The sequence below is a fragment of the Methanobrevibacter sp. UBA212 genome, assembly GCF_905233225.1.
In the GTDB taxonomy this organism is placed as follows: domain Archaea; phylum Methanobacteriota; class Methanobacteria; order Methanobacteriales; family Methanobacteriaceae; genus Methanocatella.
This window is the reverse complement of record NZ_CAJODJ010000004.1, coordinates 1-57,671: the sequence shown is the minus strand read 5'-3', so window position 1 is coordinate 57,671 and position 57,671 is coordinate 1. Positions and strand designations below refer to the sequence as shown.

Genomic DNA, 57,671 nt, shown 5'->3' with positions numbered 1-57,671 from the left:
GCTATTGACTAATTTTATAAATCGCTAGCAAGTAATAAGAAAATTAATATTTTTTTCAAATGGGGTGGAACGGAGTTTGGTTTGAAAGAAAAAAAGTGAATAAGGAATTATATTCCTTATTTGACAATAATTTTAATTTTTTTGGATGATGCGATATAATTTGCATTTCCTTTGAATTTTATAACTGCGGTGTATTTTCCTTTTTTAGTTAACTTTTTGATTTTAAAGGTTGCTTTACCTTTAGCATTTGTTTTTGCTTTGTAAGTTTTTCCTTTAATTTTTAGAGTGACTTGAACCTTTTTAATAGGTTTTTTACCAGATTTTAAAGTTATTGTGTATTTTTTAGTTTTTTTCTTGGCTTTAAAGGCTTTCTTTTTGGCAGTTATTTTGGTTGCTGCTTGTTTGGCATTGGTTTTACTTTGTGATGGTGTTGGAGTTGGATTTGTGTTGTTGGTTGTTTCATTTTGCTGAGGTTCTGTTGAATTGTCTGCATCCGGAATTTCTTTAATTTCAAAGGTAGCATTGACTTCCTTATCTGCCCATCCGTCAACATTTTCCAATTTGACCTTGATGGTGTAATTACCTGCAGGATATGATTTTGTATAATTGATTTCATTGTCTTTGGTGACTTTTCCGGTTTCAATTAACTTATTGTCAGCATCATATATCTTCCAGATGTAATTGCATGTTTCAGGGCCATTGACAACTTCTAATGTCAAGTTCAACTTTTCGCCGACGGTCACATCGTTGGCAATAATGTAGAATTCAGTGATATTGATGGAAGCGTTAACTGTAATATTTGCCTTTTCATCATCGTCAGTCAAAACCCTTATAGTATCTTCTCCGCTTTGCTTAATATTTAATTTGAAACTGCCAATTCCATCACGGATGACAAGAGAATTTGGGATTAGGGAATTTTTATCGGAAGTTATGTTAACGGCAAAATCGGGCATTATGGCAGTTTCTCCGGTAACGTTGTCCTTAAAGCTGATGGTGTAGATTGAATTGCTTGTAGGGGTTTCGTCCCCCTCAACTGTCATTAAAATGATTTGGGATGGGGGTGTTTTGATACCTATTTTACTAAAATCAGGATTATTGGATCCCCAGTAATTATCTTCAAAGTTTGCAATTCTATACTGTACCAGTACTCCGCTTTTTGACCTTACCTTGTTGTTTTCAAATATTGAATTTTGAATTGTCAACTCGCTGCTGGAATCCTGGAAGTTGCTGATTACCGCATAGTTGTTAGCAATGTTTCCTTTAAATATTGAATTTTTGATGAAGTATTTGGAGCCGTAACCTGGGGAGTAAAGGATTGCTCCACCATTTCTTTTTGCATCATTGTTAATGAAGATGTTGTTTTCAATTGGAGATCCGTAGTTTCCCAATGATTTGGACGCATATATTGCTCCGCCGTCTTTTCCGGCCACATTTCCTATGAATGTGTTGTTGGTAAATGGATGGTCTCTGTCATTTTGCATGTCAATGTTTATGTATAATGCTCCACAATCTTCTTCTGCGCTGTTTTCTATAAATCTGTTGTTTATGAAAGTGCTTTTGGAATTGTAACAGTATATAGCTCCGGAATTTTTTGCAGAATTCCTTTCGAAAGTATTGTTTATATAAACGCTTTCAGCACCGTCACGTATGGCTCCAGATCCATATGTTCCAGTATTTTTAATGAATTTTGAGTTGTATATTTTCATGGTTCCTGATTCGGCATGAATTGCGGCACCATGTGCGGAATTTGATTCTGCAATTATGATGTTATTTTCAAAAAGGCTGTTGTGTATTGTGATTTCACTATTTGAACTTGCTGCCTTGATCATTCCCTGTGCGGAATTTTTGGTCTTGATTTTGTTGTTTGTTGCATTGACATTATACAATGTCAATTTTCCATTGTTGTATATTAGGGCATTTGCATATGTTATGGTGTATGTTGTGCTGATTTCAACGAAATTGTTGTCGAATACAGTATTTTTTATGATTAGTTCGTTTGTGTTTTCGATTAATCCATAAGTTGTTTGTGTATTTGATGTAATTTTTGAGTCAACAAATCTGCTGTCTGTGATGGTCATCTGTCCCTTGTTGCAGATGGAAGCGCCTATACTTTCCTTGCCTGTGCCTCCGGCTTGCTTAACTGTGGTGAATATGATGTTGTTTAAAACAGCTATTCCGTTGTTTCTGATTGTTGCATCTTCGCGATTGCTGTTGAATTGATTGTAGTTTCCGTAATCGCTAATTAAGACAATGTTGTTCAATGTTAAATTGCCTGTAGTGGTGATGTCGAACAATTTGGTTAGGTTTGTACTGTTGATTGTATGTCCGTTACCGTTGATTGTCACGGTCTTGTTTATTAAGATTCCTTTTTCTAATCCGACATCAATATCCTTATCGAAGGTATAGTTTTTTTCTAGGTTGATTTCATTGCCTTTTTTGATTTCATCATTCAGGTCTTTATATGTTCCTTTGGTATCATCAGCATTTAAAATGCTACAATCTGATGGTGATTCTTGTATTGTCTCTAAATCTGTATTGTCATCAGCAGATATTGTTTGATTTTCCATGTTGGCATCTGCCGCAGATATTGTGCCTATCGCAATGATAAACGCCAATATAATCATCAGAATAATGCTTGATTTTTTAAGCATGAATCTCATTGTCATAATCTCCTTTTTATTAAATTTTAATAATATTGTATTAAATTATTCATAAAAAAATAAAATTTATTAATACATTAAATCATTTTTTCATTTGATGTATTTAAATGTTTTTTAAGTATTACTGTTTAAATTTGTTATTTTTCAAATGATTAACTAGTTAGCATTTAATTTATAATTTAAAATAATTTAAATCGAATATGCTATTTTAAGTTGGTATGATTCTATTTTTAAAATTTTAAAAGAATTAGGTGAGGAATCAATATAAATTTTTTCTGATATTTATTACTTAAAAAATAGTAAAAAAATAATGATTGTCAGTCATTATTTTTTAATAATCAGTTTTGTTTTTATGGTTTTGGCATTATATAATTTATTTCCTGCAAATTTGATTGTTACTGTGTATTTTCCTTTCTTCTTTAGGTTTATTTTAACAGTTGCAACACCCTTTTTGTTGGTTTTGGCTTTGTATGTTTTACCTTTTATTTTAAAGGTAATTTTTGCACCGGATATTGCTTTTCCTTTGTTTGTCTTAAGTGTTGCAGTCAATTTTTTCTTTTTGGCTTTGACCTTGTATGTTTTCTTCTTTGATGTTAATTTTGGAGTTGTTTTAATTGTTACTTTTGTTTCTGCGGGTGTGCTTTTGTTTTCCGGTTTGTCTGTCTCTTTGTTTTGGGTCTGCATTTCTATTACAATGATGTTTTGCAGTGCAAGGACTGTTCCACCGGTTGAGATGAATCTTATGGTATTTTCTGATTTTATGCTGTTGTTCAAATCAACTTTGAAAACGCCATTGTGCTGTGTATTTGAATATTGCTCCCAAATGTTGCTGTAGGTTTGATTGTTTATTTTCAGGTCTGCATCGCCGTTGTTGGCGCTGGATGCGAAAATGTAGACTGTGGAATTTGAAATGTTTTCCGGAAGGTCAACATTGATAGTGCTTACAGATTCAACTGGCCTGTCTGCCAGGTTATATGAATTTAAAAGCAGGTCTGCATTGTTGCATATGATAATGTTTTTCAAGCTGTTGCTGTTTGTGGTATTGTATAGTGTTATCAATGTTGATGGATATACTGCAGTCAATCTGCTTTCCTTTTTAATGGTGAGTGAATTCTGGCCTTTATATATCAAATCGCTCACGTCATATATCAATAGTCCATATCCGTATTTTCCGCTTGTTCCTAAATTAGATTGGTCTTTATATCTTCCGACCATTTTGCTTTCGATGTTTCTTCCATTAAATGTCAATGAGAGGTTTGGATAATCTGAGGTGCTGGTTTTGTCCCAATTGTATGAAATGTATAGGAATGCGTTTATGATGTTGGAATTTTCTGGAAGTGTTATTTCCCAATTGTCTATTCTGTTTGTCTGTCCGAGCTCAAGATATGTTGAATCTTCCTGTATCTGGATTAAAATGTCTCCACTTATTGTGTTTTGGTAGTTGAACTCACTGATATTGTTTGGATAAGCATAATCCTTTCCGAGATATCCGTTGTATCTAAGTGGGACGATCAGGCTTGAGTTGGCTACACATCTATCGTTTTGATAGATTGCAAGTGTGTAGTTTATGTTCTGGTTTTGTGCTCCTGCAACTGTTGTCTCATCAATCGACCTAGCTGTTTTGTCGGTTAAATGGATTTTAATCCAATCAGTTGTCAGGTACTGTGTTGCATTTGCGACCTCCTTGCCGTCGGCAAACAATCTGAGGCTATAGGTTCCTGTTCTGTTTATCTTCACATTGGCAGTCAGAGTATTGTTTGTTCCAGCATATGCTGTGTTTGCATATTCAGTTTCGAGTTTGATTTGTGTTTTTTCCTTGACTAAAGGATGGGAGAGAATTAAAATGTTTTGTAGGGAAAGGATTGTTCCTCCTGTGGATATGAATGTTATTCTATTTGAAGTTTGGAGGAGGCTTGTCACATCTGCAATGAATGCTCCGTGATAGTTTGTGCCGGTTGAGTTTTCCCATATGTTTTTATAGAGTGCATTGTTGAATTTCAAGTCGGCTTCGTCAACTCCCGCTCCTGCCGCAAATGAGTATAATGTTGCTTTGGTAATGTTTGTAAGGTCTGAAAGTATAATTTGTGTATTGGCTTCAATTGGTCGGTTTGCTAAATTATATGAATTAAAAAGTAAATCGGCACTGTTTTTAATATAAACGGTTTTTAATGTTTCGCTGCCGGTTGTATTGAAGAAGCTTATTAATGTTGGAGGATATACTGGGGTTAGATCCTTTTCTTTTTCAAGCTTGAGAGTATTTCTTCCGTTTCTGATGCAATCGGTAACATTGTAGATTAGAACGCCGTAACCCAGTGTTCCATAACTTCCGACATTTGCCTGATCCTTGTATTTTCCAATGACTCTGTTGTTGATGTTCACGTCATTGAAAATTAGGTTAAATTCTGGATATGGTCCTGTGGTGGTCTTGTCCCAATTATAGGGAACATATAATAATCCTTCTGTAAATTGAGATGTTGAAGATAAGACTGTTCTCCATTCATATTCCTTTTTAGTTACTGATGCACCGATATAGGTTGTATCATCCTGTGTTTGAATCATGATGTCTCCGTTAATTGTTGTGGTATAGTTGAATTCGACATCGGTAATCGGATATCCGTACTCTTTTCCCAGATATCCGTTGTAGAGTAACGGCACAATGAGAGTCTTGTTGCCAATCAGATCCTCATTTCTATAAACATAAACGGTATAGTTTATTTGCTTGTTGTTTGCTCCGGCAACTGTTGTATCATCAATCGGTCTTATGGTATTGTCAGTAAATATTATTTCTTTTGGTGTTCTGCTCAGCTCCTGAATGCTATTGCCAATTTCAATGCCGTCTGCATAAAATTTAACTTCATATATTCCAAAATCTTTGTTTACAAAAACTTTTGTGATTATGGAGTTGTTTGTTCCTGCAAATGCGGTATTTTCATATTCGGTTATGATTTCAATATTTGCGCTTAAGAAAATGACTGTTACATTTACTTTTAATTTGATGCTTCCGAATGTAAGCATATCATCTCCCTTATCAATTGGCACATAGATATAGTATCCGATTCCATTGTTGAGTGGGACTGGAGTTGATGTTGCGAGGTTATTTGATTGCACATCAATGTAATAATCATATATTGAATTGTCCTTTATTTTTAAACCGGTGTTAACTTTATTTAGGGTTATATTGTATATGGTTTCCCTTTCGTTAACTTCTGTCGGGCCGGTTACATTCAGCACAATGTATGTCGGTGTTGAACTTGTTGAAGCTATATCCCTAAAGTCAGGGTCATTTGTTCCCCAGTAATTTTCATCAATGTTTGTTTTGAATGTTGGGGAATCAATCAATTTGTATGGGGCAGTGTTTTTGAGGAAAAGGTTATTGTTTACATTCAATGTTCCAGACCCCTTATTTTGAATGATGTATTTGTCCAATTTGTTTGAATCAAACACGTTTTTGACTATTGTTATATTGTCTGCTGATGATGTAATAGCTGCATCGTTAAATTCGTTTGTTTTAAAGAGAGTATTGTTTATTAATAGTTTGTTCCCATTGGCAGATATTATTCCCAAACGCGGAGAATTGCCTGAAAACAGTGCGGTATTGTTTTCAAATAGGCTGTTCTTAATTGTCAAATTTCCGTTTTCGCTTCTTATAAGTCCTCTAAAGACAGGCTGTGCTGAAGAGGTGTATCGGACATCATTGTTTGTGACGGTTATGTTGTCTAGAATAACTGCGGCGTTAGCATCATTAAATAATATTGTTGAGATTTCATGATTGTTTCCGAATCTGTTTGTCGGAGTGAATCTGTTGTTGTCAAAGATAGTATTTGATATGCTTACCTGTCCGTGATTGTCGATGAATCCTCTCACGTTTATGTTATGCATATTTGTAGTTGCCGTTGTGCTTATTTCAAATTCGGAATCGATAAAGTTGCTGTCTGTTATTGTCAGAGTTCCTGCATTGTAGATGTCTCTGAAATAACCGCTGCCAGTTTGTGAAATTGTTCTTGATGATGTGAAATTGACATTTTTGAATATCAGTTCTCCCTGGTTGTTGATTATTGATGTGTCTCCGTTGAATGTGTTTTTGATGCATATATTATTTAAAATGAGTTTGGCATTGTTTTTAATGTTGAATATTGATAGGATGCCATTTCCGTCTATGGTGAAATTGTTTCCGTTTATTGTTGTGTTTTTCACGATGTCAATACCGTTTTTCAATGAAAAATCATATCTTGAGTTGTATGTGTAATTTTTTGATAATGATATTTCGTTGTTGTTGGATATTTCGGTGTTCAGCTTTGTAAACATTTCGTCTCCAGAGGCGGTGTAAATTTCGTTTTCATTTTGCGATATAATGTCTTCATTTGCATTTTCAGCAATTATATGGTCTTCGGTATTGTTTTCCAGACTGACTATTTCTCCTGTTGAGTCGTCTTGCGCAAAAGCAAAACTGGAAAACAATATCAGAATAGTCAATGTTGTCAGAATTAATATTTTTCTTTTCATTTTTTTTCCTCAACAATTTTAGTAATATTATTTATTAATTAATTATTATGAGATTATCTTTGGAGTAATAAGTTATATAATGTTTTAGTTTTTCGTTTATTTTCCCTGTTTGGCTTTATTAATGTAAAAAAGATGTTTTTTTTTAAATAAAATTTAAATATTTGTTATTCTAAGGAAATATTGTCATAAATTAATTTTTTTGTTAAATAATTTGTTTTTTTATATAATTCTTTTTCTTTTGTGTTTGTTTTTCTTTGATTTAAGTAATACTTTTTATTTCTTCTTTTAACTTAAGTAATACTTTAAGGGCTTTTTTTCTAAAAAAAGTATTAAATAGTTATTTAAATGGTAAATAATCATAGTAAATATTAATAACTTATTTAATGTTGGTGAGTAGACTTGTTAAACATAAAACATAAATTTATTTTCTTATTACTTGTAATGCTGATTGTGCTTGCAGTTGCTCCTCAAATTTCAGCACATGAAAACAGCACTCATGAGGATTTAATTTTACAGACTGATGACTTAAATAATGTATCTATTGACGATTCCGATGTGTTATCATCGGATTTGAAAGGTGCCACTTATTATTTCAACAGTTCATCAGATGTTGATGGGGACGGATCTAAGGACAATCCGTATAATCATATTGATTATTCAAGGTTTCAGGTGTCATCAACGCTTTACCTTGCTGATGGGGAATACAATTTCTCTCAGAACAAATATGTTAATGGAATCAATTTGATAGGCCAGAATGTCGATAAGACCATTTTAAGATATACCGGACCTGATAAGACTGGAATATTGTTCATTGATCCAGGAAAGACTTTCATCGTTGAGAATGTGACTCTTATAGGATTCAACATTGATGTTGAAGGAGGAACATTTTATGCAAAAAACACCGTAATTCGTGATGCCACTGCGATTCCAACATACACCGAAGCAACCGATCTTGTTAATTCCGCATCCAATTCATTCGGCGGTGCCATTAAGGCCTACAAGTCAGAATCAAACTCACCATTAATCTCGCTTGAAAACTGTACATTGGTAAACAACACTGGGGAATATGGCGGTGCAATTCATAGCACTGGTGGAAGATTAATCATCAAAAGATCCAATTTTTTCAATAACTATGCATATAACTATGGCGGAGCAATAGTTGCATTATATGGATGTTCAGTAGAAATAGAGAACAGCAATTTCACCAATGACTATTCAATCAACGATGCTGGAGGGGCTTTTTATCTGCTTAAATCCCAATTGAAGGCATCAAACTTGTATGTTTCTAATTCTTCCTCAACTTTTGGGGCAGCCATAACTGCATTGGATTCAAATATTGCATTGACACATTTCACTGCTGAAAACAACACTGCAAAGTATGAGGGGGGAGCCGTTTATGCATTGTATAATTCGGTATCTTTTATAGACTCAGTATTTAGAGATAATCATGCAAGAAATGGGGGAGCCATTTTTGCAGACGAATTGAAATTCTTTGAGCTTGAAAACAACCAGTTCCTGAGAAATACGGCATCCCAATTCGGCGGTGCGGTTCATTCGATGATGAACTCAATAGACAAGATTTTTTATAACATCTATGAAGGCAACCATGCGCCTGTAGAAAATGACTTTTTCGAAACAAATGTTACCATGGTGACCCTTAATGATGCAGAATATACTATGGTTTACAAGGATTACGAATATTATGGATTCATACCGACTTCCTATGATTTGAGGGAGTTCGGAATGGTCACACCCGTCAAGGACCAGCAAAGTGGAGGGAACTGCTGGGCATTTGCATCCATAGCAGCATTGGAATCAGCCATTCTGAAGGCATCAGGCATGAAGCTTGACCTTTCGGAAGAGAACATGAAGAATATCATGCAGAAGTATTCAGACTATGGATGGTCCACAATTGAAACCAACAACGGCGGTTATGATGACATGGCCTTGGGATATCTTGTAAATTGGATCGGACCTGTTTTGGAGGGAATCGATAATTATGATGATTACAGTATGCTGTCTCCACTTCTGGACCCTATCACTCATGTTCAAAACATACTCTATATTAAACGCGAGGGATACACAGACAATAATGCCATAAAGGAAGCGGTAATGAAATACGGCGCAGTTTCTACAGGAATATTCTTTTCAGGATACTACTTTAATGATGTGACAAATGGATATTACTGTCCGATGCCTACATATGCAAATCATGGAGTTGCAATTGTCGGATGGGACGATTCATATTCAAAGGATAATTTCTTTGCCGTTCCGGAGGGAGATGGTGCATGGATAGTCAAGAACAGCTGGAATACAGACTGGGGAGACAACGGATATTTCTATGTGTCATATTATGATAAGGTGTTTGCCGAAGTCGGAATTCCCGATGCAACCTATGCCTTTGTATTCAATGATTCTGCAAAATACGAGAAGAATTACCAATATGACCTAATCGGAAAGACAAATTATTTCGCCACTGGTAAAAATACGGTATGGGTTGAAAACATATTCAACGCAACAGGTTATGACATGTTGGCAGGTGTTTCAAGCTATTTCAGAAAGCCAACCGATTACACCCTATTCATTTTTGTCAATGATGAACTTAAGCTAACAAAAACAGGAAAATGTGATCCTGGATACATAACAATTAACTTGGGAGATTATATTCCGCTGCAGCCTAATGATACCTTTAAGGTAAGGTTCAAGCTTGATGCTAAGGATGGTGCAGAATTTGCAGTATCTGAGTGGGAGATTGCAAGCAAAAAGGATAACACCACTGGAGTTTCATTTTTCAGTAAGGATGGTGTGGAATGGATTGACCTGTATGACTATGCATACACATCCTATTTGGATAATGGTCATCAATTCAATTCTCAGGTGGCCTGTATCAAGGCATTTACGATATCATATGAGCTCCAGCATTTTGTTGACTTGAACGTTGAAAACGAGTTCAATAAGGTCAATATCTCCGCTATGGTTTATGACCAGTTTGACAATCCTGTTAAGTCAGGCAATTTGAGATTGAATATTGACGGAATAGACTACTTTGCCGAAATAGAAAACGGTAATGCCACTTTCACCCATGTCTTTGAAAATAAGGGAGAATTCAATATAAATGCAAGCTATAGAAATGGCCATTCCAATTATGTCGTGGAGGTCACAGTCATCGATGCGGACATTGAAGTTGAAGTTCTTAAGGATGGAAATAATGTAATAATCAATTTTGAAAGCCCATTTGACATCAATTCATCATTGAACGTCACAATCAATGGCAATGACAATCGCACAATTGATTTTGAAAATGGCAGGGCGTTATTGACATTAATGGATTTGCCTTACGGTAGCTATACTTTAAATTGCCGGCTTGTTGACGAGTATTATGGCAGCTTCTTCAATTCCAATTTTGTAGTTCTTGTCAATAAGACTAAAATGATTGCAGATGATTTGTTGTCCTATTCTGAGAGTGAAGCAGTTTATTCGGTCATTTTAAGAGATGTCAATGGAAATTCAATTGCCAATCGTCAGGTCTTTTTCATCATCAATGGAATTCAATATATTGGAGTTACCAATTGGGGCGGCAAAGCGACAATAACTGCCAAATTGCCTGGTTTCGGCAGTTATGATGTTATGGTTAACTTCTATGGTGATGAAAGCTATCTTGATATTTCAGACAAGCGCACTATTCAGCTCATTTCAAGCATCATAACTTCAAGCTCAATCAATGGCAATGAATTTGAAGCGGTTTTATTGAATGGTCTCGGAGCTCCTTTGGTCAATGCGGATGTTGAGGTAAATGTCGGTGAAGTGAAATATTCTACAAAAACCGATAGTTTCGGAAGAATTTCCTTAAAATTAAGCGATATAAAATCAGATAAAAACTATGAAGTAAAGATTGCCAATCCATCTACCGGAGAGACCCTGCAAAGAAATATGAAGGTGGCTCAGGTGATTAGTGAAAATAAGGATGTTGTCATGTATTATGGTGATGGATCTGCATATAAGGTTAAGGTCAGTAATGGCAAAGGTGAAATCGTCAAGTTCATGGTCGGCAAGAGCGTGTATTATGCGGAAACGGATAATTTGGGATATGCATTGGCCAAATTCAATTTAAAACCAGGTAGCTATAAGGTCACTGCAACATATAAAGGCATAAGTGTATCCAATAATCTTGTCATTAAAAAAGTTTTGTTCACAAAGAATATCTCCAAAAAGAAGTCCAAGAAAATCAAGTTCAAAGCAACTTTAAAGCAGGGTAAAAAGGCTTTATCTCATAAAAAAATTATATTTAGGATTAATGGAAAGGTATTTGCTGCAAAGACCAATAATAGGGGCGTTGCAACAGTAACCTTGAAGAATTTGAAAGTCGGCAAACATAAGATTTTCTCAATTTACAGGGGATTAAAAGTTAAAAACACCATTAAAATTAAAAAATAATTCAATTTATTTTTTATTTTTTTTCTTTTCTTTTTTGTAGGGTTAATTTTTGAAAAAAATTTTATAAAATCATTGTTTTTGAATAAATTAATTCAATTAAAAATGATTAAAACTTTTTAAAAGTATTACAATAACCTTATTTTTTCTATAAAAAGTAATACTGCCGTTATTTCGATGAAAAAAGTAAAAATTAAGTATATTAAAATTCATAAATATAATTGTAATAATTTTTTATTTATTTTTATTATAATGTTATTACATTAATTAATTTTATTAATAAAAGGAGAAATGGACAATGAAAATTAGACTTTCGGCGATATTTGCCATAATTATAATTGGTGCTGTTTTGATTTCAGCCGTTTCAGCTGTGGATTTCATTGAAGATTCAAATTCTACAGATTTGCAAGCGGGTAATGTCGAAAATTTGGAAATCGAAACATCAGATTATGGTTATGATGATACAGGTAATGATCCTGAAGAAACAATATTAAATACAGACAATTCGGATTCACTGGCTGATGCTCAATCCAATCAGGTTAAATATGTAAGGCCGGATGGAACTGATGATGCAGGTTATGGAACTTCAGACAATCCATACAAAACCATCAAGTATGCGGTTTCACAATCCGATGAAAATGACACAATATTTGTATATGAAGGAAGGTATGATGAAAATTCAATTTCTTTAACAAAATCATTGAATATTGTCGGTGAAAACAAAAACGTTATTGTCACTTCAAGTTTGAATAGCAGAAACGTATTTGAATCACCATACAATGAAAACGGAAATCACATCAGCTTAAGATTTGAAAATCTGACATTTGACTTGATAAAACCTGGTCAGTTCAATGCGATTCTGTATCTTAGAAATGATGACAGAAACGAAATTGTTGATTGCGTGTTTACAAACAATGACGGTCAATATGGCATATGGAGTGCCGCTGGAGAGACTGTCATTGCCAACTGTGAATTTAGGGACAATACATACACATCATCCGGAAACATTATCTACCTGTCAGGTAAGGGCTTTCAGAATCTTACAAATGTTACCTTTGCTAAGACCTCAAATGTAGGCAACGGTGTTTTAAGTTTGATTTATGTAGTAAATAGGCCGAACAGGGTGTATGTTGAAAATATCAGTATTGAGGATTCATCTGGAATATTATATGGATTCAATATTGGAAATAATGGTTATGGGAATATTAACAATACCTTAACAGTTAAAAATGCTAAGATTGAGTATAATGAATTGCGTAAATCCACTTCTAATCAGGGGGGATGCATATTTTTAATGTCTGGACCTACAAAACTTGAAATTACAAATTCCACAATTGTTAACAATACCGTTGAAAGAGGAATTTTTGCAGGAACCAGCAATGAAACCAAATTCAATGTTAATTATAATTTGATTTATGAAAATGAGGGGAACATATTGTTTAGCGTAAGTTCCTCCAAGCCTGTAACAGAGTATAATATGGATTATAATTATTGGGGAAGCGAAAATCCTGATTTAGGTGATTTAAATGTATATATTATCGCAACAAACAAGTATTTGAATGAAACTAAAGTAATCAAAAATAAAACTGCCCCTACAATGAATGTAAACGTTGTAAATCCAATAAGTTTTGAAGGGGATGATGTGATAATAGATGTGGATTTAAATGATGATGCTACAGGAGATATTGCATTAATCGGCATCGATACAGAACCGCAAATTCTTCAGAACGGTTCAACAACATTCACATTAAAAAATCTGCTTCCAAATTCATATGCAGTAACGCTACACTATTCTGGTGATGACAGATACAGGCAGAATGATTATGAAATTGCTTTTATCGTTAAAAGCATACATGACACTGACATTCAGGTTGGATGTTACAAGATATTGAACGGTTTAATCAATGGAAATGATTTCATTGAATTGGACAAGGATTACGAGTTCAATTCCAGTTTGGATTCCAGTTTAAAAGATGGAATTCCAATCAATAAGAATGTTGTCATTGATGGAAAAGGATTTTCAATAAACACTACCTCAGATGCGAAATTATTCAATATTGGCCAGGAAGGTGATGTGACTCTGAAAAACATAGTTTTATTGAATTACAATCCTCAGTCTGCTTCAGCAATTACCAATGGCGGTAAGCTAATGTTTGACAATGTAACATTCGCCTCTCAAAAGCAGATTGCAGCGGGCAATCTGAATGCTGCAATTGTAAATAACGGTAAATTGATAGTCAACAATTCCAATTTTGCTGATTCTCTCATAAATTGCTCAGGAAACGGCTTATTATATGTATATGGATTGTTGATTAGAAATTCAGGTAATTTGATGATTGAAAATACCAACATTTCCAATAATGGTATTGTCGCAAGGGCAAGCACAGTCCAGATTCATGGGGGCATAATCTACAATTCCGGAAGGATGTCATTCAATAAGGTCAATATGTCTGGAAGCTTCATCCATGTCAAGTCATCCGTATCTACCGTTTTCGGATTTGTTTTAGGTGAATCCAATAATTCAGACATTTCCATATATGGCTCCAATTTTGAAGACAATGAAATAATCAATGATGCAACAACTAATTCTGCAATGACAAATGTTCTCAGGGCATCCAATGGAGATTTGGAAGTCTACAATTCAAGGTTTGTTAACAATACAGGATCCCTGAACGGTGGTGCCATAGGATACTATTCACAAAAAGAGCTGATTATTGAAAACAACCTGTTCGATTCAAATTCCGCAACAATCCAGGGTGGAGCTATTTTCTTATCAGGAAACCTCAAATCCAACAACAATACATTCAGAAACAACTTTGCGGGACGTAACGGTGGTGCAATGTATGTTTATGGATATTATGACACTAAAAATCCTGAACTGGGTAATGTCGTAAGTACCAATGACCTGTTTGAATATAATTGGGTTGAATCCTCTCCTGATGCATACGGTCAGGCCTCAATTTTGTCTTGGGGAGGAGCAATATGTTCCAAAGCCGGAAATATGACTTTATACAATGACACATTTTATAAAAACAAGGCACTGATGGGTGACGGTGGAGCCCTTGCAAATTACTTGAGCAGCTGGCTTCAGGTATCACACTGTATCTTTAAGGAAAATGAGGCAACAAGATGGGACATCTGGACACATGCTTCAGGATTGGGCGGAGCTATTCTAATCCCTCAGACTGAAATGGTTGATGATGATAACTATGCCACTTTCAACATCGAATATTCAATTTTTGACAATAACATTGCGATTGCAGGTTCTGCACTGTATTCCGTTCCGTATCAGGATGTTCCATGTGATTTCATTTCAAACAATAACTACTGGGGCTCAAATAACCCATTCTTCAAGGAATTGATTGGTAAATATCAGCTCAGTGATGTTGTATTTCCGGACAATTATGTGATAATGGAAATTGAAGGAAATGAAACTGTTTATGTAAGCTCTTCAAATACGTATAAGATTACCCTAAACAAGGTCAATGAAAACGGAACCATCAGGGAGTTGGGGGATGTCATGCCTGACTGGGAAGTGAAACTGTCTTCAACCTTAAATCCTCTGTCCGATTCAAGTGTGTTGATTAAGGAAAGTGAAGCCGATTTCCAATATGACGCTTTGAAAAGCGGTTCTGAAACATTTTCCGTAAATAACCGATACTATAAGAAAAATATTGAAGTAATAAAAATGGATTCCAAATTGGAATTGGACTATGTCAATACTGCCAACGGAGTTTTAGTAAATGTTTATCTGGCCGATGATATTAACGGCACTGTCAGTGTTGAATTGAATGGACAGACATATAATGAATCTGTCAATAATGGTGTTGCATCGTTCACTCTTCCAAAATTGCCGATAGGCAACACAAACATTACAGTTTCATTTGGCGGAAATGGTAAATACAATTCATTTTCACAGGATAAACAAATCACTATTGAAAAGTATGTGATTGATGAAAGTCAGGTCGAAACCGGTTTGTCCGCTTCAAATGTTTTCACCGTCACTTTGCCGAAAGATGCAACAGGAAGGGTTTTATTTGATGTTGATGGAAGGAATTTCTATGCAAATATTAGAGACGGTATTGCAAGCTTGGACATATCCTCTTTAGGAGAAGTTAAAAGCATCAAATGGACATATCCTGGTGATGAGAAGTATGGAGAAATCAACGGCAGTTTTTTAGTCAATACTGCTGTGAAAATAATAGGCAACAGGAATATGGTTGTATTTTACAGCGACAATTCAGTATTCAAGGTTCAGATTGTAGATTCCAACGGAAAACCTGTTGGCGAAGGCAGGGACGTATCATTCAAAATCAATAATAAGGTAATAAATGCCAAAACTGACAAGAATGGATTTGCATCATTTAAAATCAATCAGGTTCCGAAAAAATACACCATAATAACCAAATGCGGAAATGCCGAGGTGAAAAATACCGTTACAGTCAAAATGGTATTGTTTGCTAAAAATATCTCCAAGAAGAAATCCAAAAAGATCAAATATACCGCTAAAATCAAAGGCAAAAAGCCATTCAAAGGCAAAAAGGTAATCTTTAAAATCAATGGAAAGAAATATTCTGCAAAAACCAACAAGAAGGGTATTGCAACAGTTTATCTTAAGAACCTGAAAGTGGGCAAACATAAAATTGTCATAAAGTACATGAATACAAAGGTGACAAAAACAGTCAAAATCAAAAAATAAGTGAATCTTCAATTCATTTATTTTTTTGGAGGATTTAAATGATTAAGTTTAGTAAAATGGTCATATTGGTGATATTCATCCTTTTGGTGTTCATGTCGCCTTCATTTGCATTGGATAACGAAACGGCAGATGCAGTTGATGTGGGCATTGGCGAGGAACCGCTGGCCGCAGACATTTATGTGAATGCATCAACTGACGGTACCGGTGACGGTTCGATTGACAATCCCTACCGCAATTTGGAGAATGTCAAAATCGAAAAGGACAGTGTTGTGCATTTAACCGATGGCAACTACTCCTATAAGTCATTCAGGTCTTTAAATAATGTGACAATCATTGGCCAGAGTATGAACAGCACTGTCATATCATGCAACAGGTTGGAGATAACTTCCAATATTCTGACCTTAAAGAATTTGACAATAATCGGTGCAACGTTCAAAAATCAGGGCGATTTCACCGCTGAAAACGTAATCTTCAAAGATAGTGTTGGACATGCATTGGATGAGTATGGAAACTCCTATGGAGGATGCATATACACTTCCTATAAGCAGGATGACGAGAAGCATCATATGATTTCGCTGACAGATTGCCATTTCTTCAACAACAGTGCAGAGTATGGTGGAGCAATCTATATTGATGAGGGGTATATGGAGATAAATAACTGCTTTTTCATCAACAACCATGCATATAATTACGGTGGTGCAATCAGCGCAGTGAATGCAAATAAGATTACAATCAAGAAATCAAGATTTGTCCATGACTACTCAACAAATGACTGCGGGGGAGCAATCTATGTCTTGTCTACAGGCCTGACATTGGATGATGTTGAAATAAGTGACTGCTCTTCCACATTTGGTGCTGCAATAACAGGCCTGAATGCCCAATTTGATATAAACAAGTTATATTCCATTGGAAATGTGGCCAAATATGATGGGGGCGCAATTTATCAGATGTACGGAACTGCCCTGATAACCGCTTCAAGTTTCATAAACAATTCCGCAAACAATGGTGGTGCACTATTTTTGGATAATGTAACCAAGTTGCTTTTGATATCCAACAGTTTCATAAACAATTCCGCTAAACTCTGTGCAGGGGCATTCTATTCCATTTCAAACATCCAATACAGCAACATCGCTAACGTTTATGAGAATAATCATGCGTCAATAAACGACGATGTCTACAATGTCACCACAATCAATCCGATAATGCAATCATCCAACTACACTTCCTTCAGGTACGTTCCCCAGGGAGATATCATTTTGCCGGAGTATTACAACCTTGTCGATGACGGCTTTGTGACTCCAGTAAAGGATCAGCAGGACAGTGGAAACTGCTGGTCATTTGCCGTTTTGGCTGCTTTGGAATCATGCATTTTAAAGTCAAGCAATGTCACTTATGATTTGTCTGAAGAGAACATGAAGAATTTGATGGCATCATTTTCGGATTATGGATGGCAGATTGATGTGAATGAGGGAGGATATGATGATATGGGTGTCGGATATCTTGTTGGATGGCTTGGGCCGATTTTGGAATCTCAGGATATGTTTGATGACAGAAGCTCATTATCCCCCTTGCTGAATTCAATTATGCATGTTCAAAATGTTGTTTACCTTAAAAGGGAAAATTATCTGGATAATGACGGAATAAAAGAAGCGATCTTAAGATATGGTGCTGTTGCAACTGGAATCTATTATTCTGGTCTGTATCTCCTGGGCAGCAGCTATTACTATTATGACACAATCATGCCGTCAAATCATGCTGTGACAATTGTAGGATGGGACGACGACTATTCCAGATTCAATTTCAATCACGTTCCCGAAGGTGACGGTGCATTTATAGTTAAGAACAGTTGGGGATCTGATTGGGGAGATAACGGATATTTCTATGTTTCATATTATGATACAAAATTCGCTCAGGTCGGAAAGGATGAGGTGTCATATACATTTATCTTAAATGATACAATCAAATACGATAAGAACTATCAGTATGACATTTCAGGAAAGACAGATTACCTGATTACCGGACAGAGTACCATATGGTATCAGAATATTTTCAATGCAACCGGAAGCGAATATCTTGCTGCGGTTTCCACATATTTCAATGTGCCGACAGATTGGGATGTTTCAATATATGTCAATGATGTATTTAGAGCGAACAAAATCGGTCACTCTCCTGCAGGTTATTATACTATCAATTTGGGCGACTTGATTTCAATAAACTCTGGAGATATATTCAGGGTTGTTTTCAAACTTGATTGTGAAGGATACGCCAACGTGCCGATTGTTGAGTCAAGGTATATAAACAAGGTTCCGTTTTCCTCAGGCGTTTCCTATTTCAGTAAAGACGGTGAAAATTGGATTGATCTCTTCGATTATACATTTTCAGATTTCAATCACAGATACATATCCCAGTTGGCTTGCATTAAGGCATTTGTAATATCAAGTAAACTAAATTCAACACTCAAATTGGACGTGTCAGATAAGGGGGTTGATTCTGTCAATATTAAGGCCATGGTTCGGGACCAATATGGGAACTTGATCAATTCAGGTGAAGTGATTTTCACTATCGAAGGAAGTCAGTACCATGTCAATGTTTCAAATGGGGTGGCGAGCATTGTGCACATATTTGAAGATAAGATGTCCAATGTGGTTTCTGCCGTATTCAACAGCGAAGGTTACAATCCTTCACAGGACAGTAGTGAAATCATATTTTATGATGCGGACATTTCATTAAGCATTGAAAATATATCTTATGGGGATGATTTGGTTGCAGAAATTACCCTAAAGGATGTTCAGGGTAATTTCCTTAATGATATTGTGACTTTAACCGTATCCAACAGGACATATAACGTTCAGGTAAACGGCAAGAGGTCATATGTCATTCCAGATTTGCTGGATATAGGCTCTTATGAGGTCAACGTTACATGCAGACAACTGAATGACAGCGTTTTAATCAATGTTTCTAAAGTTAAAGTGGATTTGGAGGTAAATGTAACTGACTTGAGAGATTATGTTGTAATAGATTTCATGTTTTCAAGATCAATTGATGCAATGGTAAATATATCAGTTTCCGGTAAAAATTATTCTGTAAATGCTGTTTTTGGAAAGGGAAGCCTGATTTTGGATGACCTGGACTATGGCACCTATCAGATTAATGTAACCTTCCAAAATAAAAATTATGAGCCGATTCACAAAAATTATGTCATTCAGACAAGCGCATATAAAAGTAAAATTATGCCGATTGATTTCAAATGCAATGATGAAGGAATCGTTTATGTGGTAAACTTGTCTAGATGGGATAATTCTCCTATAGTCAATCAGAAAATCAGTTTTGCAATAAATGGCCAAAATTATCAAAATATCACTGATGCTGATGGTTGTGCAAAATTCGTTTTCAATCTGGTAAATGGAATGTACTCAATAAATGTTGATTTTATGGGTTATGGGGATATTCTTGGATGCGAATACCTGGATGTTTTAAATGTTACTAGGGTACCGGTCACAGTCGTTGATGTTTCAATTCCATCAAAAGCCACTGCATTTGATGAAAGAAATATTATTGTATTATTTTCAGATAATGCAAGAGGTAATCTTACAGTTTCAGTTGATGATGTCATTTTCATTGATGGATATTACAATTTAACCCAATTCAATATCCCATTGTCAGGTCTTGCTGTTGGAAATCATGATGTTGCCGTTTTATACAGTGGAATTGAAGGTTATTTATATTCCAATGTTTTCAATATTTCACTGACCAAGGCAGTTGCTAAGGTAGAAATAAAATTAGAAAACTTGTATGTCGGCCAGACTGCTCAAATCATCTTTGATTTGCCTGCAGATATGAACGGATATGTCTTTGTAGATGTTGAAGGCAAGAACTATTATTCCAAGATAATCGATGGCAGGGCAATATTTAAAATCGACGATTTGTCTTTCGGCAAAAAAACGTTATATTACAGCTATGACGGTGATAATAACTATTTATCTGCTGAAAGCAGCGTGATTCTTGATGTAATCTATTCTGCAACATTGTCCGGCAATAAGGATGTTGTCATGAGTTATGATGATGGTTCTGTCTATCGTGTGCAGCTGTCCAAAGCGGATGGGGCAAGCCCAAGCGGTGAAATTGTAACCGTGAATATTGATGGAAAATCCCATAGGATCACTGCCGATAGGAACGGATGGGTATCCTTTAAGATTAATTCAAAGCCTGGAAGCTACATAATCACTGCTGATTATAACGGTTTTAAGGTATCCAATAAGGTAACCGTCAAATCCATTGTGAAGCTGAATTCGGTAAAAATCAAGAAATCCTCTAAAAAGGTGATTATAAAGGCAACATTGAGCAAAGTAAACGGCAAGTATCTCAAAGGCAAAAAAATCACTTTCAAATTCAATGGAAAGAAATATTCCGCTAAAACAAACAATAAGGGTGTTGCCAAAGTGTCCCTTAAGAAAAATGTTGTTAAAAAGCTTAAGGCCAATAAGAGATATTCAATTCAAGTAAGTTATCTGAAAGATATGGTTAAAAAATCAATAATTGTTAAAAAATAAGGTTATTAAGGTGATTATATGAATAAAAAATTTATGGTGATTCTATTGCTTTTGATAGTTGCTGTCTGCTCGATGAGTGCAGTTTCAGCCCATGAAGGAATGGAAAATCCGATTGTTCCCGACCCCAATGAGGTGCAGCCCGGTGAGGAGGTTTCAGGAACGGTTAACATGACTGTTGACGTACATTGGCATAATGAACGCAACTATGTAAATTTCTCAGCTGAACATATTGAAACAAGGACTGTCTATTGGAATAAGCAGGATTTAAATCCATCCGATGGATGGTCAGCTTCTTGGGATACTTCAGATGCTCCTAACGGAGATTATTGGATAACAATCACTGCGGTTGACGTGAAAAATCTGGAGGGCAAAAAGGAGTTCAAGTTGGTATTGAACAATGTTCCTACACAATCAAGCATCGTTTTGGAAAACGTAACGGCGGTTGTTGGCAAATCGACTAATATAATTGCCACTCTGAAGGACGCCGATTCCAATCCGATTGCAGGCAAATCAGTCGAGTTTATAATTGGTGGCAAAACATGCTCTACAAGGACAACCTCTTCAGGCATTGCGACAATTCCATTCACTCCCTCTGAAGTTAAAAACTATGATGTCATCGCCAAATTCCGTGGCGATAACAAGTACCTGGAATCACAGGCAGAGGGTCTTATCAGGGTTATTTCAAATGTCAATGCGACAGTATTGACAGTTGACAATGCCGTTGGAAACAATAGGGAAAGGATCTTGCTTAAGGCGAATCTTTTATGTCCCGGCCCGTGGGATGCAAGCTACAATAAGAAAATCGACTTTTATGTAAATGGAAGGCATGTGGGTTCGAATCTTACTGATGAGAACGGAGATGCGATGCTTCATTATGACATAACCGAGATTGGTGGGGACTATGTTTATCAGGTCAGATATCAAAATGAAAGCGGTGAAAACTTCACTGACTCTGCATTGCTTCATGTTCCACAGTCAGAAGTCTACATTACTATGAAAGCCGTTACATATTCCGCTGACGGAATTTTCACAATCGGCAACAGATTCAAATTGAATTGGATAGTCAACAATAATGGCCCGGACAGTGCACAAGACACTGTTGTCACATATAATGTGCCGGCTCAATTGAAGTATCTTGAATCCGTTGCTTCCCAGGGAAAGGTGACATACGATTCATCTAAGGGCATTCTCGTCTGGAATGTCGGCAATGTCACAATGGGAAGTCAAAATATCGAATTGATGTTTCAGACTCTTGCCGGCGGCAAGATTAGCCTGTCTCCACAAATAACTACTGTAACTTATGACGGATCCATTGAAAATGCGGTTCCTGCAAGATTTTTGACTGTCAATGCTTACGAACTTAAAGGCAATACTTTGACAAAATATTACGGAGGGTCTGAAAAGTATAGGGTTTACTTCTACACTAAAGACGGCAAGCCAGTTTCAGGTGCCGTCATTAGAATTTCAGTCAAGAAACAGACATTCAATCTCAAAACCAACGCCAACGGATTTGTGGAGTTGGGAGTTAATCTCAAGGCAGGCACATATGCTGTGGATGTCAGTTGTAATAACCTGCATTTCTCTAATAAGATTGTTGTAAAGCCAACATTGATTACCAAAAACGTCGTCAAGAAAAAGTCCAAGGTAATCAAGTTCACAGCAAAGGTTTTAAACAATAAGGGCAAGGCAATCAAAAACAAGAAGGTCACATTCAAGCTCAAGGGCAAAAAGTACAAGGTCAAAACAAATAAGAAAGGTGTTGCGACTTTGAAGCTTAAAAATTTGAAGGTCGGCAAGTATGTCATCTATACATCTTATGCCAAATTGGCTCAAAAGAATACAATCAGGATTAAATAATCTTTCATGTGGTGATTTAATGAATAAAAAATGGATTTTATGTTTAATAATGGCAATTTGTGCGGTCATACTGGTTTCAGGATTTGCGGTTGCCCATCCTGGCCACGAGGGGGGCCATGACCCGGAGGAGATAACGACTTCCGATGTGGCTGATGCATCAGCCAGTGATTCCTCACAGGCTTCAACTGCTGATTCTTCCTCAAAAGATTCTTCTTCAAAAGATAGCGGCAGTTCCAAATCAAGCTCCAAGTCATCAGATTCATCAAAATCAGAATCAAGTTCAGGTTCATCTGGAAGTTCCTATTCGGGACAATACTCGCAGTCATATGATTCTTCCGATGATAATTCGCAAGCTGCTGGCGATGATTTGAAGGATACTTTGAAGGATAACAAGACCAATAAAACCAATAATTCGACCAATTCAACTCAAAACAATACCAACGTATCTGTCGTTGAAAAGAATGGTGATAATAATGGTTTAATGATGATTATACTATTGGTGGTCATCATTATGGTTGTGGCTGTTGTCGGTTATCTTAAATTTATGAAATAGGTGGACAAATGCATATTCCTGACGGTTTAATACCTTTTGAACAGGCTTTGGCCTATTTAATTGTCAGTCTTGTAATTTTGAGCATTTTCTTTTATTACACTTCAAGAAAAGTGGATATGGAAAAGAGGCTGGTTTTGACTGGAGTGCTGACGGCAATCGTTGTTGTAGCCACTTCATTTACAATTCCCTCCCCTATGGGTGTTCAGATACACTTTTTCATCATACCTCTGGTCGTATTCATATTGGGACCGTTCAATGCCTCACTGGTTTCCTTTTTGGCGTTGCTGGTGCAGGCATTGGCTTTGGGTGAAGGAGGCGTCACTGCATTGGGAGCCAACGTATTGGATATGGGCATCGTTTTGAGTCTGGTTGTCTATGCAGTGTACAAACTGTTTTCAAGCATTGACAGAAGAATTGCAATTTTTGTTTCAACCGTAATGGGCATTCTTGCTGCAACATTCATGCAGATTTTCATCTTGGCCATTGCAAATGCCTCAAGTCTGGAAGTGCTGCTTGCAAGCCTTCTGCCTTACTATTTGATGGTTGCGATTATGGAGGGTATTATTAATATAGTTATTATGGAGTTTATTTCAAGAATGGATGCTTCCATTTTGGATATTGAAAAGGTTTAAAGGTGTTTATAATGAAATTGAAATATTTTATTTTAGTGAGTGCAGTATTGGTCCTGTTTTTGGGAGTTTCTTCTGTAAGCGCACATGGTGCGGATATGACTGAAGATACGATGATCATTGCAAATGAGTCCAATGGAATTTTGGCGAAATCAATAGTCGATAACAATGGCTTTGACATCAAGGTTTACAAGTTCGTGTCTGAAGGCGATGTTGAGCATCAGCTTGAACATGCCCTGACCAATCCAAACAAGAGAATCCTGGCCATTGCATATCAGGACACGGTAAACGATTACTTGAAGGAACATCCTGAGCTGAAGGACAGGGTCATTGTCGGTGAAGATGATAATGAGTCAATTACAAACAGCGCCCAGCAATTGCTTTTAATCAATGTTGGCAGTTCTTCCAATGACTTTATCATGCCTTTGGGTGTTGGTCTGGTAATCGGAGCAATCATAGGATTGGTCTGTGGAGTTTTCATCATGAAAAGAAAATCATGATTTCAACTTCTCCCTTTATTTTTTCCCTTTTTATTTTAATTTTTCAGTTGTTTATTTTGATAGTTTTTTCATCCAATTCAATTTAAGTGAATGCCTATTTGATATTCATGTGGGTTTATTTGAATTGGGCTTTGAAATGGTGGGAAGTATATATCAAATTCTTGTTTTAAGATGATGGATCAATTTGTAAAAAATAAAAAAAGTAATAGAGGATTAACCTCTATTTTTTAACTGTAATTTTAACCTTTTTGGTAGTTGCCTTGTAAAGTTTGTTTCCTTTAAACTTGATAACTGCAGTGTATTTGCCTTTTTTAGTTAACTTCTTGATTTTAAAGGTGGCCTTACCTTTGGCATTTGTTTTTGCCTTGTAGGTTTTGCCTTTAATTTTCAAAGTAACCTGTACCTTTTTGATAGGTTTTTTGCCTGCTTTCAAAGTTATGGTGTATTTTTTAACTTTTTTCTTGGCTTTAAAGGTTTTCTTTTTAGCAATTATTTTTGAGGCAACTTTTTTGGTTTTCTTACCGGTGTCTGGAGTGGTTTTCTGCGCTACGGTAATGTTGGATGTTTTGGAGATGTTTGCATAGGTGTCATCTCCGGAGTAGCTGACAGTTATGGTGTGAGCTCCTGCTGAGAGTTTAGGAACTGTCACTGTTGCACTACCGTTAACCAATGCCTGAGTGTATGTGTCTTTGCCATCAACAGTTACAGTCAAGTTACCTGTTGCATCTGGAGGTAAGTTAATTGTGTATGATGGTGAATCGCTTCCTTCAGGTGTGGTCATGTTCAATGCACTTTCTCCACCTGGAATTTCTTTTTTAGGTATGCTTACAGTAGTTTCCTTGGTAATTGAGTTGTAGTTTTCATCGCCTGTGTATGTTACGGTTGCAGCGTGATTACCCGGTTTTAGGTCTTCAAAGGTAACTGTGGCTGATCCGTTTTCCAGTTTTTTGGTGATTGTTTCATTTCCAATTGTTACTGTAAGGTTTCCTGTTGCATTTTCAGGCAGCTTGATGCTGAATGTTGGCTTGTCGGTATTGTTTGAACCGCTTATGTTCAATGCATCTTCCGGGACTATGTTTTTGACGGTTGTTGGGATTGTGACTGTTGCTCCTTTGTAGTTGTTGTCTCCGGAGTATACGAGTGTTATGTCATATGTTTTTGGAGATAACACATTGGTGCTTATTGTTGCCTTTCCGTTTTCAACCGCTTGTCCATAGTCTTTGTCGATTGTTGTGTTCATGTCTCCGCTTGCGTTTACAAGTTTTCCATCGGCTTCGATGGAGGTTGTGATTGTCAGGGAGTTGTCGGCGTTGATTTTTATTGTTGCATTGATTGCAGTTTCTTTCTGTTTGATTTCAAATGTATCGCTTACTTCGAGGTCTTCCCATCCTTCAACGTCTTTTATGGATACGACGATTGTGTAGTTTCCTGCGGAATAATCTTTTTTGTATAAGATTTCTTTTGTTTCGCTGTCAATGAATCCTGATTCCATTGCCAGTCCGAATTTGCTGGATATTGTCCATTGGTAGACGTTTGATCCTGCAGGTCCGCTGGTTATGGTGAATGTGAAGTTCAGTGCTTCGCCGTAGGTCACATCTTCTGCAACAATGCTGAATGATGGAGTGCCTGTTACGGTTATGTTGATTGTTTTTGTAAGCGGTTTGTAGTTGTCGTCTCCAGTGTATGTTATTGTTGCTTGGTGTTTTCCGGCAGTCAAGTCATCAAATGTTACTGTTGCCTGTCCGTTTTCTAGCTTTTGGGTGATTGTTTCATCTCCAATTGTTACTGTAAGGTTTCCTGCTGCGTTTTCAGGCAGTTTGATGCTGAATGTTGGCTTGTCGGTATTGTTTGAACCGGTTAAGTTCAATGCATCTTCCGGAACTATGTTTTTGATAGTTATTGTGATAGGTTTTGAGCTTCCGGTATAGTTTTTGTCTCCGCTGTATGCAATGACTGCATTATGGGTTCCGCTGCTCAATACGTTTGTTATTATTGTTGCAATGCCGTTTTCAACATTTTTTTCGTAAACAATATCTAGTGTGGTATTGATTTTACCTGCTGCATCAGCGGTTTTGCCGTTGGAAGTTACGGTAACTTGGATGTCAACGCTATTGTCTTCATTAACAGTGATTACTGGAGTCAATTCGGTTTCGGCTTGTTTAACTTCAAAGGTGTCGTTCACTTCTAAATCTTCCCATCCTTCAACATCTTTTAGGGCCACTTTGATGGTGTATTTTCCTGAGGCATATTCTTTTGCATAAACTATTTTGCCGCTGGCGGTGTCGAGGTAATCTGATTCGATTGGGTTATTTTCCTCATCATAGATTGTCCAGATGTAGATGTCATAACCTTCAGGGCCTTTGGTTAGGTTGAAAGTTAAATCCAATTCCTCGCCGTATGTCACGTCATTTGCTGTAATGTTGAACACAGGGGTGTCAACAACATTCACATTAATGTTTAAAGAGGCTTTTTCATCACCATTATAAAGTACCTTAATTGTGTCTTGACCTTTGTTTTCAGCAAGATATGTGAAAATTGCATTGCCTTCACTGATTACAACAGAACTTGGATTTACCTTATTGATGTTTGAGGTTACAGTGATGTTGTAATCTGGCAATTTTGTAACTATTTCATTAGTGATACTGTCAACAAAGTTAATTACATAATTGTCGCTTTCAACCAAGGTTTCGTTTCCATCAATAGTAATTATTATAAAGTTTTCAGGTGCATTTCCACTAACTAAGGAATCAAATGTTGGATTATTTGTTCCCCAATAATTGTTGTTTGCTGTGGAAGCTGGTGAATATTTGAAAACGGTTCCTGTAGGGTCGTTAATAATATTGTTGTCTATAATGGAATACTCAACAATACTTTTTCCGGTGTAACTTGTTGAAGTGGAGCTACTATATAATACAGAACCGAGTTTGGCGGCATTTCCTATGAAAACTGAATTTGACAATCTTGCAGCACTGCTGCCGGTGTATATTGCGCCTCCATTTTCACTTGCGGTGTTATTTATAAATGTGTTATTTTTCACGGTTGTAACTGAAGAGGAAGTTGCACTGCCTATTGTTCCGGAGTATATTGCTCCTCCGTTTTTAGCTTTGTTTCCAATGAATACGTTTCCGGTGAATGGGTATGAAGTGGATGACTGTATTGTTACGGAACTTCCATATAATGCCCCTCCATTTTCGCCGGCCTCATTATATTTAAATGTATTATTTATAAAAATTGAAGAACTGGCAAATTTCATGGCACCTCCGTGAGATGAAGCAGTATTTCTCTCAAATGTATTGTTTATGAAGGTAACTGCAACTGAAGATGAAATGGCACCTCCAGTAGTGGCACCTGTGTTGTTGATAAATTTAGAGTTGGATATGGTGGCTGATCCTGCACTAATGTAAATTACTCCTCCTTCTGCAGTTTTACTACCTTCGAACTCGACTGTATTATTTTCGAAAATACAGTTGTTGACTGTAATTTGACTGTTTGTGTATCCTCTTATGAGTCCATAATTTGGATTTTTCATGAAGTTGTTGGTAACATTCACATTGGTCAATATTAATGTTCCCATATTGTAAATCAGTCCGTTTGCATTTGATGAGCTTGTTGTTTCAATCAATGAGTTATTGTCAAAAATTGTATTTTCAATAGTTAATGTTCCTCCATTATTGTCTATTAATCCAAGAGCCCTGGTTACAGTTGTATTGATGTTTGAATCAATAAATTTGCTGTTTTGGATGTTTAATTTATTTTTATTGTATATTCCAGCAGCAAATGTATTTGCACTGCTTGTTACCTCCTGATTAATTGTGAAAATAACATTGTCTAAAGTCAAGATTCCCAGGTTTTTAAAACTGGCTTCTGGACGTACATCGGTATAACTGCCTGTTGCAACATAATCACTCACTAAAATAACATCTTTTAAGGTTAAATCACCTGTTGAAGTTACGCTGAATAATTTTGCCAGATCAGTGCCGTTAATTTTAAAGCCATGGCCGTTAATGGTTAATGTTTTATCAATTACGATGCCACTTTCCAAACCTGCATCAATTTCAGCGTCAAAGGTGTAATCTTTGAGTAGGTCAAATACATCTGTTGCATTTTGGATTAACCTGTTTAATTCTCTGAAGGTTCCAATTGCAGTCGGATCTTCTTCGACAGTAACCACCAGCATCGCTTGTTGTTGTGTATTTACGCTGGCTATAATAGTATCGGTTATCTTATCTGCTGTGGAATAATAGTTAAATGAAGCAGTACCTTTTTTAATCACGACACGGTCATCAGATAGTCTATTGGTGGCAGATAAATCAACTGTATAATCCGGCAATTCTACCAATGCATCTGTATCATTAGTTTTGAAGTTTACTGTGAATGTTGCTTTTGATTCAGGAATTACTATAGGTTTTCCTTCAATGGTTATCACAACATGGTTGTCCGGAGTTAAGCTTGTTGTTCCATTGGTCACTAAAACTTCAAAGTCCGGACTGTTTGTTCCCCAATAATTGTTATTTGCGGTTGTTTTGTCAGAACTGTAGATTGCAGAACCTGTTGTTGCTGTGTTTCCTTCGAAAATGGCATTTGTAACGGTCACATCTGCAGGTGTAACTGTTGTGCCTGAAACATATGTTCTTGCATAGATTGCTCCACCCTTAACTGCGCTATTGTTGATGAATTTATCATTTACGCTGTTAAAAATTACTCTGTAGTTGACATAAATCGCACCACCGCAGCCTCCTTCAGGATTGGCACCTTCATAATTGTTGTTGTTTTCTATGAATGTGTTATTTTCGGAAGTGAATGTTATTGTGCTGGTTGGTGTTGCTGCGATTGCAGAACCTGTCCAAGCGGAGTTTTTAATGAAATCACAATTTGTAACGGTTACTGTTCCGCCTTTAATACATAGGGTTCCAAAAGCAAGGTTAGTTGCTCCTGTTCCGGTAGATTTGCTTGATACAACATTTTCCTTAAAAGTACAGTTGTCAATTGATGCAATTGTTCCAACAGCAGCATATACAATACCGTTTATCATTGAATTTCCTGTACCTTCGTAGGTTATGAAGTTATTCTCAAATGTTGCATTGGTCATGTTCAAAATTTTGGTATTATAGAGAATTCCATTTTGTGTGCTCAACATGCTTCCTTTTGAATAAACTCCGTTATTTGCAAATAATGAGTCTTGGATTATCATGGTTCCCTTGTTATAGATTAAACCATAAGGACTTACTGTTGATGTGCCGGTATAATTGGAGATGGAATCAACGAACCTGCTGTTTTTAATGGTTATTATGCCCGCAACATCATTAAGTATTGCAGGTGCAAGTCCATTATCTCCAGTTGGTCTAGTTGTTCTTTTACTTGTAAATGTAACATCCTCAAAAGTGATGCAGCCTTTGTTGAGGATATTTCCATTTGAAGCAGCACTGGAAGCTATTACGAAATCAGTTATTAAAGTAACATTTCTTAAATTTAAGTTACAATTTGCCGCAACAGTGAATAGTCTTGCAAGATTGGTACTGTTAATTGTGTAGCCGTTACCATTAATGGTTACGTTTTTGTTGATTGGAATTCCACTCTGCAATGTGCTGTCGCTTGATTGGTAAATGTAGTCTCTGTATAATTCTAATTCATCATTTGCAGTAATCAAATCATTTAAGTCAGTGAAAGTGCCGGCTGGAGCTTCAGTTACATTAATGATGTAGTCCACTCCTTCAATAGTGATTGTATCTTCACCTGCAATAACAGGCAAATATTTGTATTGGCCAATGCCCTTTTGGATTTCAACAGTTGTTTCGCCTAATTTTTTAGAGTTTACTGTTACATTATAATTTGGCATTGTTTCAAATATTGTACTGGCAGTATTTAGAGTAAATGTAATTTCGAATGTTTTTTCCTCGCCTGTAGTGGCATTTTCTGGGATGAATCCTAAAACGATGTAATTTTCAGGTATGTTATTTTTGGTCAACTTGTTAAAGTCCGGGGTATTTGTTCCCCAATAGTTTGCGACAAGTGATGAATCTCCAGTTGCTTCTATTTCATAGTTTTCAAAGGTATTGTTTACTATAATGTTATTTGTAAGTGTAGCGGATCCGCCAACACTATTGATGATTCCGTTTCTTTGGTTGTTTGTACTTGAAAATTCCATAACATTGTCTTTTATTGTGCTTTTCAGAATTTCCAATGTTCCTCCATTGTTATATATGAATCCTTTGAAATTCTTAGGATTTGATTGGGGATTGTAGTTCACATAGTTGTTGCTTATTAAAACATTGTTTAATTTTGCAGTTCCTTTTTCATTATGAATCAATGTTGCAAATGTTATTGTTGAACCAATTTTCAATGAGGAACTTAACTGGTTATTGTCGAATGTCGTATTTTCGATTTCAAGATTGGAACTTGCACCGTTGTTATAGATTAATCCGTAATAATAAGTTTTGGTACTGGAGCTTGTAAATGCGGTTTCATGTTTAATAGTTGAATCTTTAAAAACACTGTTTTTTATAAGCATGTTGGCATTATTTACAACTGTATTGTAATACAAATCGACATAACTGCTGCTACTGCTTTTTGTTAATGCCCGTTCTACAGTAAAGCTAACATTTTCAAAGGTTAGATTTCCGCTGTTTGAAATAAGCATATCATTTTGAGTCTCACCGGCATAGGTTGATGTTATCACTAAATTTTTCAATATAAGTGAGCCGGTATTTGATATTTCAAATAATTTATTGTCGTTTCCTGTTATCTTATGGCCGTTACCGTTGATTGTTATCTCACGGTCAACAGCAATTCCATTTACATAAGCGCTGTCGGTATCTGCAGAATAAGCATAATCTGATTCTAATGTAACCTCCGTTTTACCAGTGAGGTTATTGTTTAGGTCAGTGAATGTTCCGTCGCCGTTAGCATTTAAAATGGGGTCATCTGATGAGCTTTCAAGTGTATTGTCCGTTTCTTCTAAAACAATTTCATCGCTGGCAGATGCGGTTTCATTAATGCTTTCAGCATCTGCAGCAGATATTGCACTTAGTGTAATAATCAACACTAAAAAAATCATCAGAAGAATGAACGATTTTTTAAGTTTTTTTCTCATATTCATTTCTCCTTAATATTAATTTTTAGTAATTTTGTATTAATTTAATTAATAAAAAAATTTAAATTATTAATACACTTATTATTATAAAGTCCTATATATTTAAATGTTTTTTTTGTATTACTCTAAAAAGTATTATTTTAATTAAATTAGGTAAAAAATTCAGTATTTTAATGTTTTAAAAATTAATAAATAGTTTTATAAAAATTTGAAGATTTGGGGAAGGTTATTGCTTTTAAAAAAATTTAATGGATTGATTTCAAAGCCATTTTTTCATCAAAGTAATACATTAATTTCAATATTTTTTAGGAATTTCATCTTTCAAATAATTTGACATGAAATTGATAATTAAATATTTAAACGTTGAAAATCATATTTTAATATAATATTGACTTAGTCAATGTAAGATATTTTCAAACCAAGAGGTTATATTTTATGTATGTAAAAAAATTTGAGGAGTTAAGCAAATCCGATATTGGAATTGCAGGTGGAAAAGGTGCAAATTTGGGTGAACTGACTCAAGCGGGCATTCCAGTACCACCAGGTTTTGTAGTAACGGCACAAGCTTATAAATATTTCATGGATGAAGCTGGAATTAACGATCAGGTAATGGAAATCCTTGATGCAATCGACATCAACGATACCAAAGCTCTTCAGGCAGCAGCTGAAGAAATCAAAACAATCATTATCGAATCTCCTATTCCAGATGATTTAGTATTATTCATTCGCGAATATTATAATGAACTCTGTCAAAGGGTCGGCGAAGATGACACTGATGTAGCAATCAGGTCTTCCGCAACCGCTGAAGATTTGCCTGAAGCATCATTTGCAGGCCAACAGGACACTTTCCTGCATGTATCCGGTGATGATGAAGTAATCGAATACATCAGAAAATGTTGGGCATCATTATTTGAAGCAAGAGCAATCTTTTACAGAGAAGAAAATGACTTTGAACATTCAAAAGTTTACATTGCAGTAGTTGTTCAAAAAATGGCAAATGCCGATAAGGCAGGAGTAATGTTTACTGTAAATCCATCCACTGGTGAAGAAATTGCATTAATTGAAGGATCCTGGGGACTTGGAGAATCAGTAGTGTCAGGGGACGTAACCCCGGACAACTATCAGGTTGACAAAAAGGACAACGAAATCATCAACGTTACAATCAGTGACAAAAAGGTAATGTACACCAATGATGAAAAAGGTACCAGTGTAAAGGTTGAAGTTCCTGAAGAAAAAAGAAAAGAAAGAGTATTGTCTGATGCGGAACTCGTTGAATTGACTGAAATGGGTAAAAGGGTTCAGGCTCACTACGGTGAACCTATGGACACCGAATGGGCATTTGAAAAGGACATGCTGTTCTTGCTGCAGGCAAGACCAATCACTACTTTGGGCAATGCCAGTGAAGAGGCTGGTGATGCTTCCTCTGATTTAGGTGATGTTTTGGTAAGGGGTCTTGGAGCAAGTCCTGGAATGGCTTCAGGTACAGTCAAAATCATTTTGGACATTGATGAGCTGGATAAGATTAAAGACGGAGACATCATGGTTACAACAATGACCACTCCGGACATGGTGCCTGCTATGAGAAGAGCAAGCGGTATCGTAACCGATGAGGGTGGAGTAACCTGTCATGCTTCAATCATTTCAAGAGAACTTGGAATTCCTTGTGTTGTAGGAACCGGTGATGCTACAGCCAAATTGGAAGAAAACACCGGCGTTACCCTGGACGGTAAAAAAGGATTGGTGTTTGATGGAATCTCCGAAACCAAAGAAGAGGCAACTGTGGTTGCAGGAACTGTTGAAGCAGCTCCAATAATAACAGTAACTGAAGTTAAAGCTAATGTAAGTATGCCTGAAGCGGCTGAAAAAGCAGCAGCAACCGGTGCAGATGGTGTCGGACTTTTAAGAACTGAACATTTAATGTTAACCTCTGGTATTCACCCTGGCAAATTCATTGCCGATGGAAATGAAGATGAATTGATTGATACAATTGCAGACAATGTTCAAATTGTAGCTGACGCATTCTATCCAAAACCTGTATGGTACAGGACCCTGGATGCACCAACCGATGAGTTCATCACATTAGAAGGTGGAGAAAACGAACCTAGGGAACACAACCCAATGCTTGGTTGGAGAGGAATCAGAAGGGAACTCGACCAGCCGGAAATCCTTAAATGTGAATTCAGAGCAATCAAAAAACTGCATGAAAAAGGATACACTAACATTGGAATCATGATTCCATTATCACAAAGTCCTGAAGAGCTTAAGCAGGCTAAGGCACTTTGTTCTGAAGTCGGATTCGAACCTCACAAAGATGTTGACTTCGGTATGATGGTGGAAATTCCTGCAGCTGCAATAATGATTGATGAATACATTAAAGTTGGAATCGACTTTGTAAGTTTAGGAACCAACGACCTGACTCAATACACTCTTGCGGTTGACAGAAACAATGAGTTTGTAGCAAAACACTACACTGAAGAGCACCCTGCAGTAATGAAACTGATTGAAAGAACAATCAGAAAATGTGCAGAAGCAGGTGTCACATGCAGTATCTGTGGTCAGGCTGGTAGTGTACCTCACATTGTTGAAAAACTTGTTGGATATGGAATTACAAGTGTATCATCAAATACTGATGCTATAGCTGATGTGAGAAAAACTGTTGCGCGTGCTGAACAAAAAATTATTCTCGACGCTGCTCGTAAACGTCTAGAATAATCTTTTTATTCTTTTTTTTATTTTTATTTTTATTTAATTATTGTTAGATAGGTTACTTTATGGATGATAAGCCAATAGATAAGCAGGATATATTGAATGAATTGGATGAACTTCACAAATTGGACCATGACTATGCAGACGGCAGGATATTGGGTTCAATGTGTACTGAAGCACATCCCTTTGCAAAGGAAGTATTTTGCAAATTTTTAGATACCAATTTGGGAGATCCCGGCCTTTTTAAAGGAACTAAACAGATTGAAAATAAGGTCATCAAATCTATTGGAGAGTTATTGTCTCTTGATGAAGCCTATGGTAACATTGTCACTGGTGGAACTGAGGCCAATCTAATGGCAATGAGGGCTGCCAGAAATCATGCAAGAAAATACAAGGGAATAGTTGATGGTGAAATAATCATTCCCGAATCTGCCCATTTTTCATTTAAAAAAGCTGCAGACATGCTTAACCTAAAAATCGTTGAAGCAAAAATCGATGAAAATTATAGGATTGATGTCGGGGCCCTTAAGGATGTGATTTCAGATAAGACCGTGGCAATAGTGGCAATTGCCGGAACAACTGAATTGGGCTTGATTGACCCTATTGAAGAGATTTCAAAAATTGCTTTTGAAAACAATATCTATTTCCATGTTGATGCAGCCTTCGGAGGATTTTCAATTCCATTTTTAAAAGAGGAGGGTTATGACTTGCCGGTATTTGATTTTTCACTTGAGGGGGTCTGTTCCATAACTGTTGACCCTCACAAGATGGGTCTGGCTCCGATTCCTGCCGGAGGAATCATTTTCAGGTATGAAGAGTATCTTGATGTTATGGCAGTTGATTCACCATATCTGACTGTAAAAACACAATCAACCATTGTTGGAACTCGGTTGGGCGCTTCATCTGCTGCAACCTATGCGATAATGAAGTATTTCGGAAAGGAAGGCTATTCCAAACTTGCTCAAAACATGATGGAAAACACTAAATTCTTTGCCGAAAACCTGAAGAAACTGGGCTATGAAATTATCTGCGAGCCGGAATTAAATATCGTTGCATTCAACCATCCTGATATGGAAGCCAATGATTTGGCTAAAAAATTAGAAGATTTGGGATGGAAAGTGTCTGTTGCCAAATGTCCGGTAGCTATTCGTGTAGTCCTAATGAATCACATTAAAAAAAATCATTTGGAAGAGTTATTGAAAGATTTGGAAGATATATACTAATCTTCAATACTTTCAACATACATCAAAGGATAGTTTAACTCTTCAATGAATTCAATTCTTATTATTGCAACAACGTCATCTACTTTTGTATGGATTTTAACGTCGAGCATATCTCCTGTAAGGGAGGTGTAGTCAAATTCGGTCATGGATTCCTCAAGTTTATCGAATCTTATTTCAACCTCTACCTTTTCAATTGCAGGCTGAAGGCTCAGTGATTCCTCCATGGCCTTTTCAAGGCTTTCCTTTGTGTCCTTGTTTACAGGTGTTCCTACAAACTGGTGGAACAATGCTCCCATACTGATTGCGCCTTCAAATATGGCGCGTTCACGTGTTGTTATGTTTGAAAAGTATTTTGTGTCTATATCCATCCTGACCCTCCATTTAAGAATATTATCTTGTCATATATCCACTCTGACGGCATTGGATTTATGCAGCAGTAGAACAGCACAAATGAGATGATTAAAACTGTTGCCAGAATGTATATTCTGTTGTCCTTCGGATAGAAGAAACTGAATGCGAGTCCAATCACCAGGAATATCGCAGTAATTATCAGTGCGTTTGATGCCTGAGGGTTGTCTTCAAGCACTTGTGTATTGATTGGCCCCTTGTCAACAATGTCTCCTTGAACGATTATCCTATTTTCAGTCGAACCGATAGGGTCGCATGTAATCAGATATGCTGAATCTGATCCTTCAGGAACGAAGTTATAGGTTGCAGGCACTATTTTTGTGTCAACCACCTTATATTTAATCTCTCCGATTCCGGGCCATTCAAGAATGAATGTATCTCCAACGCCCAATTCATTCAGCCTCAGGAATGGTGAGCCCTGAAGTGTCCGGTGTCCGTACAATGCAACAGGATTTTTAGTTGGAGTGTTTTCTCCCGGGTCGCTTAAAACTCCGTAATTTAAGGATTCATTGTTTATCTTTTCATTGACTCCGATTGAGGGGATTATGATTTTGGGAGAATCTGCATTGATGGTTTTGTCCACAACGACCTTTGTTGAAAAGTAATTGACTTCTCCCATCGCATATAATCCTATTATCAAAAGACAAATGATAACAATTATTGTTGAAATGCTAGGCTTGTTCATGCTATCAACTTTGTTAATATTATTATATATTAATTGTGATATGTTTCGCTGATTTCTGTCACCATCCAATCCGGCGCCTCTGATGTTGGAATTGTCAGGACAATATTTTCCATATTGTTTATTATGTAACTGACCTTGTCCTGCGGTGCCTCAATCAAAAGCATATATTGTGCATCCAGATCTCCCAGGTTGATTTGTCTTTCGTAATTTGACAGCTTCACTCCATAATCGTCAAGCATCTTAAAGGTTTTTTTCTCATCATATCCGTTGATGATCGATGCCTTAATCATTTCCAGCACGTCTGATGAAAATGCTTTCGTATTTTCACGGGGATTGCTGCTGTTCCCCTCAACTGTCATTTTTGATTTTGAATATTCTGAATCGATTTCTCCGTTTTCCTCATATCTCATTATGGATATTACTGTACATCCTCTTATTTCGGGTGATGTGGAGTTTGTAATGTTTTCGTCTGTTGAGTTGGAATTTGTATAGATGTCTACAACGCTGCCTTCCTTTACAAGGCCCGCTCCAGCCTGAAGCCGTGAAACCAGAATAGGTACCGAAACGGTATTGGGTTCATCAAATTTTATTTGGGAGAGAATTTTTGCATCATTCTCATTAACGATTTCCATTGCTTCGTATATTGAAATGATTGTGCTTTTGCTTTCGTTTTCGTAAACTACCATTGTCCTGTTGTATTTGTCCTGATGAAGATTTATTGATTTTTTGTGATGTTCCTTCCAGTCCTTTGTTGCGGGGGTCATGATGTTTATTGACTCGACTTCATGTGCATTTTTTGCGTCGTTAATCTGATTTTCAATTAGCAGTGCATTGGCCGAATCTGTCAGTGCTCCGGAATAGAGGTCATGAAGCTCATTCAGCTTTGTTGTTTTTGCAAGTGACAATGCCTCCTGTGAAGGTTCATAGATTATGAAATAATAGGCCGTTATTATCAATGTCACAAGAATCAATGTCGTAATGATTATACCTATCTTTCTTTTTTTCTCATTGTCAGTGATATCGATTGATTTTGGAGATAAATAAATTCCAATTTTTCGATTCAGCTTTTTCAGTGGTGTTAATTCATCATCTTCTTCTTTTTTTGGCGGTTTTTGAAGTTCGCTGGAAATTTGTTTTTTCAGTTCCTGTGTCTCTTCAAAACCTTTAGGATATAATGGATCACGTGGTTTTTTGGTATTCATTTTCAATACTCCTAAATTCAGTTATATGGATGGTTAACTTAATTAAATAGGAGTAATATTCCTTATCTTTTAATTAAATTAATTATTAGGTAGTAAAGACAGAATAATAGCAATATCAATGCAGGTACATTAATATTGTATATTATGATGTTGATTGGAAGAATCAAAATCACTATTAATATTGCGGATATTGCAATTACTGGAATGTTGTCGAATTTCGGATATCTGATATTGCATATCATAAGCAATGAAATAATTGCGCTTAATATCAATGCAACATACGGATTGAATAATCCGCTCAGATAATATGTGGCCAATACAAGTGATATTCCTGGAATCGGAAAGCCTATGAAGTCCTTTGTATCGATTTTGCCGGCAATTACATTATATCTGGTCAATCTCAAAACTCCACAAATAACAATAAATAAGCTAATGATAACTACTATTGCCTGAAATATGCCTGGGGTGGTGTTAATGCAACTGTAAAGAAATGTTGCAGGTGCTACTCCGAATGAAATGATATCGGACAAAGAATCGATATTTTTCCCGAAGCCTAAATCGTCCTGTCTATTTGTTTTGCGTGCTACCCAACCATCTGAGGAGTCAAATATGATTGCAATAATCATGAGGATTGCAGCTAGCTCAAAATTGTGATTTATTGAGCTAATGATGGATAGGAATCCTGAACTCATATTCAACAGGGATATGATGTCGGATATCGCTATAAAACTTTTCATCTCTGTGTTCATGCTACTCATAATTCAACTCCAGTATTACTTTCTACTTCATTTCTTATTAATGTTACCTTCTAATTCGTATAATTTTTACTCATATCCGTATTTATTAATGTAGGCATGTTAGTTTTACCCGATTTGAAAAATTGTTTTCATTAATTATTATTTACTTATTGTTATAAAGTTATTTTGGTTAGATATTATTGTTATTGTTCTAATCGGTTAAAATAAAGTTTTTTCCAATTTTTTTTAAAAAAAGTCCAATAAAAGATAAAATATATATAATAATGTTTTTAATAAATATTTATTGTTAGACTTTATAAACATCAATAAATTTCTTTATTTAGGTATTAAATTGGGAATTATCTTCCTTAAATTTAGTATTTCTAAATGATATTTCTTGTTTGTTTAGACGACTAATTTATATTAATATATTGCGAGTAGTTAGATGATAGAAGATAATATACGCATGCTCAGGCAAGCAGCAGTGGCCACATCAAGTGAAACCTTTGAAGTTGATAAGGCTTGGGGCATTGTTGCAGGAAATGTTGATTTGGTTGATGCTATGGCATATAAAGCCATTGCATCTAATCATCAAATTAAAATACTTTTCAGAGAGCATGTCATATTGACTGATGGCAAGGTGGACAAGAAATTTGATTTTATCATGTTTTATGGCAATTCTCTTAAATTGAATGAATTTAAGGCCGAAACCCAAAAGCATGGTGGAGCTTATGTTCAGGTTTCTAAAACTCATCTGTTGAATGAGCCAAATTTAATGGTATTGGTGGCTCCTGATGATGTGATAAGAAACATAGTGTCCGTCCTTGGAAAATCAAGGATTTCATTTGCAATTCTGCAGGAATCTCAAACTACTGGGTTCATAGATATTGATATAAGTAACGAAGTTAAATTGCCAAACTTTATTAAATCTCTCTTCAAACCATTTTATAATGCTAATGAGGTTGTTTTATCAACAGTATTGTTGTCTGTTGAAAGGAAAGAGGCAGTTAATAAAGTTCAAAGTATAGCTACATCTAATAAGGTTTTCGTTATCGATTTTAGAGATATTGTAACGGAGGATTTATCATGAATATTTTTGGAAATGAAGAGGAAGAACCACAAACTGAAAATACTAAAGTCATTAGTAACAGTTTAGGAATTGATTTAGGAACTTTAAACACTGTAATTGCAAAGCCTTCAGGTGACAAATTTGATTTATACCAAATTCCATCTGTTGTTGCAGTTAAAAAAGATGACCCTTCAGAAGTATTGGCTGTTGGTGAAGAAGCTAAAAAAATGCTCGGAAGGACTCCTGAAGATATTCTTGCAGTAAGACCTTTGAAAAAAGGAGTTATAGAAAACGTTGTACAAGCACAGGCATTGCTCATTAAAGCAATGCAAATCGGTATTAATGAAGGTGAAACTGTAGGTAGAATCGTCATTGGTATTCCTGGTGATGCTTCTGAAGTAGAAAAGAATGCTGCTGAAGAGATTGGAAGAAAAGCAGGTGCTCAAAACATTCTGGTAATTAGTGAAGGATTGGCTGCAGCTATTGGTGCAGGTTTGCCTATTGCAGAACCTAACGGCACTATGGTTGTGGATATTGGTGCAGGTTCAACCGATATTGTAATCATTTCCCTCGGTGGTATTAATGATATTGAAACCGTTAGATGTGGTGGAGATGACATTGATATTAAGATAGTTGAACTTGTAGCAGAAAAATACGATGTAGCAATTGGTATTCATGATGCAGAAGCTGCAAAAATTGAAGTTGGTATGGTGCATTGTTCCGAACAGCTTGAAAACTTAAGTGTAGAAGTAATCGGTAAATCCCTTGAAACTAACAGGCCTAAAAAGGTTGTAATTGATTCAATGCTCGTTGCAGATGCAGTAGAGCCATATATGCAACAAATAGTTGACGGCTTAAATGTAATTTTAGAAAGATTATCTCCAGAATTGATGATGGGCGTTTACAATAACGCTGTTGCTGTTGGTGGAAGTTCAAGACTCCGTGGAATCAAAAACAGAATCTTTGATGAAATCGGAATCCCAATAGAAATTTCTGAAGATCCTATGACTGTTGTAGCAAAGGGTACTGCTATCGTTGCTGCTGAACCTCTTGCTTTAGAACCTGAAGTTCGTCTCAGGGCCATGAAATAAATTTATTTTATTTCATTTCTTTTTTTTATTTTATATTTATTGATTTTTATGGATATTTTAGGTATTGATGAAGCTGGAAGAGGGTCTGTTTTGGGACCTATGGTGATTGCAGGAGTAGTGGTTCCTGAAAAGATGGAAAAGGTCCTTGGAAGAATGGGTGTTAAGGATTCCAAGAGGTTAACTGCAAATCGCCGTACGATACTGTCTCGTAAATTAAAAAAAATGTTTGAATATGACATTATCATAATATCTGCTCGTGAAATTGATGAAATGAGGGCAGACGGAATAAACCTTAATGAAATCGAAAAAAATGCAATGGAAGAATTGATTTTAAGGTTAAAACCGGAAAAGGCCATTGTTGATGCTGTTGATGTGAAGGCTGAAAGATTTCAGGAAAACCTTAAGAAAGACACAGGTTTTGATGTTATTGCGGAACATAAGGCTGATGATACCTATATTCAGGTCAGTGCTGCTTCAATTATAGCAAAGGCTGAAAGGGATGCTCAGATTGCTGAGATAAATAAGGAATTCATCAAATCCGGTGGAATCGGTTCAGGATATCCATCTGATCCTACAACCAAAAAATTCCTTACAAATTATACCTATGATGAAATGCCTGATTTCGTTAGAAGGTCATGGAATACGGTAGCTAAAATGAAATAATATAAATCTTTTTTTAAATAATATTTAAGTATATGAATTAATATAATATTCTTATAAATTAATTTTCAATATAATATATTTAGGGATAAAAATGATTATTGAGTATATTATGCCATTTGTTGATGGGATAGTTGACATTTTTACGCAAGGGGGAATTATTACTTACATAATTCTTTTTATGGGTATTTATGGTCTTATTATTGCATTAAGAAAAATTGCATATCTTAAAAAAATTAGTAAGGTCGATACAACCGAAATTTTCGGTGTTGTAACCGCATCAATGGAAAGGGGCGGTGCTGTAGAGGCCTTAAAACAGATTAATGGGTTTAAGAATCCAATTTCCAGAATTATTTCTGAAACTTTAAAGATAGGTTATAAGAACAAGACTGAAGTTGAAGAGAGTATGGAACAAATTTTCATTGTTGAAGTTGCTAAAATGACCAAAGGTTTAAGCACTATCAAGACGATTATTGAGCTTGCTCCATTTTTAGGTCTGATCGGTACTGTTATAGGTATTTGGATGACATTCAAATCATTAGGTGTTCATCCGGATTCTGCGGCAATGGCAGAGGGTATCTACATTGCTTTGACAACTACAATCATGGGGCTTTTAGCGGCTATTGTTCTATTGCCTGTATATACTTATATTCAAGGTCTTATCGAATCTGAAATGGATAAGATTGAACTTGCTACAAAAATGACCAATTGGGGATATGCCGTCGTTAATATTAGAGTGGATTCTAATGTGGAATGCGCACTTGAGGCTCTTCAGGAAGCTGAAGGTGTTGTAAATGCCAGGCTGATCTCTGATCCTTATGCTAATATCAAGGTTTCTTTTAAACCGAGCATGTTAGATAAAAGTATTGCAAATATTATTTTAGAAAAGTGTAATGTTAACGCTGAGATTACTGAAAGTAAACTAAGACAATAGGTGATTGAATTGGCAATTGATGTAAAAAAGCATAAAAAGAAATTTTTAGATCAAAAACCTACTATCAATTTGGTTCCTTTTATTGATATTCTATTCACTATCATGATTTTCTTAGTTGTTACTAGTAATTTTTCAGCTACAGATGTTCAAACGGATGCTGCAGATGATGTTAAAGATACTGGCGGAAAACCTAATGTAACTGATGTTTCCGGTGACCAGGAATACTATGTTGTGCCGGTGGCCCATCTTAATAAGGTTACTGTTAACGGTCAGGACAGGTCTGATGCGATATCGGGCAGCGCCGTTGGTGTTCAAGCTAATGTTATTGATCAAGGACAGGTTACCATCAAACCGGGTGAAATCGTTATAGAAACTCCTCCTGGTGTGCCTCCAGAAGTGGCGGTACAACGTCCTGAAGTTAATTAAGGAGATATGAAATGTATACTGGTAGAATTTTATCAACAGGTATGAATAGTGAAGGTAAACCTTTTGTGGCCTACAGGGTATCAAGCAGGTCATTTCCGAATAGGGATTGCTATAAGTTTGATGACCATGTGGCTGTTGTTCCGAAGGAAGGTTTTGAAAAAGATATCTATAAGAGCACTTATATTTCTTACAATTGCATCTGTTTTGCAAATGATGTTGCAGTTGTATCAAACGGTTCTCAGACAGATGTTATAGCAGATAAGATTCGTGTAGGAATGAATATCAGAGATGCAATGGCATATTCATTGCTTACTATGGATTATGAAAAGGATGACTATAACACTCCAAGGATCGCCGCTGCCGTAACAGCAACTGATAACGAAGACGAATATGAGTGTTATATTGGAATTGTTAACGACAACAAGATACTGGTTGAACAGGTGCCGTATGGGGAAGCCGCTTTCATTTCAACATATGGCAGTCAGGTGCCTGATAAGGTTGATTTTGAAGCCAAGACTTCCGAAGAGGCCGCAAAATATATTTTTGATGAAGGTACTTTTGCTGATTATGAAAAGCCTGTCACATCCGGTGCGGCTGTTTTTGATGGAAAATGGACTACTGCAGTCTATGTTCCATAATTTTTCTTTTTTTTTAAGTTTTTAGATGATTATTATGAGTATTGAATTGTTTGGTTTAGAAGACATTCCCATTATTGATGGGAACAGTGATATTTCTCAAATTATTAAAGAGGCCATTGAAAAGCAGGGCTGCGGTTTAAATCATGGGGACATTGTTTTGATTGCCGAAACCTTGATTTCAAAGGCTGAAGAAAATTTCATAAAATTGGATGACTTGACACCTTCTGATTTTGCAATCAGGCTTTCGAATGATTCAGGCAAAGACCCCAGACTGGTTGAGGCCATTTTAAATGAATCAAATGAGGTTGTCCGCATTGGCCCTAATTTCATAATAACCGAAACAAAACAGGGTTTTGTCTGTGCCAATGCAGGTATTGACGAGTCCAATGTTGGCGAAGGGCTTGCCACTCCAATGCCAAAGGATGCTGACGGCTCTGCCCGTGAAATTCGAGAATATTTGGAACATGAGTTCGGCGAAGAAATTGCTGTTATAATTACTGATACCCAAGGAAGGGCATTCAGATTCGGTGCAATCGGCACTGCAATCGGTTGTTCAGGAATTTCACCTATCTGGAAACGTGTCGGTGAAAAGGATTTGTATGGAAGGGAACTTGAAACAACTGAAATTGCAACATGCGATGAGCTGTCTGCAGCAGCATCCCTTATTATGGGGCAGGCTGATGAGGGTCTTCCTGTTGTTATTATACGTGGTTTTGACAGTTTTGACATTTTGAGAAATCCTGATTCAAACATTAAACCTGTTTTGATGCCTAAAGAGGCAGATGTATTTAGAAAATAGTTGATATTATGATTACTGTTTTATCTGGAGGAACTGGTACTCCAAAATTATTGCAAGGCCTTAAGGAAATTGTTGATCCTAAGGATTTGACAATTGTTGTAAACACCTTGGAAAATGATTACTTTTCAGGGGTTTATGTCTCAGCAGACATTGACACCGTATTGTATACGATGTCTGACATGATAAATGATGAGTTCTGGTATGGCGTTAAGGATGATACCTTCATAACTCATGAAAGGCTTGAAGAGCTTGGTTGTCCTGAATTGCTTAGAATTGGCGATATTGACCGTGCAACAAAGATACAGAAAACCCAATTGATGGAAATGCATGGTCTTGCAAGGGCATGTGAAATTCAGGCCAAAAACATGGGAATCGAATCAAGAATCATTCCGATGAGTGAGGAGGACTCTGAAATAAAAATCGTCACAGATATCGGTGAGCTTGAGTTCCATGACTTTTTAATTAAGCACCAGTCAGAACCTGAAGTTTTGGATGTCAAATTTTCAAATGTCAATCCATCAGATGGGGTTGTTGATGCAATTAAAAATTCAGATGCGGTAATTATCGGACCATCCAATCCAATTACTTCAATTTTACCTATATTATCTCTCGACGGTGTTCGTGATGCTCTAAAAGATACTTATGTTATTGCAGTTTCACCAATTATTGGTTCAGGTGCTGTTTCAGGGCCTGCAAATAAATTCATGAATGCTTTGGATATTGATGTTTCAGCGATTGGCGTTGCATCACTATACAAGGATTTCCTAGATAATATTGTTATTGATGATAAGGATTATAATCTGAAATCACAATTAAATCAAATAGTTAATAAGGTAACAATTACAAATACTATAATGAATAGTTTAGAAGTCAAAAAAAGTTTGGCTCAAATTATTATAGATAGTATTCCTTAATAGAAAGAGGCGATTATCAAATGATACAGATGACATTAATACAAATTGACAACTATGGACCTTGGACCGTAACTCCAAGACCAAGAACTGAATCCGACTTACAAATGCTTCAAGCGAGCTTATTTGCAGATTTAAACAATCATTTTGGAAACAAGAAAGGTTTAGTGTTCTTCACTAGATTCGATAATTTACTTGCTGTTTCAAATGGATTAGATGAAGAAGACCATTTAAGAATTCAAAGGTCCATCAGAAACAGATACCCAATCACTGTAAGTATGGGTGTCGGCGCTGCTGAAACTCCTCATGAAGCACAAAAATTGGCAACAATTGCACTTCAAAAAGCGGGAAGTGCTCAATCAGGCGAAAGAAAAGAGATTTTGGCTGTAGACAGTTTGGTAAGTGAGGAAGACAGTTTTGTTCAAGCAGCTCATATTGACATCAACAGCGTTACAGAAACTTTGACAGACATTGAATCCGCTTTTGATACCAGCTTCATGGTTAACAAGGCTCAACATTATTTGATGACCAAACTCATTAAGAAAGGAGCATTACTGTTCTTCATCGGTGGGGATAATTTCATGTCTCCATGTAATGGATTGTCCGAACAGGAAATCGAAGATATCATGGTTGAAATAGATGAGGAAATAGGCATTAAACTCAAAGCAGGTATTGGAAGAGGTAAAAATGCTGAAGATGCTGCTTACATGGCAGATATTGGTCTTGAAGAAATCAGAGCTCATAACAATGAAATGTGGACTTGGGTAATCGAAAAAGAATATTAAGGGATATTATGATTAGAGTAGTTGCTCCAATGGCTGGAATAACTAATGCTAATTTTTTAAATAAGGTTATTCCATTGGGTTTTGATGTAGCTACTTTAGGCGGATACAGTTTGGATGCGCCTACAATTGAAGCAAGTAAAAAGATCATCGCAAGAGGAAGGGCTGAATTCGATTTTCCTTTGGATGAGATTTTTACTCATATTCAAAATGAAGTTAATTCAATTAAAAGTGTTCACAGCAGCGTAAAAGTTTCAGCGAATGTGAGGGCAACAACTCCGCAGCCGATTATTGATGTTGGAAACATCAAGGATTTGGATATAGTAGAAATCAATTGTCATTGCCGACAGGAAGAAATTTTATCAATCGGTTGTGGTCAGGAAATGTTGAATCGCCCGGATTTATCTAATTTTATTTCTGAAATTGTTGATAACGTAAAAAGCGAAGTGTCAGTTAAAATCAGAGCTAATGTTGAAGGAACCGATACTTTGAAATTATCAAAGCTAATAGAGGATGCCGGTGCCGATTATTTGCATGTCGATGCAATGAAGAAGGGTGTCTTTGAAGCGGACTGGGAACTATTAAGTGAAATTTGTAATAATGTTAATATTAAAGTTATTGGGAATAATTCAATCAACAGTAATGAAAATCTTGAAAAAATGGTTAATACTGGTGTTGATGGCTTTTCAATAGCTCGTTCAGTAATTTCTGGAAATTTAGATTTTAATATTGCTAATTTTTAAAAAATTTAAAACAATTGTTATTAGAAAGTATTATTAATAGTTTAAAATAAAGAATAAAACAATAGGTGATTTCATGGATTTTATAACTCTTAAGAATATTACAAAAACTTTTGATGGTGTTGATGTTCTTAAAGATATTAATTTAAAGATTAATGAAGGAGAGACTTTAGGTATTTTGGGACGTAGTGGAAGTGGAAAATCTGTTTTAATCAATATGCTTAGGGGAACAAAAGAATACACTCCTGATGCAGGTAATATTATAATGAATATTGCTGTTTGTCCAGATTGTTTGGCTGTTGAATCTCCATCTCATGAAGGTAATAAATGTGAGTGTGGGGGAACATTTGAAGCAAGGGAAGTTGATTTCTTCAATGCTGAAAGAAAGTTATTTGCAAGCATTAAAAGAAGAATTTCCATCATGCTGCAACGTAATTTCGCTTTGTATGATGAAGAGACTGTAATAGAAAATGTAATGAGAGCCGTTCCGGATACTGTAGAGTATGAAGAAGGATTATATCTTGCTTTAGAATTATTGGAAATGGTTCAAATGAACCATAGGATTACTCACATTGCCCGTGATTTAAGTGGTGGTGAAAAACAGAGAGTTGTGCTTGCAAGGCAATTGGCTAAAAATCCAATGATGTTTTTGGCAGATGAACCTACAGGTACATTGGATCCTCAAACTGCTGTAAAGCTTCACAATACTCTGAAGGAAGGTGTTAAAGACAAAAACATTACTATGCTTATCACTTCTCACTGGCCGGAAGTAATGATTGAACTTGCGGACAACGTAATCTGGTTGGAAGATGGCCAAATTAAGGAGGAAGGAGACCCACATGAGGTTGTGGATCATTTCATGGAAACAGTTCCTGTTCCTGAAAAACCGGAAATCCCTGAGTTTGGTGAAGAGGAAATTGTCATTAAGGACCTCAAAAAGCATTACTATTCCATTGAACGTGGTGTGGTAAAGGCTGTTGACGGAATCAACTTGAACATCCACCATGAAGAGATATTTGGAATTGTTGGTTTGAGCGGTTCAGGTAAGACAACAACTACAAGAATGCTTATTGGATTGACCGAACCAAGTAGTGGTGAAATTGATATCAAGCTTGGTGACGAATGGATTGACATGACTAAAGGAGGTCCTCTCAACCGTGGACGTATAGTTCCTTATTTAGGCTTATTGCACCAGGAATATTCACTTTATCCTCACAGAACAATTCTAGGTAACTTGACTGATGCTATTAGTTTGAACTTGCCTGCCGAATTTGGTAAAATCAAAGCGGTTCATGCATTGACTACTGTTGGATTTGGTGAAAAGGAAGCTAATGTGATTTTAGACAAGTATCCTGACCAGTTAAGTGTAGGTGAAAAACATAGGGTTGCTTTGGCACAAGTGTTAATCAAAGAACCTAAAATCATCGTTTTGGATGAGCCTACAGGTACTATGGATCCTATTACTCGTGTTAATGTTACCGACTCAATTCTAAAAGCCCGTACAGAATTAGAGCAAACATTCATTATCGTTTCTCACGATATGGACTTTGTTTTGGATGTCTGTGACAGAGCGGCTTTAATGAGGGGAGGAAAACTCTTGGATGTTGGTACTCCTGAAGAGATTGTTGATCAATTAACTCCAGATGAAAAAGAAGATATGCTTAAAGACAGATAAATCTTCTTATTCATTTAATCTTTTTTTTATTATTTTCCAGTTCGGACAGAATTTGTCCATCAGTTTTTTAAAATTTTTTCCGTGATTGAATTCAATCAGATGGCACAGCTCATGTATCATCACATATTCAAGGCATTCCTTATCTTTTTTTGCAAGATTCAAATTAAGTGTGATTCTGCCGTCCTGCTTGCAGTTTCCCCAGTTTTTCATTTTTCTGACTGTAACGTCTGAAGGATTTCGTCCAACGATTTTTGTGCATTTGTCCAGAACTTCAGGAATTGCTTTTTTCAGTTCATGTCTGTAGAATTCGTCCAGAATCTTTTTTCTTTTTTCTATTGTGCTTCTTTTTGGAATGGGTAAATAAAGAGTGTTTTCATTTATAAAAGCATGTTTCACATTTTTGTTTGAAATCAGCTGCATGTTATATTCTTTGCCCCACAGGAAGTGCTTTTCACCGTTGTCATATTTTAAGGGAGCTTTGATGTTATTTTCCAAAATGTATTTTTGCTTTTTCAAAATCCATTCCTTTTTTGATTTGACAAAGCCAATTATTTCCGCATCGCTTACAAATATCGGTGCGGATACTTTTACATCTCCATTTGGTGGCAGGATGCGTATATACATATTCTTGATGTTTTTCCTCTCGACGGTGACGGCAATATTTTCGATTAACATTCGATTAAAAAATAAGTTTTAAAAGATATTTAAAATTTGTGTAAAATAATTAATGGTTATGATTATTAATTGTATTTTTACAAAAAAGATTATATATTCATACTTTAAATAAATTATATTATTATTTTATAAATTTACTTGGAGAAATGAAAATTATTTTTGGAGGATATTATGACTTGGGAAGATGCACCATCTCACATTTGTAGAGGGGGAGATGTAAGAGGACTTGCTTTTTGCTGTCCGCCAGTTAAACCATGCCCAGTTTTAAACGCATTACAGGAAGTTAATTTAACTCCTCAGGAGTTTATTAACATCAAGATTCAATTCGGTAAAGAAACTAGATTAGGTGAAGGGGCTGGGACCTGTTTCGGTTCACTTGTATGGTGTTGCAAACCATCAAAACCTTGCCCATTAAGAGACATGACTTTAAGGAATATGGGAATGAGCCATGATGAGTATTTGGATTTGAAAAGGCAATTATCTGAAAGATTGGTCGGAGTTAAAAAACCGGATCCTGACCAAAGAGCTGAAGCATTGGCTGAAACATTCAATATTTCCAAACTTGAAGCCATGAATGTTTTAACTGAATGTAATAATGATTTAAGAGCTGCTGTAAAAGTACTGCATGCAAAATCTATTGAAAATTCTGATTAAAATGGATTGGACATCTATTTATCTTAAAACATCAACTTTAAATGTTTTTATTCTAGGCACTGGCGAAGTTGCAACAAGAAGGGCCAATAAGTTTTTGGACCATGGAGCTAATGTCAAATTGGTTGGAAATGATTTATCTGATGATTTGGCAGATAAGGGGGCACAACTGTGCTCTACAGATGATGTTGATGAGCTGGTTGAATGGGCCGATTTGGTTGTTGTTGCCAGTGGTGATGAAGGGATGTCCGACTATGTTTCAAAAATTTCACAAGATAAGTTAATTAATCGTGCTGATTATCCTTTAAAGGGAAATGTAATCGTTCCTACAAGTTTTAATATCGCAGATATTGAAATATCTATTTTTACCAATGGAAAAAGTCCGTTGATGGCTCGCCAATTGAGAAAAAAGATTCAGTCAATAATCACTGAGGAAGACATTTTGGAAATTGAGCTTCAGGATTATGCAAGATCAAAGCTGAAGGGTGCTATCGAAAACCAAAAGGAGCGCAGAAAGTATCTCTATGAGATTTTTGAGGATGAAAAGATTAACGAATTTATTGACAATCGCCAGATTGATGAAGCCAAACTATATATTGATAATTTGATAAGGGGATTAAATTGATACTTAATTTAAGGGTTGACCACAAAATTGCAGATATTCAGTCAATGGAGAATATCTCAAAGGACATGGATGAATTATTCGCTCAATTACAGGAAAAATATTCAATAAACGAATATGTTGAAATTTCCACCTGCAACAGGAAGGAATACTATATCAGCAATGACCTGATTTCTGAAGATGATGAACTCCTGTCCCATGAAAATCAAAGCATCATAATCGAATACGGTCAATCCGCTGTGATGCATCTGCTTAGGATGACTTCAGGTCTGGAATCAATGATTGTCGGTGAGGACCAGATTCTGGGTCAGGTTAAGGATGCCAAGCACAAGGCAGTTAAAAACCATCATTGCGGCAGATCTCTCGATGCGGTCTTTACAAAGGCAATACATGTTGGTCAGGTTGTCAGGAATAAGACCAATATCAACAAGGGTGCTGTTTCCATAGGTTCTGCGGCAATCGATTTGGCAGAAAAGCACATAGGTAGTCTGGATGATAAGTCAGTTCTTGTCATCGGTGCAGGAAAGATGGGCAAATTGGTTGCAAAGGCATTGGCCGAAAAGGATTTGCATGCAATTTTTGTTGCAAACCGTACATATTATGTTGCAGTGGACCTTGCCAAGGATTTGGGAGGTGAAGCGATACTTTTTGCTGATTTGGAAAAGTATTTGGCAACTGCTGATTTGGTAATAAGCGCTACAAGTGCTCCTCATGCAATAATTACAAAAGAACGTCTTTTGGGAATAGATATGGACTATGAGGATATAATGATGGTGGATATTGCCAATCCTCGTGATATTTCAGATGATGTCTCTGAATTGGGCGTCAAATCATTCAATATTGATGACTTGCGTGAAATCGCTGATGAAAATACTCAGCTCAGAATTAAGGAATTCGGTGAAGCGGAAAATATCATCAATGAAGAGTTCATTCTACTTAAAGAATCGTTTAAAATAATGGAAGTTGATGAGATTCTTGGTAATTTAAGAGCATCTATGGAAGGGATAAGACAACGTGAAACACAAAAAGCATCAGTAAAGTTGGCTGATGTAGATGGCAGTGTCAAAATTCTTGATAATCTAACAAATTCCATTGTCAACAAAATTTTCTATGACATTTCAAAAAATGTTAAAAAAGCTGCAAAAGAAGAAAATAAAGATGTTATTGATGCAGCAGAGTATATTTTTGATTTCAATTAAAATATTACTCAAACATTCCTTTAACATCACTATTTTTAATTTTAAATGAATTTAATGCATATTCAATATTTTCCATAGTTATGATATCGGCATCATTGGATATTGCATTGTGAAGGGAGGTCTTTAATATCTTTTCCTTGATGTCCCTGCCGGACAATCCTTTGGTCATTTTGACGATTTTTTCCAAATCCAAATCATGGCCGAGAGGCATTGTTTTCAGATTGTTTTCAAGTATTTCCAGTCTTTCATTTTCATTCGGCAGCTTGAATTCGATTTCCTCTTCAAATCTGCTTCTCACAGCAAGATCCAAACTGCTCTGATTGTTGGTGGCTCCTATTGTTATGACGGATTTGTTCTCCTCGATGCCATCCATTTCGGTTAGAAGTGAATTTACAATCTCGGACACGTCTCCCCTTAAAGACTGGAATGACCTGTGAAGCGCAATGGCATCGATTTCATCAATGAATATTATTGAAGGCGCATTTTCAGATGCCTTTTTAAAGAGGTCATGAATTTTGGATGAGGCATCTCCAACATGCTCTCCTATCAAGGAGGTTGCCTTCACCAGATACAATGGAACCTCAAGCTCATTGGACAGTGCCTTTACAAGCATGGTTTTGCCTGTGCCGGGAAGGCCGTAAAACAAGATGTTTTTTGGAGCCCAAGGCCCGAAGCTTTCAGGGTTTTCAAGATACCTGGTTATGACCTTGACCTTGGATTTGGCGTTTTCCTGCCCGACAATGTCATTTAGGGTAACGTCCGATTTGACGTTTTCATGCTTGTTTTCTATTTTGTCAGTGATTATCTTGATTTTTGTGTTGTCTGAAATGATTGAATTGTTCGGCTTTGCAGTTACTATTTCAAAACCGTAATCAGGGATTATTTTTTGATCAAATAAAAATGAGTTTTCACAAACAACCAGGCCCAACCATTGCTCTCTTGCATATTCTTCAAACAGATTTATGTTGGTGATTTCAATGTTTTCATCCATCATTGTGAAATCGAACGGGTAACCGACTGGTTTGACTACGACCAATTCGGCATATTCCTTATTTTCATTTTCAATTTTTGACGCCTTTTGATTGGTTGTTTTAATTTCTTGCTTTTTATTGTCACTTTTCAAATAATCACCTCCATGTTTTTGTTACACATTCAAACATTAGCTTTAATAATTTAAATAGTTGTGGTAACAAATTACTTTTTAGGAGTTTGATTAATGAATTTCACATCAAAGAGGGCACTGTTAATAACGCCATTTTATATGCTGTTTGAATTTTTCCTGCTTAAATATATCTTTTTGCTACTTGGCGGTATTGATGAGGCTTACATATTAATATTGACTTTTTTCATAGGTTTGATTCATTTTATGCCGTTGATTTTCGAGTCTAAAAAATCAAGGGGCATAACCAGATTTTTAACGGTTATTGATGGAATTTGGATGTGGGCGTCACTGATGTTTCTGATGGATATCGTATTCATATACATTGTCGCAAGATTCATTGCCCTGCCCTTTGAGGTCATTTTGATATTATTGCTGATTGTGCCGGTTGTAGGTATCTACAATTACTGGAAGGGTCATAATCTGGTTGTTCATGAGAAAACAATTGAATTGGCTAATCTGGAAAGGGACATCAGCATTGCACACCTCTCCGACATACATTTTGGATCACTGCGCCACAGAAAAATCATTCGAGACATTGCTGACAGGCTCAATGACCTTGACTGTGATTTGGCCATCATTTCAGGTGATTTGGCTGACGGCACATCAATTGTTGAGCCGGATGATTTTATGGCTTTCCGCAATGTCGGTGTGCCTGTGGTGTTTACTCCTGGAAATCATGATTTCTATTTGGGGATTGATGATGTAATTGCAGCCTGCAGGAAAGCGGGGATTATAGTTTTGGACAATCAGTCAATGGAATTCGGATGTTTAAACATTCATGGCATTACATTCAGCTTTGATGATCAAAGCAAGCCTGAACTTGATGAATTCCTGATTAAACGGGACCTGACAAATGTCCTTATTTATCATGTTCCATATTACTGGGAGGAATTTTCCGAAATGGGCTTTGATGTTCAATTGTCCGGCCATACTCATGGGGGACAGTTTTATCCGGCCGTTTGGTTTGGAAATTTAATATTCAAATACAATAAGGGTTTGTTTAAAAATGATTTGGGAAGATATCTTCATGTAACTACTGGTATTGGGGCTACCGCCACTCCCATGAGGTGGGGAACGGATTCCGAAATTGTTGTTTTAAGATTGAAAAGATTCTAATTTTTTTTTAATGAATATGCTCTTCACATTATTTTGAGAGTCCTGTTCAAATACTTATATCTTATATTATTCGGATATGTACTTTGCCATTATCTTATTAGTGGTATGTATATAAACTTAAATATTATTTTGTAGTTATTAATTATAACTGGATGGTAGTTATGGACGATAACACACTTAAAACATTTGCCTATATTAGCATTTCATCATATAGGATAAAGGCAATAAAGGCGATGCAAGAGGGAAATGAAACTCCAACTCAAATAGCTAATGATTCTGATATTAGATTGAGTCATATTTCCAAAGTTTTGAAAGAATTAAAGGATTGTGGTGTTGCCGAATGCATCAATGAGCAGGAGCGCAAAAACAGGATCTATCGTTTGACCCCTTTAGGTCATGAAATTGCCGAAAATTTGGACTGATATCTTATACTTTTTTTAATTAGTTTGGTCAAATATCTACTTATGGTAGAAGATAATCATAATCATTTTTGCATTTACTGTGGAGCGAGGTTAGTTCCGAATCAGCATTTCTGTTCACAATGCGGTAAGGAAGTCTATCATGATTCCACTCAATCAACTATGGCTCCATCAAGATATGAATCAAAAGTTAAGGAAATAGAACAGGACTATAATTCAAAACAAGCCAAGGCACAGGAACTGGTTGAAAAATTGTTTGACCCTTCACACATGTCCTATTCTAAATTCACCGCAGCCATCGAAAAGTCAAATCAATTGTTTGCCAACCAATTAAAGATAACTCAAAAGATGATGGAACTGGAAAGCAGTAACGTGGTCAACAGGCAAATCGAAGATAAAATCAGGGTATTGAACACTTTCGTTGACAAGATGGAAGAGCTGATAAATGAACTGGTAATTCAATTAAGCTCCAATAAGACTGATAATGATGATATAAATGCGTTATTTAAGGATATGGATGATTTAATAGATTCTGTTAAAGACTATTAAATCATTTCTTCATATGCTTCCTTCATTTTTAGTGCGTCCAAATCTCTTTTTGGTGTTTCGCAAATGATGTTTGCCTTCCACCCGTTGTCGATCAGATTTGAAAGCAGATCTCTGATGTTTGGACCGTATTCGTCACTTTCATCCAATGTGTGATGCTTTACCTCTCCTCCGTTTCCATATTCTATGGTGGTGAAGTGGCAATGTAGGATGTCAATGTCCAGATTATCTTCAATTGTTGAAAATATGCAATTGTAATCCTCTTTTTCATTCAAAAATCCACGGCCTCTTGCATGGACATGCGCAAAGTCTATTGTCGGCTCGAAGTTGTCAAATGTGGCGCATAGCTCAACAACTTCTGAAACGTTTCCAAGCTGTGTGCGTTTTCCTGTAGTTTCAGGCGCAAATGTAAACTCTTCAATGCCTTCAGCTTCAAGCTCTTCAAATAATCTGTTTACAGTATTCTTTGATATTTCCATGGCCTTTTCAGGCTTTCTGTTTAGATAGGCTCCGGGGTGGAATACCAAACGGTATGCTCCCATCCATTCGCCGGCACGGGCTGCAGCAATCAAATGCCCAATACTTTTATCGAGCTTTGAATCTTCCTTTGCACATAGGTTAATGTAATAGGGAGCATGCATTGAAATTAGAATGTCATGCTTTTCAGATTCTTCTTTTAATGTGGTTGCGGCCTTTTCACCAATTCTCACGCCGTATGGGGATTGGTATTCATAGGAGTCCAGCCCTTCATCCTGAATGTATTTGGGGGCCTTGTAGGCTGCTCCCTTATAATCGACAGGACTTCCGGCAGGTCCAAAAAGTACATTATGTTTCATGTTAAATCAGTTAAAAAAATAGTAAAAGGGGGAATTTAGAATATTCCCATAGCTTTGTTGGTTTTTGCAATTGATTTTTCGTTGTCACTTTCCATTTCTAAAAGTGCACGAATGGCATCAATGTTTTCAGGTATCACATCAGATTCCTGATGCACAGCCTGCATATAGAACAGTTCATTGTCCACAACGTTAATGGATTCTCTCCAAACTGGAATTTCGTACAGGTCGTTTCTGTTTCTTCCAAGTTCTTTGGCATATTCCATTAACTCAGCGGTTGAACCTAAACCTTCTTCAGCGGATACAACAATCACTCTTGAACGTTTTTCTAATGCGGCAATGATTTCTTCGGTTTCAACATCGTTGTTGATTTCAACCATGATGTTGTGTTGGTGCATTAGGGTTGTTGGCACGAGCAATGCCATGGTTGTAACGTCAATGCCTTTCATAACGGTTTTCACGTCAGGTCCGTGGTGGGACGGTACCTTTGGCGGATTTGGAACAATTGCGTTGATTGGTCCCTTTTTGATTTCAGATGGGTCGGATCCTCTTCTCACCATTACTGCCCTTACCTTTTTAATGTCTGCTATCGGGTCGATTGTTGATAGTGTACGGGTCAAACCGGTAGTGTTACATGAAACTACTCTTGTGTAGTCTGCACCGTATGAGTCATCATAATTACCGAAAGAATTGAATGAAAGACCGGTTAAATCATGGTCTTCTCCACCTTGGTAAATGGCTTTTACGCCAGCTTTCTTATACATTTCAAGATTTTGCGGTCCGATGCTTCCAGGAGTACAATCAACAACAACGTCAGCTTCCTGAATCATCTCTTCAACGGTACCGGCTATTTCAATTCCAGCATCTTTAAATAATTGTTCTCTTTCTGGAATTCCAATGTATAAAGGATATCCTTTTTCTTCAACAGCGGTTCTTGCTTCGTAGTTTGGTCTAGTTTTACTTACACCAATTACTTTCATATCATCTTGAGCGGCAACAGCATCGGCCACTCTTTTACCGATGGTTCCATAACCATTAATTGCAACAGTTTTCATTTTAATCCCTTTTTTTATAATAATTAATATTATATGGATTAAAATCTGTTTTTTAAATTATATATAATTTGATATTTTTAGTTAGAAATGGTGATTGTAAAAAAAGAAAAAGTTAATTGAATTTAATGGAGCTTGCCATTGAGTTCATTAAGGTTTCATTATCGCACTGCAATAATATGTATTTTGTATTGTCTCCGGAAATCGCCATATCATGGTAGTTGTCTTCTCCAATGAGGTTGTCTCCTTTGAAATGAAGTATTGTAGTGTTGTTGAATGACTTTACGGTTATGTTTGTATCGTTTTTGGCAAGGTCTTCATAATATTTCAACAGATTATTCTTTGCTCCAGCTGATTGCGCATATATGATGTTGATCTTTTCAGTATAGTTCTTGTAGTTCATTGTGACGTTGATGCTTTTGTCGGGTGTGTTGTTTGTCTTTTCAAATGAGATTCCCTTTGGAACATCCATCTTGAAATATGAATCAAAATCGTGCTGCTCTAAAGAGGTGTCGCTACCTGCAAATCCTGCGTTTACAACAAATAATGTAACGGCTGCTAAAAGTGCAATCAAAATTAAACTTCTACTAAAATTCATATTAACATTTATATTCATAAAATTATAAATGTTTTACTTAATCGTTTAATGTTTAATTAAATTAAGTGGTGGTGCTATTTTGAATAATGTTGATTTACATTACACTGTTGAAGGCAGTGGGGAAACTGTTGTTTTTGTACATGGGCTTTCGGACAATTTGGCATATTGGGAATTTTTAGCAAGCAATCTCAGGCATGATTATCAGGTAGTGAGGGCTGATTTGAGAGGGCATGGCCAAACGGAATTGGGTGATGATGAGATATCCATTGAAACATATGTCGAAGACTTGCATGGCCTTTTAGATGACTTAAATATTGATAAAATAAATCTGGTAGGTTTTTCCATAGGCGGTGCCTTTGCGCTTGACTTTGCGGTCAGATATCCTGACATTATATCATCATTGATTTTGATGGCATGCTTCTATAAGGCAGATGAGTGTTCTGAGATTATTTTCAACCAGTGGAAAGATGCTTTAAAAATTAGTTTCAATAAATTTTATGATTTAATTTTGCCTATGGTAGTCTGTCCTGATTTTATCTTAAAAATGCAAGAATACCACAACTTCTGCAAGTTGTGGATGAATTGCACTATTGGGTGTACTATCTTTTTTAATTAATTTTATTGTGTTTTATTTTATTTG

Annotated in this window: 39 protein-coding genes; 27 read left to right on the top strand and 12 right to left on the bottom strand. The window is 36.3% G+C overall.

What is annotated here, in order from left to right; all coding sequences use genetic code 11:
• Positions 1-116: 116 nt before the first annotated feature.
• Together QZ138_RS01335 and QZ138_RS01330 are read right to left on the bottom strand one after the other, a co-directional pair.
• Positions 117-2,660, bottom strand: a complete 2,544-nt coding sequence (locus QZ138_RS01335) for a hypothetical protein (RefSeq protein ID WP_292885245.1) — start codon at positions 2,658-2,660, stop codon at positions 117-119.
• A gap of 324 nt (positions 2,661-2,984) precedes the next feature.
• Positions 2,985-7,163: a DUF3344 domain-containing protein gene (locus tag QZ138_RS01330; protein ID WP_292885242.1), complete on the bottom strand. Its 4,179-nt coding sequence runs from the start codon at positions 7,161-7,163 to the stop codon at positions 2,985-2,987.
• A 399-nt stretch (positions 7,164-7,562) separates the two neighbouring features.
• Here QZ138_RS01330 and QZ138_RS01325 point away from each other — a divergent pair, with 399 nt between their 5' ends.
• From QZ138_RS01325 to QZ138_RS01295, 7 genes are all read left to right on the top strand, one after another.
• Positions 7,563-11,597 (top strand): C1 family peptidase, encoded by a 4,035-nt coding sequence (locus QZ138_RS01325; RefSeq protein ID WP_292885240.1) that lies wholly within the window; start codon positions 7,563-7,565, stop codon positions 11,595-11,597.
• Between the two features lie 295 nt (positions 11,598-11,892).
• Positions 11,893-16,293 carry a hypothetical protein gene (locus QZ138_RS01320; RefSeq protein WP_292885237.1) on the top strand — a complete coding sequence of 1,467 codons (4,401 nt, stop codon included), beginning with the start codon at positions 11,893-11,895 and terminating at the stop codon, positions 16,291-16,293.
• Positions 16,294-16,331: 38 nt separating this feature from the next.
• Positions 16,332-20,843 (top strand): C1 family peptidase, encoded by a 4,512-nt coding sequence (locus QZ138_RS01315; protein WP_292885234.1) that lies wholly within the window; start codon positions 16,332-16,334, stop codon positions 20,841-20,843.
• Between the two features lie 18 nt (positions 20,844-20,861).
• Entirely contained in the window at positions 20,862-22,700 is a 1,839-nt protein-coding gene (locus QZ138_RS01310) for an Ig-like domain repeat protein (protein ID WP_292885231.1), read from the top strand.
• Positions 22,701-22,719: 19 nt separating this feature from the next.
• Positions 22,720-23,253 (top strand): hypothetical protein, encoded by a 534-nt coding sequence (locus QZ138_RS01305; RefSeq protein ID WP_292885229.1) that lies wholly within the window; start codon positions 22,720-22,722, stop codon positions 23,251-23,253.
• An 8-nt stretch (positions 23,254-23,261) separates the two neighbouring features.
• Positions 23,262-23,885, top strand: a complete 624-nt coding sequence (locus QZ138_RS01300; protein ID WP_292885226.1) for an ECF transporter S component — start codon at positions 23,262-23,264, stop codon at positions 23,883-23,885.
• Positions 23,886-23,896: 11 nt separating this feature from the next.
• Entirely contained in the window at positions 23,897-24,382 is a 486-nt protein-coding gene (locus QZ138_RS01295) for a hypothetical protein (RefSeq protein ID WP_292885223.1), read from the top strand.
• A 220-nt stretch (positions 24,383-24,602) separates the two neighbouring features.
• Here QZ138_RS01295 and QZ138_RS01290 read toward each other — a convergent pair whose 3' ends face one another.
• Complete coding sequence (locus QZ138_RS01290) at positions 24,603-31,472, bottom strand: Ig-like domain repeat protein (protein WP_292885221.1); 6,870 nt, start codon at positions 31,470-31,472, stop codon at positions 24,603-24,605.
• 435 nt (positions 31,473-31,907) lie between these two features.
• Here QZ138_RS01290 and ppsA point away from each other — a divergent pair, with 435 nt between their 5' ends.
• Together ppsA and mfnA are read left to right on the top strand one after the other, a co-directional pair.
• Entirely contained in the window at positions 31,908-34,184 is a 2,277-nt protein-coding gene (ppsA, locus tag QZ138_RS01285) for a phosphoenolpyruvate synthase (protein WP_292885218.1), read from the top strand.
• A gap of 59 nt (positions 34,185-34,243) precedes the next feature.
• Positions 34,244-35,401 (top strand): tyrosine decarboxylase MfnA, encoded by a 1,158-nt coding sequence (mfnA, locus tag QZ138_RS01280; RefSeq protein WP_292885215.1) that lies wholly within the window; start codon positions 34,244-34,246, stop codon positions 35,399-35,401.
• Here the strand turns inward: mfnA and QZ138_RS01275 are convergent.
• The 4 genes from QZ138_RS01275 to QZ138_RS01260 form a co-directional block, all read right to left on the bottom strand.
• Positions 35,398-35,769, bottom strand: coding sequence for a dihydroneopterin aldolase family protein (locus tag QZ138_RS01275; protein WP_292885212.1), 372 nt, complete (start codon positions 35,767-35,769; stop codon positions 35,398-35,400). The genes mfnA and QZ138_RS01275 overlap by 4 nt on opposite strands.
• Entirely contained in the window at positions 35,760-36,494 is a 735-nt protein-coding gene (locus tag QZ138_RS01270) for a sortase (RefSeq protein WP_292885209.1), read from the bottom strand. The genes QZ138_RS01275 and QZ138_RS01270 overlap by 10 nt, the downstream gene beginning before the upstream one ends.
• 29 nt (positions 36,495-36,523) lie before the next feature.
• A complete protein-coding gene (locus QZ138_RS01265) occupies positions 36,524-37,696 on the bottom strand; it encodes a DUF515 domain-containing protein (RefSeq protein WP_292885206.1) in 1,173 nt (390 codons plus the stop codon).
• Between the two features lie 62 nt (positions 37,697-37,758).
• Positions 37,759-38,454 carry an archaetidylserine synthase gene (locus tag QZ138_RS01260; RefSeq protein WP_292602817.1) on the bottom strand — a complete coding sequence of 232 codons (696 nt, stop codon included), beginning with the start codon at positions 38,452-38,454 and terminating at the stop codon, positions 37,759-37,761.
• Positions 38,455-38,878: 424 nt separating this feature from the next.
• On the opposite strand from QZ138_RS01260, the gene QZ138_RS01255 reads away from it, so the two are divergent.
• The 11 genes from QZ138_RS01255 to atwA all read left to right on the top strand — a co-directional run bounded on the left by QZ138_RS01255 (position 38,879) and on the right by atwA (position 48,158).
• Positions 38,879-39,523, top strand: coding sequence for a hypothetical protein (locus QZ138_RS01255; protein ID WP_292885203.1), 645 nt, complete (start codon positions 38,879-38,881; stop codon positions 39,521-39,523).
• Positions 39,520-40,593, top strand: coding sequence for a rod shape-determining protein (locus QZ138_RS01250; protein WP_292885201.1), 1,074 nt, complete (start codon positions 39,520-39,522; stop codon positions 40,591-40,593). Before QZ138_RS01255 ends, QZ138_RS01250 begins: the two co-directional genes overlap by 4 nt.
• Before the next feature lie 48 nt (positions 40,594-40,641).
• Positions 40,642-41,256, top strand: a complete 615-nt coding sequence (gene rnhB / locus QZ138_RS01245; protein ID WP_292602808.1) for a ribonuclease HII — start codon at positions 40,642-40,644, stop codon at positions 41,254-41,256.
• Positions 41,257-41,347: 91 nt separating this feature from the next.
• Positions 41,348-42,187, top strand: a complete 840-nt coding sequence (locus QZ138_RS01240; protein WP_292885196.1) for a MotA/TolQ/ExbB proton channel family protein — start codon at positions 41,348-41,350, stop codon at positions 42,185-42,187.
• Between the two features lie 9 nt (positions 42,188-42,196).
• Complete coding sequence (locus QZ138_RS01235) at positions 42,197-42,613, top strand: biopolymer transporter ExbD (RefSeq protein WP_292885193.1); 417 nt, start codon at positions 42,197-42,199, stop codon at positions 42,611-42,613.
• 11 nt (positions 42,614-42,624) lie between these two features.
• Positions 42,625-43,251 (top strand): IMP cyclohydrolase, encoded by a 627-nt coding sequence (locus tag QZ138_RS01230; protein ID WP_292885190.1) that lies wholly within the window; start codon positions 42,625-42,627, stop codon positions 43,249-43,251.
• Positions 43,252-43,276: 25 nt separating this feature from the next.
• Positions 43,277-44,050, top strand: a complete 774-nt coding sequence (locus tag QZ138_RS01225; RefSeq protein WP_292885187.1) for a coenzyme F420-0:L-glutamate ligase — start codon at positions 43,277-43,279, stop codon at positions 44,048-44,050.
• 8 nt (positions 44,051-44,058) lie between these two features.
• Positions 44,059-44,964, top strand: coding sequence for a 2-phospho-L-lactate transferase (gene cofD, locus QZ138_RS01220; protein ID WP_292885184.1), 906 nt, complete (start codon positions 44,059-44,061; stop codon positions 44,962-44,964).
• Between the two features lie 20 nt (positions 44,965-44,984).
• On the top strand, positions 44,985-45,746 hold the full coding sequence (locus QZ138_RS01215) for a GTP cyclohydrolase III (RefSeq protein WP_292885181.1): 762 nt from the start codon (positions 44,985-44,987) through the stop codon (positions 45,744-45,746).
• Positions 45,747-45,775: 29 nt separating this feature from the next.
• The gene (locus tag QZ138_RS01210; RefSeq protein ID WP_342765661.1) at positions 45,776-46,486 is read left to right on the top strand and encodes an MJ0144 family RNA dihydrouridine synthase-like protein; all 711 of its coding nucleotides are present in this window, start codon (positions 45,776-45,778) and stop codon (positions 46,484-46,486) included.
• A gap of 73 nt (positions 46,487-46,559) precedes the next feature.
• Complete coding sequence (gene atwA / locus QZ138_RS01205; protein ID WP_292885175.1) at positions 46,560-48,158, top strand: methyl coenzyme M reductase system, component A2; 1,599 nt, start codon at positions 46,560-46,562, stop codon at positions 48,156-48,158.
• 6 nt (positions 48,159-48,164) lie between these two features.
• Here atwA and QZ138_RS01200 read toward each other — a convergent pair whose 3' ends face one another.
• Positions 48,165-48,833 carry a M48 family metallopeptidase gene (locus QZ138_RS01200; protein ID WP_292885173.1) on the bottom strand — a complete coding sequence of 223 codons (669 nt, stop codon included), beginning with the start codon at positions 48,831-48,833 and terminating at the stop codon, positions 48,165-48,167.
• Between the two features lie 171 nt (positions 48,834-49,004).
• On the opposite strand from QZ138_RS01200, the gene QZ138_RS01195 reads away from it, so the two are divergent.
• From QZ138_RS01195 to hemA, 3 genes are read left to right on the top strand one after another with little or no spacing between them, the layout of a single operon-like run.
• Entirely contained in the window at positions 49,005-49,487 is a 483-nt protein-coding gene (locus QZ138_RS01195; RefSeq protein ID WP_292602776.1) for a methanogenesis marker 9 domain-containing protein, read from the top strand.
• A gap of 1 nt (position 49,488) precedes the next feature.
• Positions 49,489-50,109: a bifunctional precorrin-2 dehydrogenase/sirohydrochlorin ferrochelatase gene (locus QZ138_RS01190; protein ID WP_292885171.1), complete on the top strand. Its 621-nt coding sequence runs from the start codon at positions 49,489-49,491 to the stop codon at positions 50,107-50,109.
• The gene (gene hemA / locus QZ138_RS01185; RefSeq protein WP_292885168.1) at positions 50,106-51,305 is read left to right on the top strand and encodes a glutamyl-tRNA reductase; all 1,200 of its coding nucleotides are present in this window, start codon (positions 50,106-50,108) and stop codon (positions 51,303-51,305) included. The genes QZ138_RS01190 and hemA overlap by 4 nt, the downstream gene beginning before the upstream one ends.
• Before the next feature lie 4 nt (positions 51,306-51,309).
• On the opposite strand, the gene QZ138_RS01180 is transcribed toward hemA, so the two are convergent.
• Positions 51,310-52,428 carry an AAA family ATPase gene (locus QZ138_RS01180; RefSeq protein WP_292885165.1) on the bottom strand — a complete coding sequence of 373 codons (1,119 nt, stop codon included), beginning with the start codon at positions 52,426-52,428 and terminating at the stop codon, positions 51,310-51,312.
• 93 nt (positions 52,429-52,521) lie between these two features.
• Here QZ138_RS01180 and QZ138_RS01175 point away from each other — a divergent pair, with 93 nt between their 5' ends.
• From QZ138_RS01175 to QZ138_RS01165, 3 genes are all read left to right on the top strand, one after another.
• On the top strand, positions 52,522-53,583 hold the full coding sequence (locus QZ138_RS01175; RefSeq protein ID WP_292885162.1) for a metallophosphoesterase: 1,062 nt from the start codon (positions 52,522-52,524) through the stop codon (positions 53,581-53,583).
• A gap of 161 nt (positions 53,584-53,744) precedes the next feature.
• On the top strand, positions 53,745-54,005 hold the full coding sequence (locus tag QZ138_RS01170) for a winged helix-turn-helix domain-containing protein (protein ID WP_292885159.1): 261 nt from the start codon (positions 53,745-53,747) through the stop codon (positions 54,003-54,005).
• 42 nt (positions 54,006-54,047) lie between these two features.
• Positions 54,048-54,551, top strand: coding sequence for a zinc ribbon domain-containing protein (locus QZ138_RS01165; RefSeq protein ID WP_292885156.1), 504 nt, complete (start codon positions 54,048-54,050; stop codon positions 54,549-54,551).
• Here QZ138_RS01165 and QZ138_RS01160 read toward each other — a convergent pair.
• From QZ138_RS01160 to QZ138_RS01150, 3 genes are all read right to left on the bottom strand, one after another.
• Positions 54,548-55,384, bottom strand: a complete 837-nt coding sequence (locus QZ138_RS01160; protein ID WP_292885154.1) for a TIM barrel protein — start codon at positions 55,382-55,384, stop codon at positions 54,548-54,550. The two genes, QZ138_RS01165 and QZ138_RS01160, sit on opposite strands and share 4 nt — an antisense overlap.
• Before the next feature lie 35 nt (positions 55,385-55,419).
• The gene (locus QZ138_RS01155) at positions 55,420-56,436 is read right to left on the bottom strand and encodes a phosphorylating glyceraldehyde-3-phosphate dehydrogenase (protein ID WP_292885151.1); all 1,017 of its coding nucleotides are present in this window, start codon (positions 56,434-56,436) and stop codon (positions 55,420-55,422) included.
• A gap of 112 nt (positions 56,437-56,548) precedes the next feature.
• The gene (locus QZ138_RS01150) at positions 56,549-57,031 is read right to left on the bottom strand and encodes a hypothetical protein (RefSeq protein WP_292885148.1); all 483 of its coding nucleotides are present in this window, start codon (positions 57,029-57,031) and stop codon (positions 56,549-56,551) included.
• A 79-nt stretch (positions 57,032-57,110) separates the two neighbouring features.
• On the opposite strand from QZ138_RS01150, the gene QZ138_RS01145 reads away from it, so the two are divergent.
• Complete coding sequence (locus tag QZ138_RS01145; protein WP_292885145.1) at positions 57,111-57,647, top strand: alpha/beta fold hydrolase; 537 nt, start codon at positions 57,111-57,113, stop codon at positions 57,645-57,647.
• Positions 57,648-57,671: the final 24 nt, after the last annotated feature.

What these genes read in the sequence shown, in the direction of transcription:
- QZ138_RS01265 (WP_292885206.1), bottom strand. Translation starts at nt 37,696, where the DNA reads ATGAATACCAAAAAACCACGTGATCCATTATATCCTAAAGGTTTTGAA.
- QZ138_RS01200 (WP_292885173.1), bottom strand. Translation starts at nt 48,833, where the DNA reads ATGTTAATCGAAAATATTGCCGTCACCGTCGAGAGGAAAAACATCAAG.
- QZ138_RS01270 (WP_292885209.1), bottom strand. Translation starts at nt 36,494, where the DNA reads ATGAACAAGCCTAGCATTTCAACAATAATTGTTATCATTTGTCTTTTG.
- QZ138_RS01300 (WP_292885226.1), top strand. Translation starts at nt 23,262, where the DNA reads ATGCATATTCCTGACGGTTTAATACCTTTTGAACAGGCTTTGGCCTAT.
- cofD (WP_292885184.1), top strand. Translation starts at nt 44,059, where the DNA reads ATGATTACTGTTTTATCTGGAGGAACTGGTACTCCAAAATTATTGCAA.
- QZ138_RS01295 (WP_292885223.1), top strand. Translation starts at nt 23,897, where the DNA reads ATGAAATTGAAATATTTTATTTTAGTGAGTGCAGTATTGGTCCTGTTT.
- QZ138_RS01310 (WP_292885231.1), top strand. Translation starts at nt 20,862, where the DNA reads ATGAATAAAAAATTTATGGTGATTCTATTGCTTTTGATAGTTGCTGTC.
- QZ138_RS01160 (WP_292885154.1), bottom strand. Translation starts at nt 55,384, where the DNA reads ATGAAACATAATGTACTTTTTGGACCTGCCGGAAGTCCTGTCGATTAT.
- QZ138_RS01275 (WP_292885212.1), bottom strand. Translation starts at nt 35,769, where the DNA reads ATGGATATAGACACAAAATACTTTTCAAACATAACAACACGTGAACGC.
- QZ138_RS01210 (WP_342765661.1), top strand. Translation starts at nt 45,776, where the DNA reads ATGGCTGGAATAACTAATGCTAATTTTTTAAATAAGGTTATTCCATTG.
- QZ138_RS01175 (WP_292885162.1), top strand. Translation starts at nt 52,522, where the DNA reads ATGAATTTCACATCAAAGAGGGCACTGTTAATAACGCCATTTTATATG.
- QZ138_RS01255 (WP_292885203.1), top strand. Translation starts at nt 38,879, where the DNA reads ATGATAGAAGATAATATACGCATGCTCAGGCAAGCAGCAGTGGCCACA.
- QZ138_RS01305 (WP_292885229.1), top strand. Translation starts at nt 22,720, where the DNA reads ATGAATAAAAAATGGATTTTATGTTTAATAATGGCAATTTGTGCGGTC.
- QZ138_RS01215 (WP_292885181.1), top strand. Translation starts at nt 44,985, where the DNA reads ATGATACAGATGACATTAATACAAATTGACAACTATGGACCTTGGACC.
- QZ138_RS01240 (WP_292885196.1), top strand. Translation starts at nt 41,348, where the DNA reads ATGATTATTGAGTATATTATGCCATTTGTTGATGGGATAGTTGACATT.
- QZ138_RS01150 (WP_292885148.1), bottom strand. Translation starts at nt 57,031, where the DNA reads ATGAATTTTAGTAGAAGTTTAATTTTGATTGCACTTTTAGCAGCCGTT.
- atwA (WP_292885175.1), top strand. Translation starts at nt 46,560, where the DNA reads ATGGATTTTATAACTCTTAAGAATATTACAAAAACTTTTGATGGTGTT.
- QZ138_RS01260 (WP_292602817.1), bottom strand. Translation starts at nt 38,454, where the DNA reads ATGAGTAGCATGAACACAGAGATGAAAAGTTTTATAGCGATATCCGAC.
- mfnA (WP_292885215.1), top strand. Translation starts at nt 34,244, where the DNA reads ATGGATGATAAGCCAATAGATAAGCAGGATATATTGAATGAATTGGAT.
- QZ138_RS01155 (WP_292885151.1), bottom strand. Translation starts at nt 56,436, where the DNA reads ATGAAAACTGTTGCAATTAATGGTTATGGAACCATCGGTAAAAGAGTG.
- QZ138_RS01165 (WP_292885156.1), top strand. Translation starts at nt 54,048, where the DNA reads ATGGTAGAAGATAATCATAATCATTTTTGCATTTACTGTGGAGCGAGG.
- QZ138_RS01225 (WP_292885187.1), top strand. Translation starts at nt 43,277, where the DNA reads ATGATTATTATGAGTATTGAATTGTTTGGTTTAGAAGACATTCCCATT.
- QZ138_RS01315 (WP_292885234.1), top strand. Translation starts at nt 16,332, where the DNA reads ATGATTAAGTTTAGTAAAATGGTCATATTGGTGATATTCATCCTTTTG.
- QZ138_RS01330 (WP_292885242.1), bottom strand. Translation starts at nt 7,163, where the DNA reads ATGAAAAGAAAAATATTAATTCTGACAACATTGACTATTCTGATATTG.
- QZ138_RS01320 (WP_292885237.1), top strand. Translation starts at nt 11,893, where the DNA reads ATGAAAATTAGACTTTCGGCGATATTTGCCATAATTATAATTGGTGCT.
- ppsA (WP_292885218.1), top strand. Translation starts at nt 31,908, where the DNA reads ATGTATGTAAAAAAATTTGAGGAGTTAAGCAAATCCGATATTGGAATT.
- rnhB (WP_292602808.1), top strand. Translation starts at nt 40,642, where the DNA reads ATGGATATTTTAGGTATTGATGAAGCTGGAAGAGGGTCTGTTTTGGGA.
- QZ138_RS01335 (WP_292885245.1), bottom strand. Translation starts at nt 2,660, where the DNA reads ATGAGATTCATGCTTAAAAAATCAAGCATTATTCTGATGATTATATTG.
- QZ138_RS01195 (WP_292602776.1), top strand. Translation starts at nt 49,005, where the DNA reads ATGACTTGGGAAGATGCACCATCTCACATTTGTAGAGGGGGAGATGTA.
- QZ138_RS01170 (WP_292885159.1), top strand. Translation starts at nt 53,745, where the DNA reads ATGGACGATAACACACTTAAAACATTTGCCTATATTAGCATTTCATCA.
- QZ138_RS01290 (WP_292885221.1), bottom strand. Translation starts at nt 31,472, where the DNA reads ATGAGAAAAAAACTTAAAAAATCGTTCATTCTTCTGATGATTTTTTTA.
- QZ138_RS01250 (WP_292885201.1), top strand. Translation starts at nt 39,520, where the DNA reads ATGAATATTTTTGGAAATGAAGAGGAAGAACCACAAACTGAAAATACT.
- QZ138_RS01190 (WP_292885171.1), top strand. Translation starts at nt 49,489, where the DNA reads ATGGATTGGACATCTATTTATCTTAAAACATCAACTTTAAATGTTTTT.
- QZ138_RS01230 (WP_292885190.1), top strand. Translation starts at nt 42,625, where the DNA reads ATGTATACTGGTAGAATTTTATCAACAGGTATGAATAGTGAAGGTAAA.